Source organism: Desulfogranum japonicum DSM 18378, assembly GCF_000429945.1.
In the GTDB taxonomy this organism is placed as follows: domain Bacteria; phylum Desulfobacterota; class Desulfobulbia; order Desulfobulbales; family Desulfobulbaceae; genus Desulfogranum; species Desulfogranum japonicum.
Window position 1 is genome coordinate 1 of the sequence record NZ_KE386996.1, and the last position, 57,671, is coordinate 57,671.

At 46.6% G+C, this 57,671-nt stretch carries 45 protein-coding genes, 1 pseudogene and 2 riboswitches (1 of these 48 running past the window's edge); of the genes and pseudogenes, 18 read left to right on the forward strand and 28 right to left on the reverse strand.

The window, feature by feature from the left end:
• A pseudogene (locus G493_RS31305) lies at positions 1–314 on the forward strand (ISKra4-like element ISDau4 family transposase); the annotation flags it as partial.
• Between the two features lie 992 nt (positions 315–1,306).
• Here G493_RS31305 and tgt read toward each other — a convergent pair.
• Positions 1,307–3,307, reverse strand: a complete 2,001-nt coding sequence (gene tgt / locus G493_RS0125310) for a tRNA guanosine(34) transglycosylase Tgt (RefSeq protein WP_028582589.1) — start codon at positions 3,305–3,307, stop codon at positions 1,307–1,309.
• Between the two features lie 423 nt (positions 3,308–3,730).
• Here tgt and G493_RS0125315 point away from each other — a divergent pair, with 423 nt between their 5' ends.
• On the forward strand, positions 3,731–3,943 hold the full coding sequence (locus G493_RS0125315) for a hypothetical protein (protein WP_028582590.1): 213 nt from the start codon (positions 3,731–3,733) through the stop codon (positions 3,941–3,943).
• Positions 3,944–3,987: 44 nt separating this feature from the next.
• Here G493_RS0125315 and G493_RS31310 read toward each other — a convergent pair whose 3' ends face one another.
• Genes G493_RS31310 through G493_RS31320 form a run of 4 tightly spaced genes read right to left on the reverse strand, consistent with a single transcriptional unit; the run spans position 3,988 to position 9,948 of the window.
• Positions 3,988–5,472: a B12-binding domain-containing radical SAM protein gene (locus G493_RS31310; RefSeq protein ID WP_051309942.1), complete on the reverse strand. Its 1,485-nt coding sequence runs from the start codon at positions 5,470–5,472 to the stop codon at positions 3,988–3,990.
• Positions 5,469–6,812, reverse strand: coding sequence for a B12-binding domain-containing radical SAM protein (locus G493_RS31315; RefSeq protein ID WP_051309945.1), 1,344 nt, complete (start codon positions 6,810–6,812; stop codon positions 5,469–5,471). Before G493_RS31315 ends, G493_RS31310 begins: the two co-directional genes overlap by 4 nt.
• 3 nt (positions 6,813–6,815) lie before the next feature.
• Positions 6,816–8,342 carry a DUF2284 domain-containing protein gene (locus G493_RS0125330; protein ID WP_028582591.1) on the reverse strand — a complete coding sequence of 509 codons (1,527 nt, stop codon included), beginning with the start codon at positions 8,340–8,342 and terminating at the stop codon, positions 6,816–6,818.
• Positions 8,343–8,379: 37 nt separating this feature from the next.
• The gene (locus tag G493_RS31320; RefSeq protein ID WP_051309946.1) at positions 8,380–9,948 is read right to left on the reverse strand and encodes a sodium:solute symporter family protein; all 1,569 of its coding nucleotides are present in this window, start codon (positions 9,946–9,948) and stop codon (positions 8,380–8,382) included.
• A gap of 79 nt (positions 9,949–10,027) precedes the next feature.
• Positions 10,028–10,232, reverse strand: a riboswitch (cobalamin riboswitch).
• Between the two features lie 229 nt (positions 10,233–10,461).
• Between G493_RS31320 and lipB the strand changes: the two genes are divergently transcribed.
• The 4 genes from lipB (at position 10,462) to G493_RS0125355 (ending at position 13,661) form a co-directional block, all read left to right on the forward strand.
• Positions 10,462–11,175 carry a lipoyl(octanoyl) transferase LipB gene (gene lipB, locus G493_RS0125340; RefSeq protein ID WP_051309947.1) on the forward strand — a complete coding sequence of 238 codons (714 nt, stop codon included), beginning with the start codon at positions 10,462–10,464 and terminating at the stop codon, positions 11,173–11,175.
• Positions 11,162–12,022, forward strand: a complete 861-nt coding sequence (gene lipA, locus G493_RS0125345; RefSeq protein ID WP_028582593.1) for a lipoyl synthase — start codon at positions 11,162–11,164, stop codon at positions 12,020–12,022. The genes lipB and lipA overlap by 14 nt, the downstream gene beginning before the upstream one ends.
• Positions 12,023–12,124: 102 nt before the next feature.
• On the forward strand, positions 12,125–12,904 hold the full coding sequence (locus G493_RS0125350; RefSeq protein ID WP_028582594.1) for an MBL fold metallo-hydrolase: 780 nt from the start codon (positions 12,125–12,127) through the stop codon (positions 12,902–12,904).
• Between the two features lie 430 nt (positions 12,905–13,334).
• Positions 13,335–13,661 carry a carboxymuconolactone decarboxylase family protein gene (locus tag G493_RS0125355; protein WP_028582595.1) on the forward strand — a complete coding sequence of 109 codons (327 nt, stop codon included), beginning with the start codon at positions 13,335–13,337 and terminating at the stop codon, positions 13,659–13,661.
• Positions 13,662–14,242: 581 nt separating this feature from the next.
• Here G493_RS0125355 and G493_RS0125365 read toward each other — a convergent pair.
• From G493_RS0125365 to G493_RS0125405, 7 genes are all read right to left on the reverse strand, one after another.
• Positions 14,243–15,301: a 2,3-butanediol dehydrogenase gene (locus G493_RS0125365; protein ID WP_028582597.1), complete on the reverse strand. Its 1,059-nt coding sequence runs from the start codon at positions 15,299–15,301 to the stop codon at positions 14,243–14,245.
• A 21-nt stretch (positions 15,302–15,322) separates the two neighbouring features.
• Positions 15,323–15,637, reverse strand: a complete 315-nt coding sequence (locus tag G493_RS0125370) for a DUF6506 family protein (protein ID WP_028582598.1) — start codon at positions 15,635–15,637, stop codon at positions 15,323–15,325.
• Positions 15,638–15,840: 203 nt separating this feature from the next.
• Positions 15,841–16,824: an ATP-NAD kinase family protein gene (locus G493_RS0125375; protein ID WP_028582599.1), complete on the reverse strand. Its 984-nt coding sequence runs from the start codon at positions 16,822–16,824 to the stop codon at positions 15,841–15,843.
• Between the two features lie 346 nt (positions 16,825–17,170).
• A complete protein-coding gene (locus G493_RS0125385; protein WP_028582600.1) occupies positions 17,171–18,145 on the reverse strand; it encodes an alpha-ketoacid dehydrogenase subunit beta in 975 nt (324 codons plus the stop codon).
• A 52-nt stretch (positions 18,146–18,197) separates the two neighbouring features.
• Complete coding sequence (locus tag G493_RS0125390) at positions 18,198–19,157, reverse strand: thiamine pyrophosphate-dependent dehydrogenase E1 component subunit alpha (RefSeq protein ID WP_028582601.1); 960 nt, start codon at positions 19,155–19,157, stop codon at positions 18,198–18,200.
• Positions 19,158–19,279: 122 nt separating this feature from the next.
• Entirely contained in the window at positions 19,280–19,645 is a 366-nt protein-coding gene (locus G493_RS0125400; protein ID WP_028582602.1) for a Lin0512 family protein, read from the reverse strand.
• A 27-nt stretch (positions 19,646–19,672) separates the two neighbouring features.
• Positions 19,673–21,016, reverse strand: a complete 1,344-nt coding sequence (locus tag G493_RS0125405) for a dihydrolipoamide acetyltransferase family protein (RefSeq protein ID WP_028582603.1) — start codon at positions 21,014–21,016, stop codon at positions 19,673–19,675.
• A gap of 1,220 nt (positions 21,017–22,236) precedes the next feature.
• On the opposite strand from G493_RS0125405, the gene G493_RS0125415 reads away from it, so the two are divergent.
• A complete protein-coding gene (locus G493_RS0125415; RefSeq protein ID WP_161629892.1) occupies positions 22,237–24,174 on the forward strand; it encodes a sigma-54-dependent Fis family transcriptional regulator in 1,938 nt (645 codons plus the stop codon).
• A gap of 145 nt (positions 24,175–24,319) precedes the next feature.
• Positions 24,320–24,541 carry a hypothetical protein gene (locus tag G493_RS0125420; RefSeq protein WP_153306676.1) on the forward strand — a complete coding sequence of 74 codons (222 nt, stop codon included), beginning with the start codon at positions 24,320–24,322 and terminating at the stop codon, positions 24,539–24,541.
• Between the two features lie 92 nt (positions 24,542–24,633).
• Here G493_RS0125420 and G493_RS0125425 read toward each other — a convergent pair whose 3' ends face one another.
• The 7 genes from G493_RS0125425 to G493_RS0125455 form a co-directional block, all read right to left on the reverse strand.
• The gene (locus tag G493_RS0125425; RefSeq protein WP_028582606.1) at positions 24,634–25,917 is read right to left on the reverse strand and encodes a cation diffusion facilitator family transporter; all 1,284 of its coding nucleotides are present in this window, start codon (positions 25,915–25,917) and stop codon (positions 24,634–24,636) included.
• Between the two features lie 54 nt (positions 25,918–25,971).
• Positions 25,972–26,796, reverse strand: a complete 825-nt coding sequence (locus G493_RS31325; RefSeq protein ID WP_051309948.1) for an ABC transporter ATP-binding protein — start codon at positions 26,794–26,796, stop codon at positions 25,972–25,974.
• The gene (locus G493_RS0125435; protein ID WP_028582607.1) at positions 26,789–27,583 is read right to left on the reverse strand and encodes an ABC transporter ATP-binding protein; all 795 of its coding nucleotides are present in this window, start codon (positions 27,581–27,583) and stop codon (positions 26,789–26,791) included. Before G493_RS0125435 ends, G493_RS31325 begins: the two co-directional genes overlap by 8 nt.
• On the reverse strand, positions 27,576–29,108 hold the full coding sequence (locus G493_RS0125440) for an ABC transporter substrate-binding protein (protein ID WP_028582608.1): 1,533 nt from the start codon (positions 29,106–29,108) through the stop codon (positions 27,576–27,578). The genes G493_RS0125435 and G493_RS0125440 overlap by 8 nt, the downstream gene beginning before the upstream one ends.
• Before the next feature lie 144 nt (positions 29,109–29,252).
• The gene (locus G493_RS0125445) at positions 29,253–30,074 is read right to left on the reverse strand and encodes an ABC transporter permease (RefSeq protein WP_028582609.1); all 822 of its coding nucleotides are present in this window, start codon (positions 30,072–30,074) and stop codon (positions 29,253–29,255) included.
• Positions 30,074–31,012, reverse strand: a complete 939-nt coding sequence (locus tag G493_RS0125450) for an ABC transporter permease (protein ID WP_028582610.1) — start codon at positions 31,010–31,012, stop codon at positions 30,074–30,076. Before G493_RS0125450 ends, G493_RS0125445 begins: the two co-directional genes overlap by 1 nt.
• A complete protein-coding gene (locus G493_RS0125455) occupies positions 31,006–32,343 on the reverse strand; it encodes an MATE family efflux transporter (protein WP_205623762.1) in 1,338 nt (445 codons plus the stop codon). Before G493_RS0125455 ends, G493_RS0125450 begins: the two co-directional genes overlap by 7 nt.
• 125 nt (positions 32,344–32,468) lie before the next feature.
• A riboswitch (cobalamin riboswitch) is annotated at positions 32,469–32,677 on the reverse strand.
• Between the two features lie 511 nt (positions 32,678–33,188).
• Between G493_RS0125455 and G493_RS0125465 the strand changes: the two genes are divergently transcribed.
• From G493_RS0125465 to G493_RS31340, 4 genes are all read left to right on the forward strand, one after another.
• Positions 33,189–33,515 (forward strand): ArsR/SmtB family transcription factor, encoded by a 327-nt coding sequence (locus G493_RS0125465; protein WP_232363838.1) that lies wholly within the window; start codon positions 33,189–33,191, stop codon positions 33,513–33,515.
• 71 nt (positions 33,516–33,586) lie between these two features.
• Positions 33,587–34,741, forward strand: coding sequence for an SO_0444 family Cu/Zn efflux transporter (locus G493_RS31330; protein WP_051309949.1), 1,155 nt, complete (start codon positions 33,587–33,589; stop codon positions 34,739–34,741).
• Positions 34,742–35,297: 556 nt separating this feature from the next.
• Positions 35,298–35,591 carry a hypothetical protein gene (locus G493_RS31335; protein WP_051309950.1) on the forward strand — a complete coding sequence of 98 codons (294 nt, stop codon included), beginning with the start codon at positions 35,298–35,300 and terminating at the stop codon, positions 35,589–35,591.
• A gap of 11 nt (positions 35,592–35,602) precedes the next feature.
• Positions 35,603–36,505 (forward strand): vWA domain-containing protein, encoded by a 903-nt coding sequence (locus tag G493_RS31340; protein ID WP_051309951.1) that lies wholly within the window; start codon positions 35,603–35,605, stop codon positions 36,503–36,505.
• 177 nt (positions 36,506–36,682) lie between these two features.
• Here the strand turns inward: G493_RS31340 and G493_RS0125495 are convergent, their stop codons facing one another.
• The 7 genes from G493_RS0125495 to G493_RS0125535 form a co-directional block, all read right to left on the reverse strand.
• Positions 36,683–39,088, reverse strand: a complete 2,406-nt coding sequence (locus G493_RS0125495) for a M48 family metalloprotease (RefSeq protein ID WP_028582614.1) — start codon at positions 39,086–39,088, stop codon at positions 36,683–36,685.
• A gap of 139 nt (positions 39,089–39,227) precedes the next feature.
• Positions 39,228–40,199 carry a hypothetical protein gene (locus G493_RS31345; RefSeq protein ID WP_051309952.1) on the reverse strand — a complete coding sequence of 324 codons (972 nt, stop codon included), beginning with the start codon at positions 40,197–40,199 and terminating at the stop codon, positions 39,228–39,230.
• A gap of 8 nt (positions 40,200–40,207) precedes the next feature.
• The gene (locus G493_RS33680) at positions 40,208–40,582 is read right to left on the reverse strand and encodes a DUF5329 family protein (RefSeq protein ID WP_028582615.1); all 375 of its coding nucleotides are present in this window, start codon (positions 40,580–40,582) and stop codon (positions 40,208–40,210) included.
• 552 nt (positions 40,583–41,134) lie between these two features.
• Positions 41,135–41,419 carry an HU family DNA-binding protein gene (locus G493_RS0125510; protein WP_028582616.1) on the reverse strand — a complete coding sequence of 95 codons (285 nt, stop codon included), beginning with the start codon at positions 41,417–41,419 and terminating at the stop codon, positions 41,135–41,137.
• Positions 41,420–41,568: 149 nt separating this feature from the next.
• Complete coding sequence (locus tag G493_RS0125520) at positions 41,569–43,308, reverse strand: 30S ribosomal protein S1 (protein ID WP_051309954.1); 1,740 nt, start codon at positions 43,306–43,308, stop codon at positions 41,569–41,571.
• A gap of 420 nt (positions 43,309–43,728) precedes the next feature.
• Entirely contained in the window at positions 43,729–44,412 is a 684-nt protein-coding gene (locus G493_RS0125530) for a hypothetical protein (protein WP_028582618.1), read from the reverse strand.
• Positions 44,413–44,554: 142 nt separating this feature from the next.
• Positions 44,555–45,733 carry a type IV pilus twitching motility protein PilT gene (locus tag G493_RS0125535; protein ID WP_028582619.1) on the reverse strand — a complete coding sequence of 393 codons (1,179 nt, stop codon included), beginning with the start codon at positions 45,731–45,733 and terminating at the stop codon, positions 44,555–44,557.
• Positions 45,734–46,217: 484 nt separating this feature from the next.
• Here G493_RS0125535 and ilvD point away from each other — a divergent pair, with 484 nt between their 5' ends.
• From ilvD to G493_RS0125550, 3 genes are all read left to right on the forward strand, one after another.
• On the forward strand, positions 46,218–48,047 hold the full coding sequence (ilvD, locus tag G493_RS0125540; protein WP_028582620.1) for a dihydroxy-acid dehydratase: 1,830 nt from the start codon (positions 46,218–46,220) through the stop codon (positions 48,045–48,047).
• A 45-nt stretch (positions 48,048–48,092) separates the two neighbouring features.
• Complete coding sequence (locus tag G493_RS31350) at positions 48,093–48,806, forward strand: rhomboid family intramembrane serine protease (RefSeq protein ID WP_035275957.1); 714 nt, start codon at positions 48,093–48,095, stop codon at positions 48,804–48,806.
• Between the two features lie 198 nt (positions 48,807–49,004).
• Positions 49,005–49,388, forward strand: a complete 384-nt coding sequence (locus G493_RS0125550; protein ID WP_028582621.1) for a hypothetical protein — start codon at positions 49,005–49,007, stop codon at positions 49,386–49,388.
• A 767-nt stretch (positions 49,389–50,155) separates the two neighbouring features.
• Here G493_RS0125550 and G493_RS0125560 read toward each other — a convergent pair.
• Positions 50,156–50,950: an EF-hand domain-containing protein gene (locus G493_RS0125560; RefSeq protein ID WP_028582623.1), complete on the reverse strand. Its 795-nt coding sequence runs from the start codon at positions 50,948–50,950 to the stop codon at positions 50,156–50,158.
• A gap of 393 nt (positions 50,951–51,343) precedes the next feature.
• On the opposite strand from G493_RS0125560, the gene G493_RS0125565 reads away from it, so the two are divergent.
• Positions 51,344–52,054 carry a response regulator gene (locus tag G493_RS0125565; RefSeq protein WP_028582624.1) on the forward strand — a complete coding sequence of 237 codons (711 nt, stop codon included), beginning with the start codon at positions 51,344–51,346 and terminating at the stop codon, positions 52,052–52,054.
• A 184-nt stretch (positions 52,055–52,238) separates the two neighbouring features.
• On the forward strand, positions 52,239–53,720 hold the full coding sequence (locus G493_RS32780; protein WP_051309955.1) for an ATP-binding protein: 1,482 nt from the start codon (positions 52,239–52,241) through the stop codon (positions 53,718–53,720).
• 75 nt (positions 53,721–53,795) lie between these two features.
• Here G493_RS32780 and G493_RS32785 read toward each other — a convergent pair whose 3' ends face one another.
• Positions 53,796–56,471, reverse strand: a complete 2,676-nt coding sequence (locus G493_RS32785; RefSeq protein ID WP_051309958.1) for a cache domain-containing protein — start codon at positions 56,469–56,471, stop codon at positions 53,796–53,798.
• Between the two features lie 233 nt (positions 56,472–56,704).
• On the opposite strand from G493_RS32785, the gene G493_RS0125580 reads away from it, so the two are divergent.
• On the forward strand, positions 56,705–57,671 hold the 5' portion of the coding sequence (locus tag G493_RS0125580) for a methyltransferase domain-containing protein (RefSeq protein ID WP_035275959.1). It continues 233 nt past the right edge of the window; only the first 967 of its 1,200 coding nucleotides appear in the window; the start codon lies at positions 56,705–56,707; its stop codon lies off the right edge, out of view.

Here is a 57,671-nt window from a genome sequence, read left to right on the forward strand (position 1 = left end):
CAGATGAAGCCAAAACAGAGAGAGCTAACCTGGTCAATTACCTAAAGAAAAATAAAGATAGAATTGAATATGGCCGGTTGCGGCGAGGAGGCTATCCTCTTGGTAGCGGGGCAATTGAAAGTGCCAATAAGTTCATCAGCAATATTCGACTTAAAAGATCCGGTGCCTGGTGGAAGGTGGACTACGCCAATAATATTTTGAAACTGCGCTGCGCCAAATACAATTCTAAATTTGACTCATTTTTTGATGGATATGAGGAAAAAACCAAAGGTAAAAGAGTCACCAGAGAAAAGAGACTCCGCGTCGTCAAATGATGCCATAGTCATCGGATGCTCCCGTGGAAAAGTGTTTCACAAAAAGAGAGCTTGCTTGTTTCTTCATCTGTAATCTTTTTTAAATCCGAGTTATCAGGGGTGACGAAGAAAACTATGTAACCTGTTAAGACGATAAAAGAAAGTAGACTATTTGCTTGAGTATAGGTTATTACCCATGCGATTGCCCTGCCTGAGCAACCTATTTTCTATCCTGTCCTCAATGAAGCTTATGCTAGTGAAATAGCAAGCAAGTGGAATACCAAAGATAGTTTTAGTGACAATGTAGGCTATGTTACAAAGTTCAGAGCTAAAAAGAACTTCTTGAGTAAATACAAAATTGAAGTTGTAGGCGACAAGCAACATGAAGAAATATGGGTTCCTTCGGAAAAACTTGAAGATTTAAATAGCAATATTGTTGGCAAAATAGAAATAATAAATAAATTTAGTTGACAAGATAATTAATACGGACCGTAAAATATATCGGTTTTGAAAGTTATGGGTAGCGCATAAAGTTCATAAGTATTTTTACTATAACAATTCGCATTTTACGGAAGATTATCACAATGTTAAAGAAGTATAAAAAATGATTACTAAATTTTGTGTTAATAATAAAACTGTAACTGTTGTTTTCACTTGGTATGGTTTAGAAAAAATATATGTAGATAAAAAACTTATCCACAAAACTGGAGTTTTTCATTACGAGGCAGCAGGACTTTTAAGGTAGGTGAAGATGAAATTGAAATTAAAATATCAGTCACGCCGAAAGAGTATTATTGTAAAGCTTATAAAAACAATTTCATTCTTATAGAAGAACTCTTCCCTGAATTAAAAGAGAAATTTGATAAAAACAAACAAAAAGGCTTCAATTGGAAAGCCTTTTTCAAGGCATTATCTATTTGGTTTGTAATTGGTGTGGTGATGATATTCGCTTTTAATTATATGAAATAAAATATAACAAGCACATTATACCTTCCGGTATGCCGTTTTCCATATTATTCTTCAAACTGAGGATGAGAGAGGACCTTGTCCTCAATAGTTGATTTGTCTTCTTCTGTAGTGTTGGGACCGACAGGAGCACTACTTATTGTAAATTTTTTTAGCCATCTTCTGTCAAGCAGTTCAACACTCTCGTTTGTTTTAATGCCAATATACGCCTTGGTGGTATCTGGTTTCGGACCAGAACAGGGGCCGAGGGCCACATAAAATCCTGCGGCCAGAAGGGCTGCTCGTATTGCAGTAGAGTTGGAATAAGTAAAAAGCGCGGTGTGGTCTTTACCTGCACTGTTGCATTTGTCAGCGATTTCCCTGAATGCGTGATAGGTCCATAGGTGGGAATCACTTTTTTGAGAAAACATGTCATACCAGATGATATCAGGAGCCTGTGCATTCTCTTTTGTCTTCTGAAAATCGCCTGGTACAAGATGCCAGCTGAACTTTTCATCCTTGCTGGTCCACTCTCCTCTGGCGAGAATGCTAGCCACTGCCTGGTGGCGTACGTGGGTAAAGAGGGCATAGTTCCGCTTGGCAAGCTTAAGCGAGTCAAGGTCCTTTTCAAAACTTAAAAGCTGAATTTCCGGCAGCGTTGATCCCGCATTTTTCATCTCTTCGTAGGCCAGAATAAAGCGCATCGCGTTAAATCCAGCACCGAGTCCTACGTCCCAAATTGTTGTACGATCCTTTTCCAGACGAGCGAGAGTTGGTGAGACGTATAGTGTGTCAGCTTCACTGTAGGGATCGTTAATCGAATGAAATTTTTCACCCGTCTGTTCATCAAGAATTGTATGCCATCCGTTTGAAGATGTGACGACCCTGAACTTTCCCAGTTTTGAGTGGTCTTTTCTCTTTTTTTTCTTTGGTGCAGTTACCGGGTTATCCCGGTCCTGGATGGTTAGCGTCTCTTTTGTTCTGCGGTAATACTCATAAAATGTCCCGTTCAGTATTTCCTGACGCATCTGATCCATGAGCCTTTTGTAAAAGGTCAGGTTATGGAGGCCCACAAGCTGTGAGGCCAGATATTCGTCACATTTAACCAGATGGTGCAGATAGGCTCGGGAGTATTTTCTACATGTTTCGCATTCACACTCATTATCCAGGGGCCGCTCAGAGAACTTGTGAACACTCCGCCGCAGGTCAATCCTGCCGTGGGATGTCCAGGCAACACCCTGTCTACCCATGGCTGTCGGCAGAATGCAATCAAACATATCAACTCCCCGGTGAACTGCTTCCAGTAGGTCGATGGGGGTCCCCACACCCATGAGATAGCGTGGCCGGTCAGAGGGTAGGAGGGATGCGGTTAATTCGGTCAAATCTTTCCGCTCATGGTCTTCTTCGCCGACTGCAAGGCCGCCGATTGCAAAGCCGTCAAAGGGAAGGGATGTGATCTGCCCAGCGCTCATTTTACGCAACTTTTCATATCTACCGCCCTGTACGATGCCGAAGAGGAACTGCGGCGATTCCTGCCGTGCGGCAAGTGAGCGCTCTGCCCAGCGGGAGGTGAGCTCTGTTGCGGCAAGGGTCTCTTCGTATGAAGAGGTGGCGTTGACACACTGATCGAGAACCATCATGATATCCGAGCCGATCGCCTTCTGCACTTCTATGCTTTTTTCAGGGGTAAGGTGTATGAAATTGTTATCAAGATAGCTTTTGAATGTTGCCCCTTCGTCCCGTATGGTAACATCCCGGCTAAGCGAAAAGACCTGAAAGCCACCTGAGTCTGTGAGCACTGATCCCGGCCACTGCATGAAGTTGTGTATGCCCTTAAAATGGTTAAACACCTCTATTCCCGGACGGATGAGAAGGTGATATGTATTAGCAAGGAGCACAGGAAAACCTAAGGCTTCGGCGTCTTCAGTCCTCTGAGCGCGCAGAGCTGCACGTGTTGCAACAGGCATGAAAACCGGAGTTTTGACTGTGTTGTGGAGGGTTTCATAGGTACAGGCCCTGGCTGCACTGTCTTTGCACGTCCCGTCTATTTTAAAATGTAATCGCCCCATCTGTGTATTATTTGCGCCTCAAGTTTAGAAATATATTTATCAAGTAAAGTAAACAATGTCATAGCGTCGTTTTCATAAGGAGAAGATTATATTAAGAATGGCACATAGACGACATGATATTTCAGATAAACTGTGGAAATAATTATCACCACATTGACCAGGCAGTATTCAGCTAAAGCCATCTCGCCAACAAAAGAAACGGTAGCAGTGTTAGAGGCTTGGTTGTAATACAGGTTAGCTGCAAAACAATTCAGTATCCATTGTCACTTAATGTGAGGCCGGTACTATTTGCCAGTCCCGTATCACTTAATGGGGTCCCTGTGTCGGTTATTGCGGGCCGCTACAGTTACCTGGCATCTTGCAAACTCATACATGACGTCTTATTGTCTCAAAACATATAGGACTTACATTGAGGCACTTTATATGAATATTTCCGCCAGCAGCACATTACATCAACTCAGTAATCTTTCCATCCTGCGATCTGCCAACAAGCAACCTGAACTTGCCTTAGACCTCATCATGAAGACCATTGATGGACTCCAACCTGGTGGAACGATGCAAAGCGTATCTGAGACAGTTTCACCATCTGCCACTGCACCCACTGCAACCGGACAGTTCATAGACATCAAGGTGTGACGCCTATAATCTACAGGCAGAATATTTTCCGCGCCCCTCAATGATCATGTGCCTTTCAGCAGGCTGTTTATTTCATTGCTTATCTTTTTACATCTTTCTTTAGGTGTTTCTTCACAAGAATTATTCTTGTGTTCAGCCTCCTCAATCAATGAACAGCCCAATTTTACCAGATAATCGTTGATTGCTGTACTCACTGCAGAGTCTTTCTTTTGCCAGTGGATAGGCGAGTCTGGCTTTCCCATGGAACGCAGTACCTGGTGACAGGCGTAGGTTAACAGGATGGCGACCCATTCAACTGCGGGATCTGAAAAATCAACTTTCGCTTCAAAGCCAAAGAGCCCCTGCTTGTGTAACATGTGTTTTTCGGCAAATCGGGTGTAGCCGGAGGTTCCGGCTAAAACGATCTGTGAATGGCTCAAAAGGTTGGCGGTTCTATCCAGCCGATTGAGCAGATGGTTGGCTTGCAGGAAATTGATGTTTTCTTTCAGTGAGTTAAGGTCTGCATCGGGGACGAACATCAAAAAACCTACTTCAGGGTCAATACCGTGGGATCTGCAGAGTTGTATGGCTTCTGCGGCCTTATCAGGGCCGGATCCCTTATCCATGCCCTTCAGGATATTTTTGGAACCGCTTTCAATGCCCATGAGCAGGCTGTTAAAACCCGCTTCCACCATATGGGTGAGCAATTCATCATCAAGGTCTTGTGGCCTGGTTTCCATGCCAAAGGTTATCTGGAGTGGTTTGAGCCGCTCCATGAGATCCAGTATCCTTTTCTTGCCATTTTTGCCTGGGCCGATGAAGTTTGGGTCGCAGAAGTAAAAGGAGGTAATTCCGTGGTCGATGAGTTCCTGCATTTCGGCGACGATGTTTTCAGGCGATCGGCCACGCCAGAGTGCGCCTTTGTTGTAGAATGATGGGACAGGGCAGAAACTGCAGTGATTATAGCAACCCCGGCTGGCAAGAATGCTGGCGGTACCGGTAAGTTCGCTCCGTTTGGGAAAGGGGAAAATGTCGGGATTCTTTTCTGGTTTGCGCCTGATATGATGGTTGAGGTTGGAACGCAGTACAAGGCCTTCAATGGCATCAAGGGCCAGGTTGTTGCAAAGAGACGTGGCCAGTTCAGGCAGGGTGAGCTCAAATTCTCCCACAGCAATGGAATCAATGGATGGTGTTTGTTCCAGAATCTCCCTGTATATAAGAGTTGGAAAAAAACCAAAAAGGGTGAGATGACCGCAAAAACCACTTTGTTTCAGATCTGTGAAAAAATCAAACAGTGCATAACTCTGTTCCCAGAAATAAACAGCATTGACGCATAATACATCTGGATGCAGGTCGAGGATGTTTTCTTTTGTGGATGAAAATGTGGCCCCAGGTATTGCTTTGTCAAGAAAAGTTGTAGCAAAGCCGGCATGTTCCAGTGCAGCAGAAGCATAGCCACCCATGAGGCAGGACCAGAGAGGGGTGTTGGCGATATCGTTGAACCTCTCTTTTGAGGGGAGACGAGGGTGTTCAAGTACGACAACTTTCATTGTTGCGGCTCCTTATTGTTCTTGTCCTGCAGGAGCCTGGAAAACACTCCGGCGCTATGGCATCTGGCTTCGAAGTTGTGCAGTACATGGTTGTATTTCTGCGGATTATAGTACACAGGATAGAGCAGGTCCGTATCGGCAGACAGTTCGCCGTTACGTATAAGCCTGTTGGTTAACGGTGCATCGGGGTAGAGCCGGATAGTGTTGAAAATGACAGCTCCAAGATTGCCTGACGGATCGTGAATATCAAGAAGCCTATCAAGTACCGTACTGGCTCGGGCAATGGTTTTGTCTGTTTCATCGGGCAGATTGACGAGAAAGTGGCACATGGTGAGAATACCTTCGTCTGTTGTTAGCCTGGCAGCACGGAGAATGTCTTCTTCTGTCATTCGTTTGTTCAACAGATTGAGTCCGTAATCTGTCAGCGCATCGGCTGAAAAATAGATAGCAATCAATCCTGCCCTTCTTGCCAGGGTAAGGTTTTCCGCAGTAAAATCGTTTTCACGAAAGAAGCCGGTCCAGCCGACGTTCAACTTACGATTGATGAGCTCTTTGCAGAGTTCCTCAAAATGGTCTCGTGGGCGGTTGACCACGGAATCCGTGAAGTGAAAAAGCTCAATGCCGAAGCGGGTTTTAAGCATTTCCATTTCATCTACGATGTTTTTCACCGGGCGAAGTCTCATGCAGGCTCCGCCCAGCTTAGGATAGAGACAGTACCCGCACCAGAGATCGCAGCCTCTTTTCCCTTCAATGCCGATGGCGGCAACGTAGGAGTTATTGCCGGTATAGGCATCAGGTGGAAAGGCTTCTACATCCATTTCCGGAATGAGATCCAATGTAATCTTTGGACCGGGCGGATTTTGTCTCACACATTTTCCATCACGCCACAGCAATGATGGAATGTTTGCAGGGCCTATGGAATGTTTCAAGAGTTCGGGGAAGACAAGTTCACCCTCGCCAACCAGGCCAAAATCAAGTTCGGGAACCTCTTCCATGAGCCTTTTGGCAAGAAGAGAAAAGGCAGGTCCACCAACAAGCAACCGTGCTTCGGGTACAAGCTGTTTGCAGAGCAGAGCGGCTGTTTTCAGGCTGGAAAGATAGGATGCATGATGCCCTGCGAGCGGGTCCAGGTTTCTGAAGGAGAGAAAGATGATATCTGCACCATGTTTTCTGATGGTGGTGTTCAGCGCATCCCATGGGTCATCGCAGAGGTTCATGTCGAGTACCTGTTTATCGACATCCGCCGGAACAAGCGATGAGAGTCGGGAAAGACCAAGGGGATAGACTCTTTCTTTTGCGCCAAGCTGTGAAGTGGGCAATTGGATCATAAGCAGTTTCATATCCTACTCCATGAGAATGAGGCCGATGTATGTGACGTATTGTCCCTTTTTCTGCACCGGCTGAAGTGTAATGCCTGCGTTTTCCGCAGTTGCATAGACATCGATGCCCGAGCCCTCCATGGATGGTCGTGCAAGATGGGGGAGGCGGCACTGGTTGTCTTCGGGGCAGGAGGGGCAGAGATTGCAGGGGCCTGCACTGAATGAAAAGGCCTTGTGGTATCCCTGTAGAAAGGCATGCTTTTCCAGGGAAAGCAGAGTGTTATGGAAGCTCTTGCCGGGAGGAGTGCCACGAACGAGATATGCCCGTGAGTAGCTGTCCAGCAATTCACGGGTCTTGTCATGTTCCATTCCATAAGGCGGACATTGCAGGCCTTTGTTAAATTCCTCGCAGCCGAATCTGCATTTTTGGCGTGGCCATGGGGCGGTAACGACCTCCGCGGGTGATATTGGCACAACGGAGAGAAGGTCCAGTTGAAGAGCGGCGGCTATCAGCGGATCCTGCTGCATATTTAGACTGCCTGCCCGTTTTGCCATTATGATGCCGGTATCGGTCTGCAGGTCTTTCACTCCAACGTTGTCCAGTCCCTCTTCCTGAAGCCAGTGAAGGAGTGTTTCAGTATCATGACAGGTACCGTTAAAGGTGTTGAGCATCATGTTCACATCATAGAGTGCGCCTTTATGTGGAACTGAACCGGGGCGATCGGGAAAATAGTCATGGATAAGGAGCAGGCCTTCAGGCTGGAGAAGAGAAACTGCTTTGGCAAAAAGTGGTCTGGCATCTTCGGCAGAATAGGCATGCAGAAAATTGCTCATGCACACAAGATTGAATTGTCTGTCAAAGTCGTGTGATCTGAAGTCTCCGCTGATGGTTTCTATGTTTTCCCAACTGCAATCCTGGGGAAAAATCCTGTGCGCCGCCTCGATCACCTCGGGCAGATCACAGAGATATGCCCGCTCTATTGAGGTTGTAGCCAGAATTGCCCGGCAGATGGTGCCGCTTCCTCCACCTATATCAAGCATCGATCCGGTGATTTTTTCATTGTCAATCAGCCTGGCAATCTGAGGGGCTTTCTGTCGAATAAGGGTGTCCATCGCTGCAACATACCGGAAGTTGCGCTCTTCATACGTCAACTCTTCTTCAACCTTCTTTGGCTGACTACTGATGGTTTCTCTTAAGTTCTGCCAGTTGGCCGCCATATACTGGCGATAAAGGAAAAAATCTCCCATGTAATCGGTTTTACCGGGAATGAGAAATTTTGAGGTTGCCTGAGAGGTATAAAGACACCCCTCATATGAACCAATAATATGTAGAGAAATCAAAACACGGAGCATGCGGGACAGCATTTCCGGCTCAGATGAAGTGGCCTGGGCCAGCTTCTCGACGGTATCAGATCCATTTTCAATATGTTCAAATATTTTGAGCTCAAGAGCCGTAAAGAAAATCTGAGAATACCAGTAGGCAGTGGACAGATCTTCGAAAAATTGAAAATCAATTTGTGCCGGGTCCGCAGGGTGAAGCAACTGTGTCATACAAGATACCTTGGCAGCATGGAATTTGGCTTTAGTGCTAATTCTGGGTGGTACTGGCTACCTGTGGCAGGTCGTCAGCAATATTGCACGTGGTTGCTGTACTCTTCTCCTTTGCGAAAAATGGTGTAAGTTTCTTCTCATCGCAGGGCTTGTCGGCAAGCGAAACAACGATAAAAACTGTCCCGGAAATAAGCATGCTGACAATTACTCCATGACTCATCAAAAGGGGATGAATGTTTTCGAGATATGGCGGTGCCATGGGCGCAGTTTTAGAAAGATCAAAGAGAATGAGGCCTGTCTGGACAATGAAACCTGTCCACAACGAGGCAACGGCTCCCCTGCCTGTTGCTCGCTTCCAGTACAGGCCACCCATCAGGGCGAAAAAGTATGAAGCCGAGGCGATAAAGGTGGCTATGTGGATGGCATCGATGATGGAATGGATGAAAAACGAACCGGCAGTGGCGCAAATGACGATCAGCAAAACGCTGATTCTGTTTATTGTTCGCATCTGTTGCATAGTTGCGTCCTTATGCAAGTAACGCTGATATATGTCTCTGGCCAGGCAGGAGGCGCCGGATGCGGCGAAGGTATCGGCACAGGACATTGCTGCCGCAGCGAGTGCTATGGCGCATAGGGCAAGAGTAAGCGGAGGGAGATGGCTGTCCATGATAAAGGTGAGCAGGGCAGGTTCTGCCTGGGCCATCCCCATGGGGAATCCAGTCTGGGCTATGTCAGGATATATGACGTTAAGCGCCACAGCAATGATGGCACAGCAGGCAAACACGATGCTAATCAGAAGTGAACCAAGTAACATGCCGTTTCGTGCGGATTTCTCATTTTTTGCAGCCCAGACGCGTTGCCACGGGTCCTGCTCTGTAATCCAGCCTGGAACAATGGCCAACGTAAAAATGATGACCATGGGTAGACCGACGGAAAGTGGATTCCACCAGTCATTGCTGGTGTTGCTCAGCAGCTGTCCCACTGAAAAATCAGTAGCCTGCGAAGCACCGGTAAGAGTCGAGATTGCCATAATCAGAGTAAAAACGAAAAGGCAGAGAAACTGTACGGTATCGGTGGCTATTACGGCAGAGAGTCCTCCAAGGGTAACATAGACGGCAACGGCTCCACCCACTATCAGGGCTGAGTATACCGGATCAAGGCCATAGAAGATTTCGAGTACAAAGGAGAGTCCCTTGATATCGGCAACGGCAAACAGAATCATAACAACCGTAATAATAATGGCAACGGGCAGACGCAGATGGTTCCCGTATCGCATTTCCAGCAACTCAGGCTGGGTTATGGATGGCAGCGATTTAATTTTCTTGACAAAAAAGGCAATGACAAGAAGGGCAATGATATTGGGTGCCACAAAACTCCAGATAGAGCCCAGACCCAGTAACATATAGAGACCGATGACCGCCAGCATGCCGCCTGCGGTGAGCCATGAAGCCGCAGCCGAAAATCCTATGGAAAGTGTACCTGCCGATTTTCCAGCTAGCCAGAACTGGCTTGGAGAGTGGTCTTTTTTGTTGAAATGAATGCCAACAGCTACCAGAAAAATGAGGTAGATACCGAGGATAACGAGAAAAAGGTGAAAACCGTTCATATGTAACCTCCCGTTGGGCCGGCACCGCTTCACGAGCCGACATTGCATCAGCCCGGGATTTACCGTCTCTCCGAGAAGTTGTATTCGCACTTTTCCGTAAGATATTCTGGCTCGTGGATCATACTACTCACCGCACCTTCCCGCATTGAATCGTTTTGTTTTCAGCGCAGTGGCTTCTTGCGGCTTTCGTCCCCACATACAGCGGCGGGTCCGCCCCGGAGTCTAACCGGGTTCCCTTACAGGAAAGAAAAATCTGATATTTCTACAGGTTGTTGTATTTGTGCCTGAACCTGTCATTCCGTAGGTAGAGTATATACCACAACAGATAAACCTTTTCAATATCAGCCAATACAATCGATATGCACACGCCTTGGGACGCAAAAAGCATCCGTTATATGAAATTGAAAATCAAGGCGTTATGTCCACCCGTTTCTGCAGCTGGACCTGTTTTGTTTGGTATGTATGTTGCAAGTTTAAGTAACAAATCAAATTAACCAAATGAATAAGAAGACAATGAGTATTGAAGCTACAAAATCCTTAAAAACAGGCGTGTGGCTGGATCTTGCCACAAGCGACTACGCAGAGATGGCTCGTGTGCAGAACATTCTGCGCCAAAAAAGGCAGCAGGAGGTGATTCCTGATGTGGTGATTTTGCTTGAACATTCGCCCTGTATCACCATTGGTAGCAGTGGAGGGTATCAGAATTTGCTGGCAGATACCGATGTGTTGGATGCATATGGCATAACGGTACACGATACGTCCAGAGGCGGGAATATTACATATCACGGTCCTGGGCAGCTTGTCTGTTATCCCATTGTATCATTGGAAGGGGAAAGGGATCTTCACGCCTACGCGAGAAAAATGGAAGAAGTGATGATTCGCACTCTCAGTTCATTTGGCATTGTGGCTGAACGAAAGCCAGAGTTTCCAGGCGTGTGGGTGCAAAATGCAAAAATCGGCGCCATGGGAATAGCCGTTCGCAAATGGGTCACCATGCATGGTATCGCCTTGAATGTATGCCCAGACCTTACACATTTTTCACTTATTGTCCCTTGTGGTATCGCTTCCAACGGTGTCACCTCCATGGAAGAGGTACTGGGGCATTCTGTTGATCCCAATATGGTACGGATCGAAATGCGCAAACACTTTTCCAGAATTTTTCAGATGTCTTTTCGTTCCGGTAAACTTGAGCAGTTTATTGAGGAGGATTCCATTGAAACGACCTAGCTGGCTGGTAATCCCGGCCCCAACAGAAAACGATTTGGATCGCATACAGTCTTTACTGGACAAGGGCCGCCTGCATTCAGTGTGTGAAAGCGCCCATTGCCCGAATATTGGTGAGTGTTTTGCTAATAAGACATGCACTTTTATGATATTGGGTGATGTATGTACCCGGAATTGTGCGTTTTGCGCTGTGGCCCATGGTCACCCTGCTAAGGTCGATCCTGAGGAACCTGGCATGGTGGGGCAGACAGCCAGGCAATTGGGTCTCAAGCATGTGGTTGTGACTTCCGTAACCCGTGATGACCTTTCCGATGGAGGAGCAGGGCAGTTTGCAGCAACAATACAGGCTATCAGAAAACAGAATCCACAAGCCACTGTAGAAGTGCTTGTGCCTGATTTTGGGGGGAAAGAGAGTTCCTTGCAACAGGTTATTGATGCTGCACCGGATGTTCTTAACCATAACATTGAAACTGTACCCCGTATCTACTCAACGGTGCGGCCCGGTGCGGTGTTTGAGAGATCATTACACCTGTTGAAAACCGTGGCCCTGGCAGATGCCGGTCAATCCATTGCAACCAAATCCGGCCTGATGCTTGGTCTCGGAGAAAGTTTGGATGAAGTGGTTGAAGTCATGCGAGGCCTGCTAGAGGTTGGATGCCGTATCCTGACGCTGGGACAGTATTTGCGTCCCTCCCCCCAGCACCACCCCGTAGTTGAGTATGTCCATCCGGATGTCTTCGAGCTTCTGGCTGAAAGAGGCAGGGAACTGGGATTCAGGGAAGTTGTTGCCGGTCCTCTCGTCCGTAGCTCCTATCATGCAGCAGAGAGTTATGCAAACTTGCAAACCTGATACAGCATTATAACTGCAAACGGCTACCATCACTTTCTATGTGTATCAATTGGCGGTCGAGTTATAGCCTGATTTTCTGGAGATACCGCTCATGGGGAAAGTATGGGTGATGAGATAAAAATAACATTGATAGCCAACGCCGGTGTACTCGTTGAACATAAGGGGGTTGGTCTCCTGGTTGACGGGATTCATCATGAAGAAGGACACCTGTTCAGCAAGGTAACAAGGGATGACCTGCAACATATGCAGCAGGGCACAGGGGTTTTTACCCACCTCGACTACCTCCTGTTTACCCATGAACATCCAGACCATTTCACCCCCGGGCATGTGTTGCAGCACATTCGTTCCAGGGCAGTCAAAGGCATCATATTGCCCGGAGAAAGCCAGGGGTCTGCCGAACTCCGCAAGCTGTATTCCCAGGCCCGTAAACGCTATATTCCAGTATGGTCATTTGATGTAAAACCGGGCAGTACCAAACAGGTTCATCTGGCAGATGGCTTACACGTGACAGGTATTGGTGCCCGGCATATGGGGCCACAATATGCATCTGTTCAGAATAGCTGTTTTTTATTGACATGGGCTGGAAGGAACCTGTTGTTTACAGGTGATGCCGACCATGTAACGGAGTATTTTCAGGATGCATTGGATGAGGTGTCTCTGGATGCTGTTTTTGTAAATCCACTTTTTTATCATAACCCAATAGGGCAGGAAATAATTCAGGACATTTTCTGCCCAAAGGCAGTTGTTATCTATCATATGCCCTTTGAGCAGGACGATACCTTGCCTTTTTCCTATATGGTTGAAAGCGACATGAAGCGGTATGCGCACCATAGCCGGAGTACACATGTTTTTCGTGAAAAAAAACAAATTTTCATACTATGAGTATGCTGTCGAATCATTTTGTGCGTCTGTTCCATAATTGAACAAATGAGAAATACTGCGTGTTCGCTATTCGAGCATATTTTTTAGATTTTCTTCCATGGATGGACAGGCAACGGTACATCCATCCGCTTCGTATAAATACTATCATTTCATGAATGAAAAAAGAGATCCGTATATAACAGGCTGCAATAATTTCTTTTTGCGATTTACAAGATGGTATGGAAAAAAAGATGCAGTTCCTTTGGAAAATTCATGTTGTATACCAATTATCTGATAGCTTGCTAAAAGAGTAATTTTTTTACTCAGTGATCACCTCCTCCGGTATATAAATTGCTTTGTATACGTTCATAGAAGATCATGAAAAAGCCGTAAACAACTAGTGTACGGCAAAATAACCGAGCAAGAGAGAACTATTCCAAGAGGAGAATCTATGAACTCGTCAGAGAAAGCAGGCCAGGCCCTTTCATTTTTACAGAAACACTCGCCTAAAGAATATGGGAAATACCTTGAGTTCACCAAGCAGCTTGCGTCCATTGATGCATTGTCACACAAGCAACTTGAATTAATTATGGTTGCCTGTGCCGTTATGTCACAGTGCGAGATGTGCGTTGCCCTGCATGTGGAGGCTGCTGCATCCATGGGTGCCAGCCAGGAAGAGATCATTCAGGCTGCTTTCATGGCAGTGGCAATGGGGGGATCGCCCAAACTGATGTACATGTCGTATGTGTATGATGCTCTGGAGGACCTGTTTGCTTGAAATACTGATTCAGCGCGTCTGAGATAATCAGAAAAACACAAAAAAGACAACGGCCATATCCTGATATAAAATACGTGACCAGGGCAGGGGCGCTCCCAATAATAATGGGAGCGCCCCTTTTTGTTTTCAGCATGCTGCAGACACAAAAGAAGGGTTGCCACTGTCGTGGCAACCCTTTTGGTACCTGGCTTGGTGATACTTTTCAGCATCGACCTTTGCAGGCTATAGAGAGAGATGGTTTATATGAAAGTCTCTGGCAGAGAGCAGAAGGCACCATGCCGGAGTGATAAACTTTCACGGTTCGTTGTGGCTGGCTAACTTGATCCAGCCATGCTGGTTAGCTCGAATTTCTCACGAGTATATTTTGCAGTAGATGCGAGCCACCGGACATGCAGCCGTAGTGAACTACTGCAAATGTTCGGTAACAAAGCAGGTACTGTAAAATCTGCTCGACCCATGGGGGGACTTTTTTGAATTTCCCTGAAAAATAATCTGTTTTTTAGGGATGTTTAGCAAGCATACTCATTTCAGGTAGTTAAACATTTATTCAAAGAAGTCATGAGAAATGCGGGTGAAGGAAATCAGTTAGGGCTGACAATAATTTTGATATTGGTGGCTTTGTTGTTCACAAGTTCTTCAAATCCTTTCTCAACGATATCGTCCAATTTGATTTTTCCGGTGATCAATGGGCTGGCCTGTAACTGGCCGCTTGCCAGAAGATTGGCCACGCCCTGAAAGTCATCAATTGTGTAGGCCAGGGTGCCGATAACTATCTTGTCAGTACCGCTCAGACTGAAAAAGTTAAAAGAGCTTGGTTCTTCAAAGATACCGACAACGACAGCTTTGCCGTGATTACGAATAACATCTACAGCCAGGGGAGCGGTGTCTTTGTGGCCGACACATTCAAACGAAACGTCAGCGCCAGAACCATTGGTCAGTTTTTTTACTTCTGCAACAATATCGCATTCCTTGGGATCAAGGATGATATCTGCACCGCACTCTTTGGCAAGTTCCTTACGTGCCGCAGCTGTCTCAACACTTATTACCGTGGATGCTCCGGCAGCCTTGGCACACATGATGGTTCCCAGGCCAATGGTGCCTGCTCCCAATACTACCACAGTCTGGCCCAGTAATGAGTCTGCGAGCCGGACTGCTTTGAAACCTGTGGCAAGAGGTTCGATGAGTGAAGCTGCTTCCAGGTCAAACCCTTTGGGCAGCACATAGCAGAGCTCTGCCGGTACATTTACATATTCTGCAAAAGCTCCGTCTGCCATCAGGCCTGTGAAGGCCAGCTTTTCACATACATTGTAGCGGCCTTCGCGACAGGTGACGCAGACACCACAATGCTGACAGGCATCGGGTGCCACATAATCGCCTACCTTGACGGTTTGTACGCCATCTCCAACAGCAACCACTTCTCCTGAAAATTCATGGCCAAGAACAAGAGGTGCTTTCGCTCCGGTAAGCGGATGCGGTTCCGTTGGAATGAAGATCGGGCCTGCCAGGTATTCATGCAAATCCGAACCGCAGATTCCGCACCAGGCGACTTTTATCTGCACTTCGCCAGGTCGTGGAGCTGGCGGAGTAGCTATTTCTTCAATGCGAATATCTTTTTTTCCGTACCACTTTGCAGCTTTCATTGTTAACCCCTCCAAAAATATTTAAGCAAATATTGTGTCCCCACTGACGTTGCCCAATCCGGGGTGTACGTCAAAGCGTACTGCTCCCACTGCTACCCCATTGCCAACCGCCTCAGCGATGAGAGCTGTACCGCGATTGCCAAAACCGCCGCACAGTTCAATCGCCTTTATTCCTTCTTTTTCGACCAGCTCTTTGCATGTGACAACGGCCTGGGCATAGTCCTTGACTCCCACGGTCAGCAAATGCACCATAGGGGTTTCTATCCATTGTCTATGTTTGGCAGGATCTGCCTCAGGCGCAACAAAGACAAAGGCAGCTTTTAATATATCATCCATTGGTTCTCCTCCTTCCTGGTTGGTATCAACCCATACAATGTTTTTTCTCGTTTGTTGTACTATCTGTCTTGAATAACAATTTTTTTACTTGATTGGGGCGTAAATCCGTACACGCGAACGGCAACGGTTTCCAGTCCGTATTTCTCATGAGCAAATTTTGCTACGTCTGGCAGGGTGAGTTTTTTAGGACGTGGAAAGCCTGGCTAGTGCATAAACAATTTGTCCTGCTGGGCTGTTGCCATAACCTGTGAAACATCCACCACCAGGGGGCCCTGGGCAGAGAGGCGAACGGAAACATGCTCCCCACGTCTGACCTCGACTTCCCGTTCGCCATCCAGTGCAATTACACAGGGGGATTCTTTGATGAAAATGGTATCACCCACCTTCATCCGAGCTTCTTCCGTGACGGTTGCAGGCTCTATCAGGCCTGGTGCTATGGGGGCAGTGAACGTCGTGCCGACTGTACCCAAAGTGAGGTGCAGGCCCTGTAACTCACGCGGGCTGATGGTATGAAGCTGGCCACCTATTGCTGAGAGCCCGATGGTGTCAGGGCGGCAACGTGTAAGGAATATCTGAGAAACCTGGTCCAGGCTCCAGATAGCTTTAGAGCCTATATAGGTGTCCGTATGGACTGCAGCATCAACCAGTGCTATGTCTCGTACCGAGCCATCCTCGTTGAGAATCTCGAGGCAGGTTGGGCGAAAACAGCCCTGCTCCGGGCTGACCTGGCCGGAAGCTATGAGACCACCGGCAAGACCGGCTATGGTAGCCTCAATCATGAAAGGAAAGACATTGTTGGTGCCTGTGGAAATAGGCAAGATCGGTATGGTCGCATTTCCTTTGGTTACAGCTCTGCTGGTGCCGTCTCCCCCTAATACAAAGATGCAGCCAACCCCGGCTTCAGCCATGAGCCGGGCTGCTTTGGTAGAGTCGTCCTGGGAATTATCCGCACACATCGGGGCGGAGATAAGCTCGATGTTTGAGTGGATGCCCTTTTGAGCACGCGGGACAATGGCGTAGTAATCGGGCATGAACATAACCCGTTGCACGCCGAGGGAGGAAAGTCCCATCATAATGCGTCGTACAATGCGCACCTTTTCCTGATTGTCAAAAACACTGCCGTGGGCTACAAGGCGGCGAATGTCTTTACCTGAAATCGGGTTTGCGATAATACCGACTGTTGTCATAAGAATGCTTAGTATGTTGTGTTTAAGTGAAAACCGGCTGCCGGCAGGGAGTAACATACCAGCAGCCCTGGCTTTCACTGATCAATGAAGGTCGCTACTCAGCGTTGGCCTTCAACGGAGCCCATGCAGGCTCTGTTTTCCCGAGGAGAACGTGTACCGCAACCTGGGGAGGTCCGGTCATGGAAGGTGTGATTTTGTTCCCATGGCCCGGCATGTGGTTGGCTGGTACACAGTTCTCCGGCCCGCAGACAGATCGCTGAGAATATATGCACAGCGCGAATATTGGGGGTAGCACATATATTCTTCAGGTCATGTCTCTACATTACGGGCTTTTCGGGTCGTCACATCAGGAACGTATCTGTTCCACCGCTGCAACGATATCCTCAGCACCAGGGATGAAAGCTTCTTCCAGTGGTGGTGAGAAAGGTACCGGGGTAAAAGGTGCTCCCACGCGCATGATAGGGGTGTCCAGGTAGTCAATAATCTCTTCGGCAACCTGGGCCGCAATCTCTGCACCTGCCCCGCCTGTCTTTACAGCCTCGTGTGCAACAACCAGGCTATGTGTTTTTTTAACGGATTCGATGATGGTGTCCATATCCAGGGGGCTTACAGTACGGGGGTCGATAACCTCGGCATTGATTCCCTTAGCTGCGAGGGTCTCTGCAGCTTCCAGGGCGCTGTAGACCATTTTGGAAAGCGCCACGATGGTGACGTCGGTTCCTTCCCTGCATATTTTTGCCTGACCAAAAGGAATGGCACCCGCGTTATCTGGTACTTCACCTTCTACACCGTAGAGTACCTTGTGCTCCAGGAAGACAACAGGGTTGTCATCACGAATAGCTGTAAGCAGCAGGCCGTATGCATCCTCAGGAGTGGCAGGCATTGCCACCTTCAGGCCGGGAATGTGCATGAACCAGGACTCAAGGGACTGGGAATGTTGTGCGGCTGCGCCGATTCCAGCACCCTGTGGAGCTCTGAGGACCATAGGGATGGTGGTTTTGCCGCCAAACATGTAGCGCATCTTTGCTGCCTGGTTGAACAACTGATCCATGCTGACACCGATAAAATCCACGAACATCAGTTCGCATACCGGCCGTAATCCGGCAGCAGCAGCGCCCGTGGCCGCACCGACTATTGCGCTCTCAGTAATGGGTGTGTCGCGTACCCGTTTTTCGCCGAACTGGTCGAACAATCCTTTGGTTACGCCGAAACATCCGCCAAACTGCCCGACGTCTTCACCAATGATCAGTACATTGGGGTCGCGTTCCATTTCTTCGCGTAAGGCGTCGTTAAGCGCCTGCATATATGTTTTTTGTGCCATGTATTCCTCCAGAAAAATAAGTATCGCGTATAGTCAGGTTGGTGTATGTCAATCAGGCATAAACATCTTCAAATAAGTCTGCAGGCTCCGGCAATGGGCTTTCTTCTGCAAATGTTATGGCTTCTTGGAGTTCGGTATCTATTTTGGCGTGCAGCGCATCAAGCTCTTTCTCGGTGAGTATTCCCTCATCCAGCATTTTTTGTGCACAACGGGGAATAGGATCTTTTTTGATCCATTCATCGACTTCGTCCTTTTCTCGGTAGGTGCAGGCATCCCCCTCGAAATGGCCACGCCAGCGATAGGTTTTGCATTCAACCAGGGAAGGGCCTTCGCCTTTACGTGCCCGGGCAACGGCAGCTGTAATTGCCTCGTACACTGCGGTGACGTCATTACCGTCTACGATAACGCCAGGCATATCATAACCAGCGGCACGATCGGCGATATCTGTGATGGCCATTGATTTGCTGATAGGACATGAAATGCCGTATCCATTGTTTTCGTTAACAAATACAACAGGGAGTTCCCACGCACTTGCCAGGTTTAGTGCCTCCTGGGTTGTGCCTTGATTGGAAGCGCCATCACCGAAGAAGCATACTGCAACGCGATCTTCACCTCGGTATTGGATGGCCATTCCGGCACCGGTAGCAATAGGACCACCGCCACCAACAATACCGTTAGCACCCAGAATTCCCAGGTCAACATCAGCTATATGCATGGAGCCGCCCTTGCCTTTGCAGTAGCCGGTGCTCTTGCCGAAAATTTCAGCCATCATAAGCTTGAGATCGCCACCTTTGGCAATCAGGTGTCCATGTCCACGATGGGTACTGGTGATATAATCTTCTTTGTTCAGAGCAGCGCAAGCCCCTGCGGCAACAGCTTCTTCACCAAGGTAAAGGTGTACAAAACCAGGAATCTTACTGGCTGCGAAAAACTCCTGCAGTTTGCTTTCAAACTGACGAATCCGGTACATGGTCGTGTACATCTCGATCATTTTTTTCTTACTGATAGTCATCACTTCCTCCTTAATTGCTCATGACATTGTATAGCGGTCAATTTTTGTATTTTGGGTAGATGGCAGGGAATGGATATTTTTGTCCTGGTAGAATACGTTGCAGGCTGCATGGACTGGACGCATTACGCTATCTCCACAAAGACAGTTACCGCAGCATTTGCAACCAGAATGGAAGAGCATCCCTCACCGAATTCATTTACGCAGATTCCTTTGGTAAGCATTCCGCCCTGTACCGTGCGAATACCTGGCGTGCCGACCGGAAGTTCCGCCAGAACTCTGGCTGAATCAACTTGTTCGGGAAAGGGGCAGGCTACCAGCACATCAATGAGCACCCCTTCAAAGTTGTTTCGGCCTAAAATTTCTATCAGGCCGCAGAGGCAGCTGCGACCAACTGCGTCACGCACTGCCCGGCAGGCTGCTTTGGTGGCGTCCATGCCGTGCAGGTCCATGCCACAGCCCAGCTCGACAATAAATCGTTTCTTCTCCATTTCCTGTTTCCTGAGTTGTAAACCTTTCTAGGCAAGCATCATTGCCGGATCTTCCAGGCAATCCGCCAGTGCCCGCAGGAAGTTCATCGCTGGAGCACCATCTACTACGCGGTGGTCAAAGGTAAGGCTCAGGGTCATCATTGTGCGGCTGACGATGTTGCCATTCTTGTCAACCGCTGGTTTTTGCACAGCCCTGCCAACACCGAGAATACCTATCTCAGGTGGATTGATGATGGGAGTGAATCCATCTACGCCGAGCATGCTTACATTGGTGATGGTGAAGGTGCCGCCCTGGAGCTCATCCATGGTGAGTCCTCCTTTCCTCGCCTTGCCGGCAACCTCGCGGATTTCCACAGCCAGGTCTGTTAAGGATTTTTTCTCTGCATCTTTGATATGTGGTACGACCAGGCCTTCATCCAGTGCTACGGCAATACCAAGATTGACCTGTTTGTGCCGAACAATGCCTTCGTCGGTGAGCCAGGAGTTCATGTAGGGATATTTCATGAGGGTGCGGCTGACCGCTACTGCTATGATATCGTTGTAGGAAACGCGAGGTATAGCATCATTTTTTGCGTATTTTGCACGAACCCGGTCACGAAAGGCGGTCATCTCTGTGACGTCACATTCCACAAAAGCTGTGAGTTGCGCCATGTTGTGCAGGCTGGCCATCATGTTGTCTGCAATTATTTTGCGCATTCCGCTAAATGGAAGAATTTCGGGCGCAGCCGCACCGGCAGATCCTTTATCGTCCGCACTGTATGCCGGCTGCATGGCGCGCAGAACATCAACCTTGAGAATTTTTCCACCTTCACCGGTACCGGTTATCTCAGACAAATCAATGCCTGATTTCTTTGCCAAGGCAATCGCCTGGGGCGCAGCATTAAATCCAGCATATTCATCTGGCGGTGGAGTGTATGAGAGAATATCTTTCTCCGTAACCCTTCCATTGGGGCCTGTGCCGGTAACATCGTGTAAATCAATGCCCTGCTCTTTGGCAAGTCGCCTCGCAATGGGTGAGGCGAGAACAAATCCCTCTTTTGGTGTTGTATCTGAAGCTTCCTGTCCGCCCTGGGACGCCACTTCAGTTTTGGACGATGGAGCCGCTGTCTGTTCTTTTTTGTCAGGTGTTTCACCTGCAGCAGCCAGTACGCCAACCACTGTCTTTACGGCTACTGTTTCACCTGCTGGTACAACTATCTGGAAAAGTACGCCGTCGCTGGTTGCTTCCACCACATTGGTGATTTTATCGGTTTCCACCTCAAAGATGGGCTCACCCGCTTGAACGGTATCCCCTTCATTTTTTAACCACTTGGAAAGCTTTCCTTCCTTCATGGTCAAGCCCCATTTGGGCATAAGAATATCTGTTGCCACAGTATCTGCCTCCTTGTTCTGAGTCGGTCGAGTTCCCATCAAAGTGAATCGGGTTCTCTTTCTTTACATCCGGCTGATTCATGAAAAATTATGTCTGCACCAGAAAAGCAAGAAGTACGCCAACTGTAAAAGACGTAAAGGAATAGTGGCTGTTGTATGCCTTCTTTATGTTGATATATATTAGTAATTTACTGTGATGTCGGCAGGTAACCAGAGTGATGTGACGATTTAGCAAAGATGTATATAAAGAATAGTTGGATGGAGAAAAATATTGATATTTTCGAGGTCGCAAGAATATATTCTCAAATATCTTGAGTATTGTTCGATAATGAACAGCAAAAAGTGTTCGAAAATTGAACACTACAATGTGTGCCTGTGCGATAAAAGAACTCGACTTATGCTGTATTGCGAAAATATGTAACTTGCAAAAGTTGAAGTGAAAGCATCTTTATGATATGACTCGTAGCTGGACAGGTGTAGATTGATGATAACTGATCACGGGGTACGTAACCACTTGCTTCCACCTGCGTCATAATTGTAAGTGATTTCAGGTGTTCCAGATTTGTGCAAGCGTGATTCTTTGCAGGTAAGCGTAGACGCCGTTAGTCTGTCTATACGTGAAATCTCGATTATTCAAAGAGGTAAGCGACCAGAGGGAGACTCCGTGGAGTGTCTGGGGTCAGTTACCCTAAGCCCTGTGTGCTCGCAGGGCATTGGGAGATGGCTTTTGAGAGGAGCCAATGTTGTATAGAGCAGTGGTCATGTCCGCTGCAAAGGGAAAGCCTGTCACAGAGTAACATGCTCTGTAGTGCAAGGGGGAACGTCAAAATATTTTTTTTGGGGGAGAAATCTGGGCTGAAACTATACACCGATATGGGGTAGGGCGTTTACTGTTATTTCATCAATGGGCTCAGGAGATTGTCCGGGAATAGGCATATTCTTTCAGATTAAGGCATTTTGGGAAAAAAGCGCAGTCAAATATGTACTATTGCAGGCAGCATTTTCCTGAAATAGCCGAGAGCTGGTAAAAAGAGCATGCTCCGAGGCATCCCTGGGGTGTTCGATATTCTTGCAGTACATGCTTTCTGTTTTATTCAGGTTCTAAGAAATATTGTATGCACGAGCTTGTAAGAAACAAAAATACGTACACGATTGCCAATTCTTGTGAGAACAAGACATTTACGAGTCCTCAGTTTTCTTGCGGTATACCGCCGTTAGATTTGGAAACTGAACTTGATAAGACCGTATGGCGACGCTTTGTAAATGGCCAGAAGAACAGTCAGGAATATATCAAGGCGAGTGTTACCGAGTCTTGGGAACGTTGCCTGCAGATGGGAGTAGACCCCGGCCTGAAAAAGTGTAAAGATTTCCGTGAGGAACAATCCCTGGATGCTGAGCATCGTTTTTTGCGTGATGTGGTAAAAAACTCCAGTCATGAGCTTTCAGCATATCTTAAAGAGAAAGGATTGCTCTTCACCATTTCAGACCGCTACGGTTATCTGACTGGTACCGTTGGTTCACTGCATGCTCTTCGTCAGGCAGATTCCATCTATTTCGGACCTGGAGCGAGTTGGACTGAACAGAGCGTGGGCACCAATGCCATTGGAACAGCGCTCACCAATGGTCTTCCGCTGCGGGTAATAGGCACGGAACACTTTTGTGAAAGTCACCATGGCTGGATGTGCTCAGCTGCCCCGATTTTTGGAGCCGATGGTTTGCTGCATGGCTGTGTGGATATATCCGGGCCTGTGCAATTTGATCACAGCCGGAGCCTGGCCTTGGCGGTGTACTACGCCAGGGCAATAGAAGCGCTTCTTTTTCAGCGGCAGTGTATGGGCATGATCGGCAAAGTCCTTAATAATAACGCCATTGGCCTGCTGACTTTGGATAGCTACGGAAAAGTGTGTTATGCCAACAATGCAGCTGCTGATTTGTTTCATACCTCTATACACAAACTTTCGGGGCATGATGCTTCCAAGTGGTTTGATCTGGCCCCGTTTATGGATTTGCAGTCAGATGAAACCTTATCTGATCCGGAAAACCTGGTGGAGTTGCGTTGCCTGTTTAATCCGACCTGGAGTGTTTATGCCGCTCCTCTGACAAACAGCTTTCATCATTTGCATGGGCTGACGCTTTGTATCTACCCTCCCATCCAGGCCCGACCCCATAAAAAACAGATATATGCAAGAGAAGGTGCTGAGGATGCTTTTTCGGCCATGATCGGTGGCAGTGATTCCTTTACAAGGCTTCTGAAAAAGGCCCGCCGGGTTGCTGCCACAGACACAACCGTTCTGATCACCGGCCCCAGCGGAACAGGTAAGGAAGTAATGGCGCGTTCCCTGCACAAGGCAAGTCCCAGGGAAAAGAAACCATTTGTTGCTGTGAACTGTGGAGCCATTGCTGCCGACCTGATCCAAAGCGAGCTTTTTGGGTATGCAGAGGGAGCATTCACCGGTGCCAGGCGGGGCGGACAGGCTGGTAAATTTGAGCAGGCCGCAGGTGGGACTCTGTTTTTGGATGAGATAGGGGAAATGCCCCTGGCTATTCAAGTGAATCTGCTACGGGTGCTGGATGAAAAGGAGATCATCAGGGTTGGTGGCAAAAAACCTGTGCCGGTTGACGTTCGGGTTATTGCTGCCACCAATCGTGATATGGAAGCCATGGTTGAGGAAGGACGCTTTCGGCAGGATCTCTATTATCGTCTGCATGTGGTTCCCATTACTCTACCGCCTCTCTGCGAACGAGAGGATGATGTCCAACTCCTGGCAGATTACTTTATCAATGAGTTTGCTCAAAAACTTGAGCGACAGATTGACGGGGTAGATCCAGCCTTTCGTCAGGCATTGGCCGCTTATTCCTGGCCTGGGAATATTCGGGAGCTGCGACATGTGATTGAATCCACCATGATTTTGATGGAAGAAGACGTTCTCTGTCTGCAGGCGCTACCTGAAAACATACAGCAGGCAGCAGGTTGCCCGCAGATTGCGGAAAAACATCATGCCACGCATTTTGCTTCGCTCAATATGGATGATATACAAAAACAGGCGCTTCAACAGGCCCTTGATGAGTATGAAGGAAATATCAGCCAGATGGCAAAAGCATTGGGTATCGGGCGGAATACAACCTATGCCAAGTTGAAGAAATATAATTTGATGTAAGGGAAGCAGAAAAAATAAATTATCCAATTCTACTTGACTATCATGCATGTAATGATCAGGCTTATATGCAATACTGCATATTATTTTTCTGATATTGATGGAAAAAACGGCATGGATGTTTTCTATTTTTTATGCGGACTATATAATGATGAAAAAAATAGCGATACAAGAGTCTCATCTGGTAGAAGCAAAAAATAATAAGGATAATACCTGGTTGGTAAAGACATACAATGAGGCCGTGGAGGTTATCAGCAATGGGGGGGAGGTTGATATCGTTCGTTCCCTTTCAGATAACAGCAACGAACTGATTGAACGTATCGGCAGTGTGAAACAGCTCCATCTCTATTTTCCACATCAGGCTGAGTGAGAGTTTTTTTACAGCGAAAAGTGTGACCCAGTAATCCCTGAGCAATAACAGGCCAGAGGGATTTGCGTGATGATCATTTTTTATTCTCTCTTTCAATGGTTGTTTTGATGGATGAGAGAGTCCTCAAATCTGTGGGCCGGGCTGTTCAGCCGTGTAAGGGCTCCATCGCGATACTTATCCAGAGTATCTGCAACTGTAGATCCGGCATGGGCGGTATACACTTCAATCATGTGAGAGTGAATGAAGTGGAATGAAATTTCGCCAATACTTGCTGTCAACACCAGGTCCGCTCCAGATTCGGCAGCCAGTCGCGAGGTCTTGAGTCCTATGTGCTCTCTGGAGTGGAGATGATTATTCTTATGACAATCTACCACTTCGCTCTTGCTGTATTCCAGGGAGACCAACAGATGATAGGGCGCTCTGGCAAAATGTTGATGGACAGTGGAGTTCAGCCCTGAACACTGCGCAACAGGGATCATGGCCAGCAACTTGTCCTTTTTTTTCGGCTCCACGTGGATAAGAGTGGATTCTATATGTTCAAAGTTCCCGGCAATGATTTCTTCGACCCTGTCGGCAACATTGTGGGCCTCACTAAGGGTGGCTTCTGGCTCAGCTGTAATGATGCACTCTACCATTTTAAATGGTCCTGATTGACGGATTTTCACTTCATCAACAGAAACCACGCCACTTACCTGGCAAATAGTTTGAGTAATTTCATTACATAAGCCAGGTTCCATATTTGCGTCCATCAAGATAAGCAGGGCTATCCAAACGTTTTCCAAGCCAATTTTGAGCAGGAGAACTGCAATAAAGAGGATGATCCCACCTTCAACGTAGGGAATCTGGAAATACGCCAGAATAATACCTGCCAATACAGCCAGTGATGTGAAAATATCCAGGTATGCTTCTTTGGCACTGGCAATCAGCGATTTGGAGCCAATGGCATGGCCTACTTTGGATTCCATGGTTGCTACAACCAGTGCAGCGACTGAAGAAATGGCACTGGCAGCGATGGGAAAAAAAGGAAATGCACGGGTCTGTTGTGCGAGATGCAGTTTGTTCAGGCCGTCTTTGAACAGGTCAATGCTGGCAACGGTGATGAGTAACCCCACTATCAGGCAGGCAAAGGTTTCTGCTCGATAGAGTCCATAAGGAAATCTGTCTGTTTTACCCTGCGATGCTATCCACAGACCGAACCCGGAAGCAGCATGGGTCATCAGGTCTGCACAACTGTGAATGGCATCTGCGATGAGTATCTGTGAGTTAAACAGAAAGCCAACCGTGCCTTTGAGTACAGCTAAAGCTAAAGACACCAGAACGGAAAGAAACGCTACTTTTTGGCCTTTTTGCAGTTTTTTTGTTTTCTGGTCGTTCATCCCAATATCAGCCAATGCCTGTTCGGTAAAGAGTATACTTGTTATTTAAAAGAGCTATAAGGATCCAGGTACAGGATATTTACCATGTTTTGCGGTTAACCCTGCAGCCTGTGCCAGCCCACAGCTTGCACGGATCATACGCTGAGTGGCAGGGTGCTGTGCTTCCTCAACAATGTTACCACTTGTGAGCGTTTCCACAATGGCTCCGTCATCCATGACGTGGATGGTATCGCAGAGTTTTTCCGCAAGGGCTAAATCATGGGTAATGAACAGAGAGGCAAATTTCTGTTGTTTCTGTAATTTTTGAAAGAGAGCTATGATTTGAGCCTGAATAGTAACATCCAGAGCTGAAGTGGCTTCATCGCAAATGACCAGTTGCGGGTTTAATCCTGTCACCCTGGAAAAAACGATGCGTTGCAGCTGTCCACCGGAAAGCTGGTTGGGGTAACGGCCTAAGTATTGAACGGAAAGGTTGACACGTTCCAGGAGTTTTGCAGCCAGATCGCTGTGACCGCATCCATTGAGCAGCTTAAAATTACGATAGGGTTCCAGGAGAAATTGTTTTACTGTCATTCGTTGGGGAAAACACGCCAGAGGATCCTGGAAAACCATCTGTACCTGCCGATAATAGTCTTGGCGGTTGATGCGGAAGATATTTCTTCCCCGGAACAGTATGGTGCCTTTTTCCTGACAATGGATACGACAGAGTATCCTGGCCAGGGTGGATTTACCGGATCCGCTGGAGCCCACCATTCCAACACATTCGCCAGGATGAATATCTAAAGTGACATCTTTGAGAATGTGTACGGATTTACCCAATTTATTAAAAAATTTGTTCACTCGCTGTACACTTACCAAAGGTTCTGATGTGTTACTCATGATGCAATGCCCGTAGGTGAGGGATGGCAGCCAGTAATTGGCCGGCATAGGTTTCAGGTGGTCTGGAAAGAATATTTTGGGTTATATCGAAGTCCTTTGCCTTACCGTTCTGCATTACCATGATTTTGTCAGCGATACGGGCACATGCACATATATTATGGCTAACCATGATAATGGCGGTTCCCTGTTCTCTGCGGCGCCTATTGAACTCCTCCATGATGATTTCCTGGGTCGTGACATCCAAGGCTGATGTAGGTTCGTCGGCCAGGATCAGGTCCGGATCCATGGCCAATGAAATAGCGATGGCCACCCGTTGTTTCATCCCGCCGCTGAGCTGCCATGGTCTTGCAGCAAGAATAGCCGGAGGATCCTGGAGATCCATTTTTTCAAGTTCATGCGCAGCAAGCTCACGGGCCTCATATCTGCTCATGGAGCGGTGGTTACGTATGGCCTCGACAAACTGTCTTTCCACAGACACCATGGGATTAAGAGATGCGCCAGGATTCTGGAAGATCATGGCTATTCGTCCTCCACGGAGTTTTCGCCAGGCGCTTTCGGTATAGTTTGTTGTCTCCACTCCATCAAAAATATATGTGCCTGCAGTAATTTTTGCTCCAGAGGGAGGCAGGTTGATTAGAGCTCTGATGAGGGTAGTTTTGCCTGATCCGCTCTCCCCGACAATGCCAAGGGTTTGGCCATGCATGAGGGTGAAGCTCATATCCTCGAGGGCAACAATGCCCCCGGGATATTCTATTTTCAGCGATTGGATTGCAACGAGATTATTCATTGGCAAATTTAAGCCTGTCATCAATATAGTAGATTTCTGACACAAACCTGTGGATACCGGATATACGCTTGTTGTATACAACGTTACCTTTCTGGTAGAAGAGAAAAATAGCTGCTACGTCATCCATGAGAATCTGTGCCCCTTTGGTTCCCAGATTGTAGCGTTTGTCTCTGTCCAGGGTACGGTCAAGCTCACCGAGCAGGTTGTCGAAATCCGGGTTGCTGTATTGACCATAATTTCCTCTTGAACCTGTTTTAAAACCTGATTCGAGAAAATATTGCGGATCTAAGGTGGGAGCTGAGGTCCAACGTTCGAAAAGGAAGTCGTATTTGCCTTGTTTGGCGGCCTCGGCAAAGTTTTCCATCTGTTTAACCTCCATGCCTATGCCTACTTTTTTCAGTTCAGACTGCATGGCTATTCCTATATTTTTTGCTGCCGCTCCATGGTTGTTCATGCAGATATACTGAAGAACGATATCTGTGCCTCTAAACTCGCGGATACCGTTACCGTCACTGTCAGTAATTCCTGCCCTGTCTAAGAGTTGTATGGCTTTATCTCTGTTATACGGGTAGGCATCGTCTCCTGAATAACCAAAGGGGAGCAATGCATTAAATGGCCCGCGGGCGGGGATACCACCTGCGATTTTTTCAGCATAGACATTCTTGTGAATGGCACTGTGAACAGCTTGCCTGAATTCAGGTATTTGCATCCAGGGATGGGTAAAATTGGTACGAAGGAGAAATACTCTCAGGTTAGGGCCACTGAGTACATCCAGTTTGTTGTCTTTTTCCAGGATTGGCAGGTCTGCGGCACTGAGCTGGGTTGCCACATCAAGCTCTCCGGATTGCAGGGCCATGGACCTGGTGTTGGCATCGGATATGTATTTCACGTTCACGGTTTCTACATCCGGTTCTCCTTTCCAATACGCTGTGTTCTGTGAGAGAACCATACCTGCTTCCGGTGAGAAGCTGTCCACTTTGAATGGCCCGGTTGTGACAGGTTTGAATTGAAATCCATCAGGATCTTGAGCCGCTGCTTCAGCATCGACGATAATGAAAACCGGATCAGCCAGCACATTGAGTAACGTGGCATAGGGGCGGGTTGTTTTTATGGTCAGCGTGTTGCCCTGGGAAGTGATGGAGTCCAGTGGAAATTGTACATCCTTACGGTCCGTTATTTTCAGGGCACGCTCCAGGGATGCTTTGCAGGCTTCTGCATCAACCTTTGCACCATTTTGGAAAGTAATACCCTCACGTATGGTAAAGATGGTGGTCAGTGCATCGGGTTGTTCCCAACGTTCGGCAATGACGGGTTTGTATTGCAGATTTTCATCAATCTGCAGCAGGTTTTCACCAATGCCGCAACGAGTGAGGGTCCAGCCATGCCAGGCAGAGGTGGGATCTATGTCACCGTCCAGCCAGAAAATAGCCATGTTTACGGTTTTGTCTTTGGACGCAGCTGCCGGTGCTGTCGTACATGCCAGAAATATAGCAATGGCGATCAGTATGGGGATCCATGGTTTCATTTCATCTCCTTTGAATAGGTAGAGGTTGAGTCTGTACGGGGTACTTTTTTAAGCACCAGCAGAACAGCGAACCTGAGCAGAGGTCGTCCACAGAGCTGATGTGCATCATGCAGTGCGCTGTTTGCGTGTTATTTTCCGCGACCCTTAGGATATTTCCGGATTCAAATATTTGCGGGTGGCATCACCCAGAATGTTAAAAACAACCACCACCATAAAAGTAGCCAGGCCAGGGTAAATCACCAGCCAGGGGGCACTTTGCAGATATTCCCTGCCTTCACTGAGCATGCTGCCCCATTCGGGTGTGGGCGGCTGTACGCCAAGGCCAAGAAAGGAAAGGCCTGCCAGGGCTAACATCATATTACCTATATCCAGACTGAGTTGGGTAAGGAGTGGGGGCAGGATGGTGGGCAGAAGATAATGTCGGACCAGTTTGACCGTACCTGCACCGGCCATTTGTCCGGCAATAACAGCTTCACTGTGTATTGCGGTTCGCACCAGAACCCGTGTCAGCCGGGCGAATTTTGTCCACCAGATGATTGCAAGTGCGCAAATAGTATTGGTAATTCCAGGTCCCAATAAGCCCACCACGGCGATGGCAAAGATGAGATCCGGAAAAGCCAGAATGGTATCCGCAATACGCATGATAACAGTGTCGGTAATTCCTCCGCGCATACCTGCCGCTGTACCGATAAAGATTCCCAGAACAAAAATCATACTCAGCATACCAAAGGTCATCCCAAGGGAGATTCTTGCCCCACAGAGCAGGCGGGAAAGAATGCAGCGGCCCACCTGATCAGTACCAAGTAAATACTCTGGATTGGGTGGGGTTAAAATCTGAACGAAATCAGTTTCCAGTGGATCATGGGGAGCAAGCAATGGACCAAGCAATGCGAGAGTGACCATGATTGCTGCCAGACTCAGGGCTATGATAAATTGATGCTGTTTGTTCAACTGAAAGAGGTTCATTATTGTCCTCCGCTCAGTCGTAGTCGGGGGTCAAGCAACTCTGCTATTACATCAGCAATGAAGTTTATACTTACATAGATGCAGACCATAATAAGCACATATGCCTGGATGACCGGATAGTCCCGATGGGTTATGGATTCAATGGCCATACTGCCTAATCCTGGCCAGGAAAAAATGGTTTCAACAATGACTGTCCCACCAAGCAATAATGCACAGGAAAGCCCGAATAGTGTTGCCAGGCCAGCCAGAACGCCGGGTAAAACATGGAAGAGGACAATGGTCCATTCCCGGCATCCCCTTGCCCTTGCACCGACTACATATTCCCTGGTCATCTCTTCGCTTATTACTGCTTGAATCTGTCTTGTGTAACGTCCTATCAGAGGAATGGCCAAGGTAAGTGCAGGGAGAACAACACTTTCCGGAGCATATGGGTCTGTGAGTTTGAACCAGTGAAAAGTGACAATAAAGGAAAGTATCAGCATGAGTCCCAACCAGAAATCAGGCACTGAAATAGCCGCAAATGAAAAGAACCGGATGATGTAATCAGTGAATCTACCTGCTTTAAGTGTGGCTAAAATTCCTAGAAAAAAAGAAAATACAAACATTACACCGATTGCAACCAGAGAAAGTTTGAAGGTCATTGCAAAACGTCGTTGGATCATATCCGCAACCGGTTCACCGGTACGTAGGGAAATTCCCGCATCAAGTGTGGTCATATCCGCTAACCAATGCAGGTACTGAAGAATAAACGGCTGATCCAGGCCCATTTTTTTGCGCATTTCTTCCAGAATCTCATTGCTTGGAGAAATACCTCTACATTCAAAATAGATTTCAGCGGGATCACCAGGGCTCAGCCAGGTCAGGAAAAAAGTTAAGAAACTGGCTGCAAGCATTACCAGCAACATTTCAACAATTTTGCGTAGAATAGATCTCAGCATGACGATGGCTGTACTGCTTTAAAAGCGTGTCGGGTTAATTGATGCCAGGAAAAGTAGAGTACTGCACTGCGAACTGCACAGAAGACGATAAAAGCTGTCCACAGTCCGTGATTTCCCCATTTGGGAATGAGTAGATTCTCCATGAGCAGAAAAAATAAAAGAGACAGTATCAGAGAGTTACGTATTGGTGCGGAACAAGTGGCACCTATATAGAATCCTGCGTAAACAAGGCCAAGTGGCATGGTGAGCAGGAAAAGCAGTATATAAAAAAGATATTGCTCACAGAGGGTAACCACGGGTTCTATGTTAGTGAAAATCCTAATGAGGGGAAGGTCGAGCAATAGCAGGCCTGCTACCAGGATGAATACAAGGCCGATCAGATTAAGGTGGGCAATGGAGCGGGTTTGAGCAAAAGCGGTCAAATCACCGGAACCGACAAATTTGCCAGCAAAAACAGAGGCTGCATTTGCGAGTCCATCAAAAAAATAAGCTATCAGATACTGAAGCTGAAAGAGAATAGCATTGGCAGCAAGAATATCTGTACCCATGGAACTTCCTCTGGCCACAAAGATATTCGTCATGGTTAGCAGGCAAACGGTTCGGATCAGCAGGTCACTGTTTACAGATGCCAATTTTTTCATGGCGCTGGCTTCCAGTAGCCCCTTGCTATATTTTTTGATTGTGTTCAGGGGAAGTTGAGGGCTGATAAGCAGTATGCCGAGAAACAAACCACTTGCCTGTGAAATAAGTGTGGCGGTCGCTACACCTGCAACTCCCATGTGGAAATAGAGAACAAACAGGGTATCTAATAAGATATTGAGCATATTGGTGCCGATCTGCAGAAGCATAACCTGACGTACATGTCCCCTGCCCATGAGCCAGCCAAGGTTAACATAGCTTATCAGCACCATGGGGGCTCCCCATATGAGAATACGGAAATAACGGACCGCATGGACTGTTACGTCTGGTTCGGCATCATAAATGAGGAGAGCACCTTGCAGGATTGGCTTCTGGCAACATATGAAAAGCAGGCCAATGCCAGCAGCAATTATCAAAGGCCGTAACCATGCGTGGACCCCGGGCTCAAGCTTTTTTTGACCCAGGCTCTGTGCTGCGAATCCAGATGTAGCAACACGTAAAAAACCAAACAGCCAGTAGAGAGTATTGAAAATGACCGTGCCTATGGCGACACCGCCAATGAAGGAAGGATTATCCAGGCGACCGACCACCGCTGTATCCACAGCCCCGAGCAGTGGCTGGGTTACTGTTGATAGTGTGAACGGAAGGGCAAGGCGTATATATGCCTTATGGGAGATGGAATGAATGTGCATGCTCAGCCTGTCCACGGCGTCCGATACAGGCGAGATGTAAATACACCCAGTACCGAAGAAATGTACAGGGAAACCGCATTTATTCCCAGGGGATTATCTGTAAAAACACTTTTACCATTGCGTTTTTACATGAGAAATTACAGGCAGGTCTTCTGGCTTCCCTCCATCTTCAAAAGGCCTTCCCGTCTGGATATAGCAAACAGTGACCATACATGTTTTCGAAGATGTTACCTGCTTCGTTGGCAGGCGTGAGAGTTACAGCGGCGGGTCCGCTCCCGATTTTAACGGGATTCCCTATTAAGTTCCTATGAACACCAGTATTTCAAATGAATGTTCTGTATCTTGTACAGATTATGTCAGGGTAAGGAGCGCATGTTCCCATGATTTTCCTGGGAGGCTGTACGAGAATACCCTTTTTCCCAAGCGCGATGTCATTTCAGAAAAATACTGCTTGCAAGAGGAAGTATATGGCAGCCTTTTCTAAAATTTCTTGATCTGAGAATAGTCCTATTTTCAGGCAAGCACCCAGGGTGAACAATAGGGCGATCTAATACCAGAAATAGGGGCTTTGTCAATATATTTTGCTTTTTTATACAGGAGTTCCAGAAATGTCTTAGACCACGTTTGAGTATGACTTGGTTGACAAAGAGGTGGTTTTAGACTGAAGAAGCAGCGAGATACTTGGTTGCAGCTGCTCAAATTTCGGGTGATCTCAAAAAAAAGCTGGCGGTGTTGTTCTATTTATATGTATACATGCTTATATGTTTATGCGTAGGGTGTTTAATATGCACCCGTGTGCATGGTGAATCGATTGGATTTGCATCATTAACGGTGGAGGGCCCACAGTGACAGAAGATTTGGGATATGTAGCAGATAATGTTCCTTCAGAAGATGAACTGCATGAACTGGCGCAATTTTTTAAAGTTTTTGGAGACACAACCCGGATACGTATCCTTTCAGCACTATACATCAGGGAATTATGTGTTTGCGACCTGGTGAGCCTCCTGGATATGAATCAGCCTGCTGTATCCCATCAGTTGCGTATACTGCGGGCTGCCAAGATTGTAAAAAATCGCAAGCAGGGAAAGCATGTATTTTATTCGTTGGACGACGATCATGTGCATGAACTTTTGAAAGATGGCCTTGAGCACATAAGGGGAAACTGTGGGTAATCTGCTTTTGGGCAGTTGAAAGCATAATTCCGATTTATTACTCATATACTGCAAGTTGAGACGTACCGGATATGGAAAAGTTGACTGGATTGTTGGGCAATGTGTTGGTAGCATCATGGGATGTTCTTGTTGAATCCTCTTTGTTTATTTTATTTGGTTTTTTTGTGGCCGGTATACTGAAGGGGTTTATTCCAGATGATTTTATTCAGCGTCACTTAGGAAAGAAAAATAAAACCAGTATATTTAAAGCATCATTGTTTGGTATACCTATCCCGTTGTGCAGTTGTGGCGTTATTCCTGCCGCAGCCGGTTTGCGACAACAGGGTGCTGATCGGGGTGCTGTCTGTTCCTTCATGATTTCCACTCCGGAAACAGGTGTGGATTCCATTGCCATCACGTATGCTCTCCTTGATCCTTTTATGACTTTGTTCAGGCCAATCGCTGCATTTTTCACTGCCATGAGCACGGGCATGTTGGTAAATTTGGCTGATGGTGGCAAAGGCAGATCAAAGAAATTCAAACCGGGAACACCACTTCCAATGGCAATGGCAGGTGCCGATACACACAGTTGTGGATGCACTGGGCACGGGCATGTTGCTGAAAACCTTTCAGGACTTGCAAAGAGTTGGAATAAGCTACAGCTTGGTATGCGATTCGCTTTTGGTGAATTGTTGACAGATATCGGTCCCTGGCTGCTCTTTGGGATAGTGCTTGCTGGAATAATCACAGTCTTTCTTTCTCCAACATTTGTCTCGTCCTATATGGGGGATGGTATCCTTTCCATGCTGATTATGATTGTTTTGGCAACCCCTTTGTATGTTTGTGCAACGGCTTCAACTCCTATTGCTGCTGCTCTCGCCCTGAAAGGGTTATCACCCGGTGCAGCGCTGGTGTTTTTACTGGCCGGGCCTGCAACCAACATGGCAACGATTACTGTTGTTGCCAGGTTGCTTGGCAGGAAGACGGCTGTAATTTACGTCAGCTCCATTATGTGTTGTTCGTTGGTGTTGGGACTTATTGTAAACTATCTGTACCTTGCTCTGGGGCTGAGTATCACTCATTGGATCAGTGGTGCAGAGCAGGAATCCCATGGGATACTGTATGTAATAGCTACTGTCATCCTGTTGGCATGCATTGGCCGTCCGTGGTTTTTGAGATTGTATGCGAGGATTTTCAGGAAAAAAGTCGTATCATTACACCATGACCATCACCATGGAGATTGTTAATACCTGTCATAAAAGAGAATCTTTGTTCAAGTGTAATAGCTCACAGTGCACCTGATTTTTCCACGATCAGCCTGGCTGAGGTATGATCCAATACCCTGTGCCATCCTGATTGCGAAAATATCAGGCACTCTGTAACCAGTTACGACTCAAAACTCATTGAAATATCAGTGTAGTTAACCCCGTGATCAGTTACGTCAAGCTTAGATGTCGAGGCATGCGCGACATTTTATCGAAGACATGGAGTTGATAGCGGCGTCTTCGCTTGCCTTTGAGGATAAAAGTCTGAGCATAACGCAAAAACGGGGCAAGAAGGCCATTTGTGGAGAGGACGAGTTCCATGCTGCGCTGGGTGGGCATTTCTTTTACTGCAGATTGAAATGATTTTCAAAGGTAACGTGATTCAGCATTTTGTGGTTTCTTCCAATCGTTCTATGGCTCTTTTATGGTATGATATTACAAAAGAAAGAGCTTTAATCAGAAGCTTCTTTCCTGTTGCAAGTTCATTATTAGCAATACGAACGATTAATTTCTTAAAAAGACGACAGAGCTGATCGATATGGACAAACGGTATTTACTGTACAAGTTCTGCAAGAACGGTGAGCGTCATCTCATTACCTGGCTGACCGCCTCAGGACTGGAGGAGGCCAACCAGGCCGTAAAACTGTTACGTAAGAATCATCCGCAGGCCCAGAATCTTGTCTTGGGTGAGGGTGAATTTTTTGAAATAATCGAAGAACATCAACTGAAGCCTGGTGAATGGGAACAGGCCATCAACACGTTGGCCCTCCGCAAGGATGGTGGGCTTAATTCCGAAGTCACAGGGGGAAACGATAACTGCCCTGTGCGGTAAAAAGGATATTTATGAAAAGAATAATAGGGCTGGTAAGCCTATTGGCTGTGGTTTGCCTGGCGCAGCCGGTACTTGCCATTGGGGAAGCTAAAGTGATGTTTATCCTCGATGGTTCAGGAAGTATGTGGGGCAAGCTTGGAGGCGAAACCAAGATTGCCATCGCCAAAGACGTGATGACCGGGCTGGCCGGTGAACTGCCGGGGAATGTCCAGGCAGGCCTGGTGGTGTACGGACATCGGCGCAAGGGGGACTGTTCTGACATCGAACTGCTGATCTCACCTGAGAGCAGGGACCGGCAGGGGCTTGTAGACCAGATTTCCTTAATTCAGCCCAAGGGAAAGACACCGATTACCGATTCACTGCAGATGGCAGCAGATGAGCTGGCCGGGACAGAAAAGGAGGCCAGTATTATCCTGGTCAGTGATGGTGAGGAGACCTGCCAAGGAGATCCCTGCGCCTTGGTGCGCACGCTGCGTGAGAATGGGTTGAATGCCGTCGTTCATGTTGTCGGTTTCGGGGTTACCACCCTGGAGGCCGAACAGTTACACTGCATAGCCGATGCTGGTGGGGGACGCTATTATTCCGCTGAAAATGCCAGCCAGTTGAGACAAGCTCTGATGGATGTGCGGCACGAGGTGGAGATAAAAATGCCGGAAATTCAACCGCCACCCACGCTCCATAAGCCGACCATGCAGCCTGTTCCAGAGTTGCAGCCTGCGCCTAAGCTCCATAGGCCGTCAATGCATCCTGTTCCTAAGTTGCAGCCTGCACCAAAGCTTCATACACCTGAAAGACATACCATGCCAGAGGTTCAGAAAAGTCAGCAGGAACAATTAACCCAGCATAACGAAGCCGCTGCTGAGAATGAAGAAAAAGAAAACAGCAAGGAAATGCCTGTGAGAGAACCTGAATAATAGGTGTAACTGCTTCAGTGCCCCTGATCTTCCCGCGATCAGCCTTGCTTATGTGGGGCTATATGTGAGCAAGGCTGCTTGCAAACACCTTAGGCACCCTGCATGCAGTTACAAATACGGGAGGGTTGCCAGGTTTAGTCACTTACCCTATGAAAAGTCACGCGTATTGTTGTAATTTTATTCGGTAAAATCAGCAGCATGATTTAGTCTTGCTTCGTGCTCTTTTTTCAGACTGGCAATCTTCTCTTGTAATTGTGATATCTCAGACTCATTAGTTCCATGGTTAAGTAGTGTAAGCAACGCAGTATAGCCATGGAGCAGGTGATTCCTGTCTTTGTTGGGATCGCGTTCTTCAAGGCGTATTACACGCTTATAATAACGTATAGCATCCTCGTTATTTGCTTGTTCTGCAAATATATCCGCTATTCTCATGATCTCGTATTTTATGTCAAACGTATCTTCGCCATTGATTTGTTTGCTGACCTGCATTGATTCCTGGAAGAGGTTACGCGCTAACTCATACTCTTTTTCCTTCTGCGCAATTGCTCCCTGATTAAAAAGACAGTAGTGATAGTCCTCCCTGTTCGTCATTCCGATTGATTTGAACCGTTCAATACACTGAGCATAGGATTTTTTGGCATTGGTATAGTCATCCATGCTCTCATGATAATAGCCCGCTTCCGCCAGAAAAGTTGCATATGCAAGGCTTTGCGCACCAAATCTCAACCTTGTGATTTCACCAAGCTTTGCAATATAATGCGAAATGGATTGTTTGCTCAGTATTTCAGGACTATCATAAAGAAATGCAAACAACTCATACAAAGCCAGCTCGTCTTCATCCAGCACCGACAGGCTATTGTAGACAGACAACAGTTCGTTCATTGAAGTCTTGAGCTTTTGGCTTTCCTTTAACCTGGCTTGGTGCTGTATTAATGCCAGCAAGGTTGATATCATATCCGACGGACGAGCATTGGTCCTTTTTTGTATTCGCAAAATTTTAGCATAGAGTTGCTCGGTTTCCCCTGCCCGATCCTGCTCATAGTAGACGGCTATGAGATTTCTGAGCGAACGAATCTGCCGTTTATCATTTTCCTTAAATAGCTTGTGCCCCAGGTCGACCGCATCTTCTGCGAATCTTTCAGCTGCCGTTATCTCATCGAGGGCCAGGGATACGACGGATGCATCATTGGTGGAAAGGTATGTTCTGTAGTGGACGCTGCCGAAATGTGACTTCGCGAAGTGATAGGCCTTATTGATTATCGCTTGTGCTTCAGGGTATTGCTCTTCTGTGTAAAGATCATGGTACTGGTTATGCAGTTTTCGCCATTCATTTTTGCTTGAAGGAAGAGACTGATACCCCAGTTGAAGACAAAAGACGAAGGTCATGACACCAATGAAAGTAAGAGCAGAACGAACAAATGATTTGCGCTGTGTCCCGAATTTTCCCTCTGAAACCATTTTCGCCCGCTCATCCAAATCTAGATGAGCGTAATTTTTCTTTTTACAGAAGTCTTTGTCGACCTGATTGAGTTCCTGTAGTTTTTTTATACCCGTAAGCAGGTGCCCATGGGCCTCGGTTGAGAAATCCTTTACAAACGAATCTGCTACAAATTCAGACTTCAACCTGATTTTGCGAACAACCTGCAGAAAAACAAAAAGACCAACAAAAAAGAGAATACAATACGTCCATGGAGAAAGCAGACCAGATTGACTGGAGAGCTGTAATGCGAAATAGAGTACAACCACTGAGAACAATATTTTTCTCAGCATAGGAATATAGCGCTTATCCTTCAGGTGTCCTAGTTCATGCAATGCAACTGCTCTGATTTCCTCCGCTGTAAGGAAGTGCAGGAGATCAACACCAAGAAAAATAGTATTGGTGGATTTTACAGCGAGCGCATTCCTGAACCCCTGCCGTAGCAATCGTATCGAATGTTTGTCCAAATCATCCAATGGTTGTATTGCGCTGAGATATTTGGTTTTGAGCGATTCAGGTAAATTTTGGTGCTGTACTTCAAGCCTGAATACTGTGAAAGAACCAGATATCAATGATTTTATAGCGAGAAACGTTAACCCGACAGCGAAGAGAATATTACCACCATAGATGGTTTTATTTGTCGAATTTATCATTTCTATGCCCAACACGATAAGTGGTATGAATATGAGTGAATAGCTGAGGTTGGTGAGCCAGAAATTTGTTCTCAGGTAATCATGAAGGGATAGAGCATGAGGGGCGTGTTTATGTTTGGCGAACCAACCACCAAATAACATGATCAATATAACCAGTTGCACATACAAGAGCATGATACCCAGGGCTATGAGCGATAGCTGTGGGCCGACGGAAATATCAAGCATCAATGAAGACGCTGAAAAGCTTATAAGAAAGTAGATAAGGCTTATTATTCCCAGTACTTTATCTTTCTTTTCACCGGACCTGCTGGAAAGAGCAGAACAAACAGTCAAATATACAAAGGATAAAAGAATAAAAAGAAGAAAGACACATATTGATCTGACAGTATCACTGCTTGCCTGCCAAATCAGAGGGGAGAACATTTCAAAGGTCCAATATGTACTATGAGTCATGATACAGCTACTGTTGAATATCAGGGCCGCGAAAAAAATAGAGTATCCAATCTTGTTGGTCTCTCAGTTCATTGAGTGTTTTTGGCCCAAGGTGCAAAAGGGGAACGCGATATTTGAACATACCTATGTTAGATTGACATTATCTATTGCATGCTGTGCCCCGACAGGTCATATCATTAAAGTTGTACAACGTGGAATGACCTAGATTACCCTGGGGATAGGGTACGCCTTCTTTCAAAAAAAATGTCGCTGAATTAACTCCATACAGCCCTGCCGGAATGGTGATGGCATCTAAAATGACAAAAGCGTTATGGGCATATCGAGGACGATGACTGGCAGAACGGGAACCCTTTGCTACAGGAGGAATACTTTTGGGATTTGCAGCCAGGGTTAAATCAGCCCATCGGTCAAGATCATCGGTTGTGGCTGGCCGAAGCAGGCCTTTATTTACCAGATCGTCCAATCCCATTTTGCCTGCCAGGGGTTGTGAGTTGTCAATAAATGATTCAGGTGGAGTATCCTTGGAGGTAAACATTTGTGTTGATGAATTTATGGGAGCCCCAAACATAAGGATTCCTTTACTTGCAAAATGCACCAAGTCAACATTACGTCCGAACGCTTGATTGGAAATTGGGTTCAGCTTCCCAAGTTTTTTTTCAGTTACATAAAAATAGCCGCAAGGACCATGATTATCGTAAGAACTGTTCAGAATAGGTACTGACTCAGGGAGGCCAGCAACAGCCTGTCGATGATATCCGGATACAATTACCGCCATAATTCGGGTATCTTTACTCCAGGAAATATTCCATATTGAAGGTTCATACGAGCCAAGAAGCAGTGCCACTGGTTCTTGGGGAGAATTTACCAAGACTTCAAACCGGGTAGCCTGGTGTCCGCTTTGATCGATCTGGTACGGCGTTTCTTTACCAGAATAGGCTCCTCCGGCATATATCTTCATTTCTAAGGGAAATGTTATGTCTTCGAAGCCGCATACTCCTTGAATTCCCTGAACTTCCTGGAAATTGAAATGATAAGGTACGATGGAATCGTCCGCAAACAGTACCGTTACTGAAAGTAACAGTACTCCCACGGTACAAGCAAAAAATTTCATGGTATTTCTCATTGTTCTGAATGTGTTCGATAAACAGTCAATTCCCTATGCAGCCATGCTGCGCTGCTTATTTCAGGCTCGACCCCGCACCTGACTATATACGCTTTGCCAGATATACTGCTTTTTGTTGCCGAGTATTGTATAAAATCTTCTGAAGAATTCACCAAACCTTTACCGAGTACATACTCATACTTTTTTCGGATATGATTGGCTGCTTCACTGGCTGCGTACCATTTTCCATTACGCATAAATTTACATGGCGAAGTAGAAATAAACTGTAACAGGTGATCAATTTCAGCAGTAGTATCTTTGGTAAGTGGCGACGAGAGTGATATGGCGGGAGAAAGAATAACGAAGAGCAGAATAATTCTTAATAAATTCATGGCTTGAGGAGTAGTTTAGAGTAAAAAAAGCTAAGTTTATTTCTATCCACGTGAAATAATATATACATTTTCACTTTGTATTTTTCTCCGGGGAGCGAGCTAGAAGGAACTCCAGTACCTCATCTTGTGGATTGGCTAGGTTGAAAGGCCAATACAATTTTTTCCCAGACGATAAAGGTGGTTCGTTTCTTTCGAGGAGCACCCACTCTTCACTTCCATTGCAAGAAACCTTGTAGTGCTCAATGTTCTTTTTGTGATGAGTCATTGATGCGACGACGATACCGAGTTGAGAGACAAGCAAGATTGGCTAATGTATTTTTTCCGTGGCCCTTAAATATCGTCATCTTTGATTTCAGTAACACAACACGTATGTAAAAAGCTAGCTTTTATCAAATATTTTCAGATACGTATAGAATCCAGTTCCAACTATGTGGCAGCGGTAATACGTATCGGATGCGTTAAACTTGACTATCGATACAGCAAAGAACATAAAAAAAGCCGGCATCAGATCTGATGCCGGCTTTTTTTTTATGTATGTTGAAATCAAGCTGGTTAATCAGCCTGAATCAAGACTTCCTTCAATGATTTACTCATGGTGAAGTGAAGAGTTTTTCTTTCAGGGATGTTCATCATTTTCCCTGTTTTCGGGTTTTTCGTTGTCCGTGGTTTACGTGTACGCACGGAAAAGCTACCAAACCCCCGGATTTCTACCCTTCTTTCTTCGGCCAGAGCCTGTGCAATTTCTTCCAGTATGATTTCTACTGCCTGGGCAATATCCTGTTTGTAATAATCCCCGAGCTGAGCAGAAACTGCGTTCACTAATTCACGCTTGAGCATGATAATAAATCCTTTTTACAATTCGCAGCAGTTCGCAATACTGCTACTGTTCCAGAAAAAAATCAATAGATTCCTTCAAATCTGACCGATTACACGATCAGATTTGAAGGTATTTATAATGAGAAAGAACTACTTTATTGGGGGCGCGATCAGGATTTATCGCTGTCTCCATCCTCTGTCGCTGCGGCCTTGAGCAGGTCACCGAGAGTGGATGGGCCTGTGGATTGTTTCTGTGTGTAATCTTCAGGCATTGCACCGTCGTTATCGTCTTTCTCCTCAATTGCTTTGATGGAGAGACCAATTTTACGGTCGTCTGCAGAAACGTTGATGACCATGGCCTGAAGAGTATCATCGACGTGGAACATACCAACTGGAGTTTTGACTTTGTCGCGGGAGATTTCAGAAACATGTACCAGTCCCTCAATCCCTTCTTCGAGTTGTACGAAGACGCCAAAATCAGTAACGTTGGTGATGGTTCCCTCAACGGTGGAGCCAATAGGATAATTACTGGCTGCAGCCTGCCATGGATCTGGCTCAAGCTGTTTTACACCCAGAGAGAAGCGTTCGTTCTCTTTGTCGATTTTCAGGACAACAGCCTGAATGGTATCGCCTTTGGTATATTTTTCAGAAGGATGTTTGATCCGTTCTGTCCAGGACAGGTCAGATACATGGATGAGTCCATCAATTCCTTCCTCAATTCCGATAAAAATACCAAAATCAGTGATATTTTTGATTTTACCCTCAATAACAGCACCAACAGGGTAACTTTCTTCAACAACATCCCATGGATTAGGCTGCAGCTGTTTCATACCCAGTGAAATACGTTTGGTATCTGCTTCCACATTGAGTACCTGAACAGCAATTTCGTCGCCTACGGAAACCACTTTGGATGGATGTCGTGGTTTTTTGGACCAGCTCATTTCGGAAATGTGCACCAGACCTTCGACGCCTTCTTCAAGCTCGACAAAGACACCGTAGTCAGTGATGGACACAACCTTGCCGGTTACCTGAACGCCAGGAGGATACTGCTCTGGTACACGCTCCCAAGGATCAGATTTGAGCTGTTTGACACCCAGGGAAACACGGTCGGAATCCTTATCGTATTTAAGAATTTTAACTTCGATTTCCTCACCAACCGTGTACAGCTTGGAAGGATGGGAAACACGTCCCCAAGAGAGGTCGGTGATATGGCAGAGACCGTCCATTCCACCGAGATCGATGAAGAGACCGTAGTCGGTGATATTGGTGATCGCGCCGCGTATGGTCTGGCCTTCTTCCAGGGAAGTACGCATCTGCTCGCGCATTTTTGCACGCTGTTCTTCCAGGATTGCACGGCGGGATATAACCACGTTATTGCGTTTGCGGTTAAATTTGAGAATTTTGAACTCAAATGTCTCGCCGATAAGGCTGTCGAGATCTTTTACCGGACGCAGATCAATCTGTGAATAAGGCAGAAACGCTGGTACACCAATGTCAACAGACATGCCACCTTTGACCCTGTTGTCAATACGGCCTTCAATGGTACCGTCTTCTTCCTGGATCTGTGCGATCTGTTCCCAAACTTTTATGGCAATGGCTTTTTCCCTGGAAAGAAGCAGTCCGCCTTCGTCCTTTCTCTTTTCAATGAAAACTTCGAATTCATCGCCTATCTGGATCTCTCTATCTGGATCTTCATGGCGGAATTCGGAGAGGGAAATGTAACTTTCAGCTTTGTCTCCAACGTCAATCAGAACAGCATCGTTGTTAATGTCCACTACTGTTCCGATGGCAACTTCACCGACGTTAATTACGGTGTTATTTTCTTCCTGCTCGAAGAGTTCAGCAAAGCTCAATTCTTCAAAGCCATTGTCATCTGCCGCCATGGCGGGTTGAGTTCGGTTATCTGTCATGGATTGTTGTTCCTGTTGTGCGGTCAACGCACGTTGACCAGTGTCTCTGGTTAATAGTTATACGGATAGTATATCTGCACTGCAGATTCAGATATACCTGTTACACAAACTCAAACAAATAACAGAGTATGCAGCGAAAGACAACTGTTTCTTGTTGAAAAACTGTATTTTTTACTTTTCGGTACTCCGTAAAATGTTGGAAGAAAGAGGTTAAGTATGCCTAAATTACAAAATCGTATACTTTATCACAAATTCAAAGGGATAAATCAACCGGAATGCGACAGGGGAGCTCGGGTGGAGCTACCTGGTTCATTGCCATACGCAAAGGGTGGTAAAAAAGTTACTATTCCAAGAGGTTGCATGGTGATATAACAGTGGGCTGAATAATTCGGCGAGATGCCTCAGGCGTGTGTACTCCGCTCATCGTCGGCCAAATGCATTCAGTTCCTCCATGTAGGTGCCAAAAAGTTTTTCATAATCCGGAATAGCTTTGCGCAAAATTACTTCCAGATGCTTCAGATCTTTGGAGTTGACGGTGAGGTTGGCACTGTTCGCAAGTGCTTCCAGATCATAGAGGCTGCTGAAATGTTGACCGATCAGGATATAGAAGATATACCGGCGACGATCCATGGTCAATTTGCACATGTACTGGTGAAAAGGGGATTCTGCCAGAGGGCCATCCAGATTGTCCTGATAGACAATACAGGCAACCTGGACAAAACGCATACGCTCCAAGGCTTCTTCGTAGGATTCCAGGACAATGAGCTGATACCCAACGGCTTCCATGGCTTCGCAGATCCTTTTTCGTTCAGGAGAATCTTTGAACAGAATAAGAGCTGTGGGAACATCTTCAACTTTGTCCTCAAGGTCAAAGATTCCAGTGGTCAGCCACTCCAGGTCAGGTGGTGAAGGGGGGATGACCAGCGAGGGGTCTGCGGCCTGGCTTTGTCCGTTTTTATCAAGTTTGATGACATATTGACAAAAAGGACATTTGAGCGTCAGCAGTTTTCCCTGCTCCATACGCTGCAGGGTCTGCTCCAGCTTCTTTTTCTGCTCAGGGCTGAAATTAAGTGCTTTGTGGCAACCGGGACATTTGCTGATCATTTGACAATCCTTGATAAAAAAGTATTAGGGCATATGCTGAATATTGGATAAATCGATTTTCCTGATCAGTGACCGTGCTAGATATTCTGCCAAACCAATTCAGGCGCGGAATATACAGGGGGCGGCAACCTAATTCAGGAGATTACCAGTTGCTGAATGGATCTTCCTCCTCCTCATTTTCCATGGCCAGACTTCCGATGTCAGAGGTTTTTTCACCGCGTGAAGATTTGATGGTATCCATGCCGCGCATGATTTCGCTGCGATGGGAGGAATACGCCAGGGCTACCTCTTCAGTGATGAGTCCGGTTTCAAACAGTTCAAGCAGGTGCTGGTCAAAAGTGCGCATGCCTCGGGTGGCGCCGTCAGTGACAACGCCGTAAAAGGTTTTATCTTCGGTCTCTCCGTTAAGAATAAGATCTTTGATACGCAGGCTGGTGCGCAGTATTTCCAGAGCAGCAATGCGGCCACCGCCTATACGGGGCATCAACCGCTGACTGACGACCCAGCGGATGGTGTCGGCGAGTCTGTTTCGTATCTGCGGTTGTTCATCCTGCTCAAACATACCTAAGATACGGTTGATTGTCTGTCCTGTATCGATGGTATGCAGGGTGCTGAAGACCACATGACCTGTTTCAGCGGCTGTCAGGGCGATTTCAAGGGTTTCCCTGTCGCGAATCTCACCGACCAGAATAACCTTGGGCGCCTGTCGCAATGCAGCTCGCAAACCACTGGCAAAGGTATCAAAGTCATCACCCATTTCCCGCTGGTTAAAGGTCGCTTTCTTATGTGGGTGCATGTACTCAATGGGGTCTTCCAGCGTGACGATGTGAATTTGGCGCTCTTCATTGATGCGGTTAAGAATGGCAGCCATGGAGGTGGTTTTACCTGTACCTGTGGCACCGGTGAAGAGTATCAGTCCATTGACCTCTTTGGCCATGTCCAGAAAGACATTAGGAAAGTTGAACGCGCTGATGGTCGGGATCTTTGTTTCCAGTTTACGTAAAACAATGCTCAGCTGACCACGCTGTGCAAATATATTAACCCTGAAACGAACCTTATTGCTGAGTGAGTAAGATAAATCACAGGAGCCTTTTGTTATGAGATCCCGTAATAGTCGCTGGTTGCCGCCAATGAGATTGAGCGCAAAGACCTCCGTCTGGAAGGGGGTGAGTGAGGTGACTGGCGGGATAACATCAACCGGCACCAGGACACCGTCGCTTTCAACCTGCAGAGCTTTTCCTGCAGTGATATTGAGATCTGAAACTCGCTCATGTTTCTTGAGCATAGCTGTGATCCAGTAATCTATCTCCTGTTGTTTCATAGGCTGTACCAGTGTGCAAAAGAGTAAAGATATCCGCTAGCAGGCGAGATGGGTTCTTGCCAGTCTGTAACCGTGTAATTACATTGTTCTGCGTGGCTTTCAGCGGTTTTACAAACAAGTCCGATACGACAAGTGTTCAAGTGTATCTGTTACTTATCCGCTGGATTGTACACACAGGCCCCGTTATACTGCCTCTGTCCGGACGGAATACAGACAAGATGTGGAGTCATGCAGACTGTCCTTGTAACATGGCGTAATATAACTGTTCGGCATGTCAACGATTTTTGTTGACGGGAAAGTCGCCTGTCTGTGGGCTATGCGTGTGCATTGTGTGGTATCGATGCCTTGGATGGCATCGTTGTACCCTGGCTGGCACTGCAAAAGCCACATTTCTGGACAGACACTATCTAATAAGGTACTATCGCGCCAGGGTATCAAATTACAAGAAAAAAATGTAAAACCTTACAGTAGGGAGTGAAGAGCTATGGCAATTCCTTTGCGGAGTGCAGAAACAACAAATGGCCGGAGAATGGCTGGTGCCCGTGCATTGTGGCGTGCCAACGGCATGAAAGAAGAACAGATTGGCAAGCCTATTATTGCGGTGGTGAACTCCTTTACGCAGATGGTTCCCGGGCATGTGCATCTTCACGAGATTGGTCAACAGGTAAAAGCCATAATTGAAGCAAAGGGATGCTTTGCACCTGAATTCAATACCATTGCCATAGACGACGGTATTGCCATGGGGCATGATGGTATGCTGTATTCACTGCCTTCCCGGGAACTGATAGCTGATTCCGTGGAATATATGTGTAATGCCCATAAAGTGGATGCCATGGTGTGCATATCAAACTGCGATAAGATTACACCCGGTATGCTGATGGCAGCTATGCGTTTGAATATTCCTGCTATTTTTGTTTCCGGTGGTCCCATGGAAGCCGGCCGTGTAGGGGACAGGGCGCTTGATCTGATTGATGCCATGGTCATGGCCGGTGATTCATCGGTAAGTGATGATGAACTCCAGGCTGTCGAACGTTCGGCATGTCCTACTTGCGGCAGTTGTTCGGGTATGTTTACTGCCAACTCCATGAACTGCCTCAACGAAGCCCTTGGTTTGGCCCTGCCCGGAAATGGTACGGTTGTTGCCACCCATAAGCAGCGCCTTAACCTGTTTACCCGGGCAGCAGAACGGATCGTTGAAATGTGCGATGCCTGGTATAACAGAGAAGATGCCTCGGTATTGCCACGCTCCATAGCAACCCGCGGTGCGTTTGATAACGCCATGTCTCTGGATATAGCCATGGGAGGTTCCACCAACACAGTGCTGCATCTCCTTGCCGTTGCCCATGAAGCTAATGTTTCCTATACCATGGAAGATATCGATGCCCTTTCCCGCAAGGTTCCAAACCTGTCCAAAGTGGCACCGAACTCTCAAAAATATCATATCGAAGATGTGAACCGGGCTGGCGGTATCATGGGAATTCTCGGCGAGCTTGACCGTGCAGGACTGCTCGATACCACCGTATCAAGGGCAGACGGTTTGACCCTTGCACAGACCCTGGATCAATATGATGTGATAAGAGACTCTGCCACGGATGAAGCCAGGGCACTCTATCTGGCTGCCCCGGGTGGTACGTTAAATCTTGTAATGGGAAGTCAGGATACACAGTATGAGGTCCTGGATCTGGACCGCTCAGGAGGATGTATTCGCAATATTGAGAATGCGTATTCCAAGGATGGAGGATTAGCTGTCCTTTTTGGTAACATTGCTGAAAATGGCTGTATCGTTAAAACGGCCGGAGTGGATGAATCCATCCTGCATTTTACAGGAACAGCCAAGGTCTTTGATTCACAGGAAGCTGCATGTGAGGGCATTCTTGGCGGGAAAATCGTTGCCGGAGACGTGGTGTTCATTCTTTATGAAGGTCCCAAGGGTGGCCCAGGGATGCAGGAAATGCTCTATCCTACGTCATACCTCAAGTCTATACATCTAGGGGCACAGTGTGCATTGGTGACCGACGGCCGATTTTCAGGCGGCACATCCGGATTATCCATAGGCCATGTCTCTCCAGAGGCAGCCAGTGGCGGTGCCATTGGTCTGGTGCAGGACGGAGATACCGTGGATATCAACATTGCTGAGCGTAGCATCAACCTGATGGTGGATGATGCAGAGCTTGCCAGGCGCAGAAAAGAAGAGGAACGCAAAGGAGAGCTGGCATTTACACCAAACCGTGAGCGAACAGTGAGCAAAGCTTTGCAGATGTATGCTCGTTTTGCCGCGTCTGCGGATAAGGGCGCGGTTCGTATTCTTGATTGAATATCATCGAACCTGGGAAATTAACGGCAATGAATCGGGGATGTAATGTTTCCACTCTACGATGAAAACCCTACCAGCCGTTTTCCCATAGTCACAGTGGCCATTGTTATACTCTGCAGCCTGGCCTGGATATTTATTCAGGGTATGGGACGAGAGTATGCCCTGGCCACTTCCATGTGCTCATTGGCAATTATACCGGCTGATCTTCTGGGCAGCGCACCCGCTGGAATGCAGGTGCCGGTCGGGCACAACCTGGCATGTGTGCTCAGTCAGGGATGGCCCTGGTATACCATGCTGTCCCACATGTTTCTCCATGGCAGCTGGATGCATCTGGTAGGCAACCTCTGGTTTTTATGGGTTTTTGGCGATAATGTCGAAGATGCCATGGGGCCGCTTCGTTTTGCTGTTTTTTATCTGCTATGCGGCCTGGTGGCAGCCGTTGTCCAGGTCATGAGTAGTCCAGACAGCCTGCTCCCCATGGTTGGTGCTTCCGGAGCAATTGGCGGTGTCATGGGGGCTTACGTTCGTCTCTATCCCCATGCCCGAATAAAAACCCTTATATTTTTAGGCATCTTTATAACAGTTGTCTCTGTGCCAGCCATCTTTATGCTCTGTTATTGGTTTGGTATGCAGCTTTTAGGCATAGTTTTCTCCCATGGACAGGAAGGCGGGGTAGCATTTTTTGCGCACTTCGGAGGATTTGCCGCAGGGTTCCTTCTGGTTGGAGTGTTTAGAAAGTCTGTTTCTTCCTATCGGTAGTGCCTGCTCATAAGTTGATGATAGACATCCTGAGCATCATATTTCAATTAGTTCTGAGTCGTAACTGGTCGCAGATGCTTCAGATTTGTGCAAGCGCGGTTTTTCGCTATAGGCTATCTATGCGAGAAACCGCGATCGTGCAAAGATGGAGTGCCTGCGATCAGTTACATCATATTGGTAGTAACTATATAGAGATAAATGCAATTTCTTGAATGTCCCTATTGCTCTAAAGAATGTATTTCATATCCTTCGTATGGCGGGGCTTTTTATATGTTGAACCCAGGTAAAAAGTGTCAATATTGCGGTGGTAAAGTATCACTGAGCGTCATCAATCTACTTGCATGCTACCTTGTTGGAATTTTAACCCTGGTAACAGTAATAATTGCTGGATGTATATTTTATGCCGTATATCGGAAAGTAATGAGTTACACTCCAATTCCAGAAAATATAATAGGAGTTCTGCTGTTACCGTTCATGTTGTTTGTAACAGTTGTTTTTAATTTAGTTTTACTGCCAAAAGTATTTGATATTATCAATATAAAAATATTTAAAAAAATATTAATACATATTAGTGTGTTATAGTAAAATTTTATTTGTAACGAGTTCGTGAGGGTATGCCGATTTTTAATCCAAGAAATATTTTCAATTCAATTATTCGAATTAAAAATGAGAAACTACTTATTTGATCAAAAAAAATGACTTAAGTAGCATGGTCAGTTGTAAGAAAATTGATGATCCAGTTTTGTTAGCCCTCTATAAAATGCTGTATCCTTACACAAAATGTATCTTAATTAACAGTGATGTTATATATATAAATTCTAATTGCAATTTTGTAATATATAACGACTCAGTTTCATATGATGATTTTATATCATTCATCATTCAAAAATTCCATAATATGAGTAAGGAAAACAATGGCTGGATCCCGTTACGGTTGTTTTTACCTAGCGGAGTAGTACAAATAATAGCAATATGGGTGTTTTTCATTACATTAAGAGGTTTTGAAAAAACTATTCAATATTCTGTCCTGGCTAGTTTGGCAATACTGCCTGTCTGTTACTTTTGGGAGAGGCATGCACGCATTGCATTTATTAGAAAAAATCTTAAAAATGAATAGGTTCGATAGTGAAGGTATTAGAATGTATTTCTACATATATTTCAACGTACATGTCTCCTCTTCAGCTTCATCATTTTTCCTGAGACGTCCAGATAAGAATCTTTTTTCAAGCAGTAGTTGATCAGCACGGCTTCCCGCTATAGTCATCTCTTTGGGAAACCGTGTTCATCCTGATATTGGGTATTTGTGAGTAGTCACTCTGGAAAATGAAACTTCCCTGGCCTGTACTGGATTAGGCATCAACATCTACGCTGGAGGTGTCAGCATCCGTGCTGATATTGCTTGCATACCCACTGATCAGTTCCAGCAGGTCTGTGATGGTTTCGTCATCAGCATTATCCAGGTACGATACCAGGGCGTCACGCATACTTCCACCTGCTGCCATGTTGGGTGGCGGTCCGAACTGCTCCATTATTTCAGTCATCATGGTATCGAGTTCATCCTGATTCAGCTCGCTATCACCATCTGTGTCATAGGTTTCGATAACATCAGCCACCTCCATGGTTTCACCGGTCATTGAAGCGATTTCATCTACAAACTCACCTAATTCTGCTTCGCTGAGCGTCTCGCTGTTATCCGTATCAAGTTCAGCAAATGTTTCTTCCGGAGATGGTGGAGGCTTTGGCATGGGCCGTGCTGCCATTTCATTAAGTATTTTGCTGAGAGGGTCTGTGGATTGGTTTGATTGATAACTGTTTATGGCCTGTTGGAAGAGTCCTGACTGCTGTGCAACCGGATTGGCGTTGAGCATGAGTTCCTGCATCATGACATCAACTTCAGATGTACTCAGGGATTCATCTCCATCAGTGTCATAGGTTGAGATGGCATCTGTTGCATCTATCTCGGTACCGGTGATGGAGAGAATTTCTTTTGTTAAGCTCACTATTTCAGTGGCATCAAGACCACCATTCTCGTCCGTATCAAGTTCAGCAAATTTTTCTTCAGGGCTTGGGGGCTTCTTCTGGTTTGCCTGTTGGGTATACAAGCTTCTCAAGAGTTGGCTGGAGCCGCTTATACTTGTTACCATTGTTTTTCCTCCTGCTTGTTGTTTAAGACAAGACTAAACCTGTTAAACTGCGATTTGGAGCCTGTAAGGTTTTATCGGCAGGCTGTGCACATTTCTGCGTTAAGAGTGCGGAAATATGTGTAAAGATACGTAAAGTGATTTTTAGGTTTTTTAGGCAAAGTGAAACAACTGACAGCATAAACGTCCCTCTTGGCTCTTTCGCATGGAGTGCAGCCAGAGGGAGAAGTGTAAATCAACGTTAAGTATCACTCTAGTTACTTGATCTTCATCTTGAAAAAGCATATTTTCTCCCATTTACCGGCAGTTGTATATTTCACGAATTTCATGATACAACACCTATACGGTGCACTGCCCGCAACGTCGATTTTTTCCCCACTCCATGAGACAAACTGTATGAATGAACAAGAGCGTATTCTGGTTATTGATGACGATATCGAGCTTTGCGAGTTGCTGACCAATTACATGCAACGCGAAGAGTTTGCCATAACAACTGTACATGATTCTCAGCAAGGTCTGGATATGGCCCTTTCCGGAGAGTTTACCTTTGTCGTCTTGGATGTCATGTTACCGGGCATGAACGGATTTGACGTGTTGAGAAAAATTCGTTCAACTTCACAGGTACCCATATTGATGCTGACAGCACGGGGGGATGACGTTGACCGTATCGTCGGCCTTGAACTGGGAGCAGATGATTATATGCCCAAACCCTTTAATCCCCGTGAACTTGTCGCCCGCATTCGTGCGATACAGCGCCGTAACGTGGGGGACCGGTCAGGAGATACTGGAGGACAGAAAGATCCGGACACTCTGACAACTGTGGATGTCCATATTGACCTGCGTACGATGACGGTTGAGCAGAATGGGGTAATTACCGCCCTCACTGGTGCAGAATTTCTTCTGCTCAAAGAATTGGTACTGCATGCAGGAGAGGTGGTTAACCGCGATGATCTTGCCCAGAGAGTATTGGGCCGCAAGCTTGAAATGTTTGACCGTTCCATTGATGTGCATGTGAGTAGTCTGCGCAAGAAACTCGGTCACCAGGTGAATGGACTGGAGCGCATAAAGACCGTACGTGGGGTGGGATACTTGTATGCAGCTATTTAGTACCTGCCCTCAAATGGTCGTATTGGCGTTTTGTTCCTTGTTGACCTGCATTCGACCGAAAATTCGCATTTATGAATAAGCACTATTGAGATTGCGTATTCCGTTTTTCAATAGTTTCTTTTCATAGAACACGTAAAGTGTATGGGGCGAATCCCTATGCATTGGCTGGAGGGTGAATAATATCATGCGAAGCATTTTTTTGAAATTTTTTCTCAGTGTCTTTATCACCGTTGTGTTCTCCAGTGTCATCAGTAGTATTGTCACCTATTCCATATCACATCGTTCCCTTGAAAATGTCCGTGAAAGATTCCACGCTCATTTTACGACAAACCTGGCTAGATCTCTGGTTGTTATGGGGAAATCGGCCTATATTGTTTACGAAAGTCAGGGACAGGAGGCGTTTACTTCCTTTGTTCACGAGATGCAGGATTCCATGCGAACGGATATTGTCCTGTTTATTGATGGCACAGTCATTGGCCACCATAAAGGTTCGGATTCCCAGGTGGCCTTCATGGCCCAAAAGGCCGCTGATCTGCCCGGGTTACAGATTGAAGAAGTGTCATCACTGTTGTATGCCGCCAAACAGTATCAGACACAAAGTGGACAACACTATGTTGTTGTCGGTGTGCATGAATTCATGCCGCCTCCCAGACCAGGCATACAGGGCCCTCCTCCTCGGAAGCCTGAGCCGGGATCGTTACATGTAACAGGCATGAATTCGAAGACTGGTATCGTTATTCGCTTGATAATTTTAGGTTTAATTGCCAGTCTGGTCTGCTTTGGCCTGGCTCGATCTTTTAGTCTGCCTATACGACGCCTGCGTTCAGCAAGCCGTCAGATTGCTGAAGGCGATCTCACTGCGCGGGTTGGTCCCATGCGGGGATTTGCAGGACGGGAACTGGCTGAATTGGCCCACGATTTTGACGAAATGGCTACGCAGATGCAATCTCTGGTGGAGACTCAGAAACGTTTGATCAGAGACATTTCCCATGAATTGCGCTCACCATTGGCACGGTTGCATGTTGCTCTGGAATTGACCCGTACCCAGGATCCAAAAATCATAGGGAGTATGCTTAATCGCATAGAAAAGGAAGCCCAGCGACTGAATGTATTGATTGGTGAACTCCTGACATTGACCAGGATTGAGCATGGGTCGGAACTTGGCGGGAAAGATGATGTTCACCTTGATGAATTGATTCGGGACTTGATCAAGGACGTTCGTTTTGAGTTCTCCAATTCTTTAAAAGCAGTAGAGTTACTGCACGTGGATCAGTTGCATCTACAGGGTAACAAGGAGCTTCTTCATCGCGCGCTGGAAAACGTGTTGCGAAATGCCGTATACTACACCGCAGATAAGACTGTCGTGGAGATTGCCCTGCGAAAGGTAGATGGAGAGGAAAACGATGGGCAAGGTTGGGCAGAGATCACCATACGGGATCACGGGCCGGGGATTCCGGAAAATGAATTAGCCTATGTCACCAAACCCTTTTACCGTGTTTCCTCGGCACGAGACCGTCAAAGCGGTGGAACAGGCATTGGTCTGTCCATTACTGCAAAGGCCGTCAGTCTGCACAACGGTCAAATAACCATCACCAATGCCGACGTGGGTTCAGGTTTGCTTGTGGTTATCAGACTTCCCATCTCGCAAGGGAGTGAATGTACATAAACAGCATGTATATCCGTGAGTTTTTCGGGGTAGATGCCCGGCTATTGTATGTGAATATGGCCCTTACAGCGTTCTTTATTGCTTTAGGTTTTGGGCAACTGCCCGACTCAGATCTTCGGCGTTGTATGGTTTTCGTATGATCGTCTCCAGGCCATGCTTTTTGAGGGTGTTAAGGTCGGCATCCCGGGTAAATCCTGAAGAGATGATAATCGGCAGGTCAGGGGCTATTCTTTTTAGGGCCAGGAAGCATTCCGTACCGTCCATGACAGGCATGATCATGTCCAGGATAACGAGATCTATCTTCTCCTGATTTTGTTGATATATTTCCAGGCCGTGCTGTCCGTTTTTTGCCTCCAGGGTGGTGTAGCCAAACTCTTCCAGCATCATGCGTACCGTCATCCGGACCACCTGCTCGTCATCCACTATAAGTATGCACCCGCTTCCCTCCACTGTGTTGGCCTGGGCTTTTTCTTTTTCCGGCGAAGCTTCGGTCACGGGAAACAGCAGGGTGAATTCCGTACCCTGTCCTGGTTCACTCTGAACACGAATGGCTCCGTTATGTTGCTGCACTGCACCGTATACTGCAGCCAGTCCCAGACCGGTCCCTTTATCTGCTTCACGGGTTGTGAAAAAAGGTTCAAAAATATGTTTGATGTGCTCTTTGGAGATGCCGCATCCGGTATCACGGATACAGAGCTTGATAAATCTGCCGCTGTTCAGGGGAAACGGATATTCTTCACAATCTTGTTCATTCAGGTCTACATTGGTCGTGTCAATGGTGAGAGTGCCACCCTCAGGCATTGCGTGGCCTGCATTGATGCCAAGATTGAGCAGGCAATTCAGCAATTGAGAGGAATCGCCAGAAATATCGTGCTTTTCTGCTTTGGTATGTACCTCGATAACTATTCGTTTATCCAGTGTGCGTTCCAGAATTTTTGCAGTATCACCGATCACTTTATGTAGATCGACAACTGTAAAAGCGATTTTTTCCTTCCTGGAAAAAGCCAGTAATTTTTGGATCAGTTCACTGGCTCGCAGGGAAGCCTGACGTATTATCTGCACCAGCCTTTTTTCTTTCTCTCCAACTTTCAACTGCAGAATATCGGCCGCACCCATAATGCCGCCAAGCATGTTGTTGAAATCGTGGGCTATGCCACCTGCAAGCTGGCCTATAGCATCCATTTTCTGACTATGGCGGAGGCGCTGTTCAATTTCGGCCTGTTTTGTGGTGTCGTCGATACGGATTACGGCTCCCCCGAACTGCTCTGTAGAAAAAGGAGCGACCATGAGGTCCTGGTATATGGTGTTTCCCATTTCATCCGTAAAGGTATATGAAATTGTGTCTGAAGTGTTGCTTTGTATACTATTTACAAGGATCTCCCTGTGCTCCAGAAGATTTGGAAACATTGAAAAGAGAGGCTTACCATGAACTTCATTGAAAGAGGAATGGAGAGTCTTCAATCCCTGGCTGTTGAGTTGATTTATATGTAAAGTGCTATCTACGCCAATGATGATGGAAGACATGGCATCGATAATGCTTTGAAGCAGCATTCGACTCTGCTCAGTTTCTTGTTCTGAAAGGGCCAGTTTGGTAATGTTTGTGGTGAGATCGCCCATGGTACGGTTGAGTTCACTGGACATACGGGAAAACGCATGGCCAACCACATTAATCTCGTCAACATGATGTTCCTGCCAGGTAAAGGGTTTTTGGTCTTTGTAAAAATTGCTGACAGCTTCTTCCAGGAGGAGCAGGGGAATACTGATAATCCTGCTTAATCTGGCGATAATCAGCAGCAGCAGTGTCCCGGCGAGGAGAACGACCATGAAGGTGATTTTGGTAAGAGATCGTATTGGTTCGAAAATTTCGTCTTGATACCCCGTCGCAACAAGATACCAGCCAAAATCGTCAAGTTTTTCCATAAAGGCGAATTTATCTCTTTCTGTCTTATCGGTGGGATTTTTCCATGAATAGGTAAGGAAACCATCAGGAGTTTGTTTGAGGGATTGAATAACTTCCCTTATTTTATCTTGATTGGCATCTGTTATTGCATGTTGGTTTGTTTCGTAGGCAGGGTGGATGAGTAATTCATCGTTTTGGTCAAAAATGAGAAAATAGCCGCTTTTCATGATTTTGACAGGTTTGATCAGGGCGCGCAAATCTTCAATATCAACCAGATCTACAAATTCATCCCTGTAGGACGATGCGCCAACTATCCAGTTCCATTCAGGAAATTCTACAAGGTATGCTGCTTTTTTTCTCTGGGAATTGTCTTCAGGATTTTTCCAGTTGTACTCTGTGTAACCATGCCTGACTTTTGCCCATACCATGCAGCCTTCAACATCGGTGCAGTCCTGTTTGCGAAGATAAGGGTGGATATCCAGCAAGAGTTGATCACCCTGTTCGCATACTGCCACAATGTAACCACTTGAGCCCACCGACATGCGGGTAAAGTAGGCCTGAATGCTATCTTTGGCCTGGTTTTCTGTCTGCAGGCCCTTCATGTATGCAGCATACTGGTGCTCTATGTAGGTAAGGCTTGTTTCCGTAATTCCCCTGAGATAGTTGGTGATGGCAGTATTCAGGAGGCTTTGTGCTGCACGGTGCATCTCCTTTTCTGTTTTTTTCAACTCCTGCCAGGCATTTTCTTTCAGGCTGTTTCTGATTAAAACATAATTGAGAATAAAGATCGTGCTGACCGCTATGAGCAGTAATGGGCCGATATGTAGAAATAAAATAGAGCGAATTTTCATCAACGTAACAGGGGAGTTGTTAACCTGCTCTCATTATAATTGGTCGCGTGGTTGCAACGTGCGTTATTAATTACATCTCTTCACCAATCCGCTAGTGCTGCTTATAGTACAACTGTTACTTTTTATTATACGTGCATTTTTCCCGAAGGGCAAAGTAGGGTTGAGATTATCGGTAAAAAGCCATATTTTCAGTCAGATAGTACTTTTAGGCCAGAAACTTGGTAAGGAGAGATATGCAGTTAAAAGACAGAGCTACAATTGAGTTCAGTGTGCAATGGACAAGTGTGCAGGCAAAGCACAACGACAGGATATATGTCGGTAATGTCGATTTCTGGCGCGATACGATTCCCTGCACGCTGGAACAACAGCTTGGCAGTGTACAGGAAAATGGATGTTGTCGTATAACGTATCCGGAAGGTGCACTGCTTGCCCCTTGTTCCGAAAAGCAGATACGTACCTTTCCTGAAAAAATGTTTGATGCATCTGTCGACGGACGCGCACTCTCACCAAGGCTAGGCCGGTTTTATCCCCAGGGGTATGCACATGCGGGTTTGTATTGTTTCAGGCAGAGTCTGCAGCCATTTCGTATCATAGAAAAATCCGGGGGGACTCTCACAGGGGACATGAATCATCCGTTGTGCCGGTATCCTTTGACTGTGTCTGCAACCCTGCTGTCCAGGGATATGTCCGGAGCTGAACGGGGGGGCAGTTGTCATGATATTGCTGAACTGCTCACTGCAGACGGACCCGGTATGCAGGCACGTTATCCTGGAAAAGCAACTGATTTTTATACGCAATATCCCTTTCCAAGGGAAAATGACGGACCTGATGAGCACTTTTATCGTCAACCCAGGATGGTTAATCATCTGGATGCAACGGCACTTGAGCAGATCCAGGCCCTATATGGTCGTCTTGTGCCGGAATCAGGCAATATATTGGATTTAATGAGTAGCTGGGTCTCGCATCTTCCTGATTCGTTGCAGGCGTGCCGGGTTGCGGGGCTTGGCATGAACAGGCAAGAACTGGATGCCAATCCGGTGCTGCATCAACGGGTCATCCACGATCTTAACCGGGAAATATCGCTTCCGTTTGAGACAAACAGTTTTGATGCGGTTATTTGTACGGCCTCCATTGAATACCTGACACGTCCTGTGGAGGTTTTGCAGGAAGTTGCAAGGGTGATCCGGCCTGGTGGTATCA

Bases quoted from the DNA above. Each gene is read 5' to 3' on its own strand.
- G493_RS31310 (WP_051309942.1), bottom strand. From the start codon at position 5,472: ATGAAAGTTGTCGTACTTGAACACCCTCGTCTCCCCTCAAAAGAGAGG.
- G493_RS0125420 (WP_153306676.1), top strand. From the start codon at position 24,320: ATGATGAAAAAAATAGCGATACAAGAGTCTCATCTGGTAGAAGCAAAA.
- G493_RS0125385 (WP_028582600.1), bottom strand. From the start codon at position 18,145: ATGGCACAAAAAACATATATGCAGGCGCTTAACGACGCCTTACGCGAA.
- G493_RS0125315 (WP_028582590.1), top strand. From the start codon at position 3,731: ATGAATATTTCCGCCAGCAGCACATTACATCAACTCAGTAATCTTTCC.
- G493_RS31320 (WP_051309946.1), bottom strand. From the start codon at position 9,948: ATGAACGGTTTTCACCTTTTTCTCGTTATCCTCGGTATCTACCTCATT.
- G493_RS31315 (WP_051309945.1), bottom strand. From the start codon at position 6,812: ATGAAACTGCTTATGATCCAATTGCCCACTTCACAGCTTGGCGCAAAA.
- G493_RS0125495 (WP_028582614.1), bottom strand. From the start codon at position 39,088: ATGACTCATAGTACATATTGGACCTTTGAAATGTTCTCCCCTCTGATT.
- G493_RS0125455 (WP_205623762.1), bottom strand. From the start codon at position 32,343: ATGCACATTCATTCCATCTCCCATAAGGCATATATACGCCTTGCCCTT.
- G493_RS0125450 (WP_028582610.1), bottom strand. From the start codon at position 31,012: ATGCTGAGATCTATTCTACGCAAAATTGTTGAAATGTTGCTGGTAATG.
- G493_RS0125435 (WP_028582607.1), bottom strand. From the start codon at position 27,583: ATGAATAATCTCGTTGCAATCCAATCGCTGAAAATAGAATATCCCGGG.
- G493_RS0125520 (WP_051309954.1), bottom strand. From the start codon at position 43,308: ATGACAGATAACCGAACTCAACCCGCCATGGCGGCAGATGACAATGGC.
- G493_RS31340 (WP_051309951.1), top strand. From the start codon at position 35,603: ATGAAAAGAATAATAGGGCTGGTAAGCCTATTGGCTGTGGTTTGCCTG.
- G493_RS0125400 (WP_028582602.1), bottom strand. From the start codon at position 19,645: ATGGAGAAGAAACGATTTATTGTCGAGCTGGGCTGTGGCATGGACCTG.
- G493_RS0125440 (WP_028582608.1), bottom strand. From the start codon at position 29,108: ATGAAACCATGGATCCCCATACTGATCGCCATTGCTATATTTCTGGCA.
- G493_RS0125330 (WP_028582591.1), bottom strand. From the start codon at position 8,342: ATGACACAGTTGCTTCACCCTGCGGACCCGGCACAAATTGATTTTCAA.
- G493_RS31350 (WP_035275957.1), top strand. From the start codon at position 48,093: ATGTTTCCACTCTACGATGAAAACCCTACCAGCCGTTTTCCCATAGTC.
- G493_RS31325 (WP_051309948.1), bottom strand. From the start codon at position 26,796: ATGAGTAACACATCAGAACCTTTGGTAAGTGTACAGCGAGTGAACAAA.
- G493_RS0125390 (WP_028582601.1), bottom strand. From the start codon at position 19,157: ATGACTATCAGTAAGAAAAAAATGATCGAGATGTACACGACCATGTAC.
- ilvD (WP_028582620.1), top strand. From the start codon at position 46,218: ATGGCAATTCCTTTGCGGAGTGCAGAAACAACAAATGGCCGGAGAATG.
- G493_RS0125350 (WP_028582594.1), top strand. From the start codon at position 12,125: ATGGGTGATGAGATAAAAATAACATTGATAGCCAACGCCGGTGTACTC.
- G493_RS32780 (WP_051309955.1), top strand. From the start codon at position 52,239: ATGCGAAGCATTTTTTTGAAATTTTTTCTCAGTGTCTTTATCACCGTT.
- G493_RS0125565 (WP_028582624.1), top strand. From the start codon at position 51,344: ATGAATGAACAAGAGCGTATTCTGGTTATTGATGACGATATCGAGCTT.
- G493_RS32785 (WP_051309958.1), bottom strand. From the start codon at position 56,471: ATGAAAATTCGCTCTATTTTATTTCTACATATCGGCCCATTACTGCTC.
- G493_RS31345 (WP_051309952.1), bottom strand. From the start codon at position 40,199: ATGAAATTTTTTGCTTGTACCGTGGGAGTACTGTTACTTTCAGTAACG.
- G493_RS0125355 (WP_028582595.1), top strand. From the start codon at position 13,335: ATGAACTCGTCAGAGAAAGCAGGCCAGGCCCTTTCATTTTTACAGAAA.
- G493_RS0125445 (WP_028582609.1), bottom strand. From the start codon at position 30,074: ATGAACCTCTTTCAGTTGAACAAACAGCATCAATTTATCATAGCCCTG.
- G493_RS0125425 (WP_028582606.1), bottom strand. From the start codon at position 25,917: ATGAACGACCAGAAAACAAAAAAACTGCAAAAAGGCCAAAAAGTAGCG.
- G493_RS31330 (WP_051309949.1), top strand. From the start codon at position 33,587: ATGGAAAAGTTGACTGGATTGTTGGGCAATGTGTTGGTAGCATCATGG.
- G493_RS0125375 (WP_028582599.1), bottom strand. From the start codon at position 16,824: ATGACAACAGTCGGTATTATCGCAAACCCGATTTCAGGTAAAGACATT.
- G493_RS0125510 (WP_028582616.1), bottom strand. From the start codon at position 41,419: ATGCTCAAGCGTGAATTAGTGAACGCAGTTTCTGCTCAGCTCGGGGAT.
- G493_RS0125530 (WP_028582618.1), bottom strand. From the start codon at position 44,412: ATGATCAGCAAATGTCCCGGTTGCCACAAAGCACTTAATTTCAGCCCT.
- G493_RS0125370 (WP_028582598.1), bottom strand. From the start codon at position 15,637: ATGGATGATATATTAAAAGCTGCCTTTGTCTTTGTTGCGCCTGAGGCA.
- G493_RS33680 (WP_028582615.1), bottom strand. From the start codon at position 40,582: ATGAATTTATTAAGAATTATTCTGCTCTTCGTTATTCTTTCTCCCGCC.
- lipB (WP_051309947.1), top strand. From the start codon at position 10,462: ATGAGTATTGAAGCTACAAAATCCTTAAAAACAGGCGTGTGGCTGGAT.
- G493_RS31335 (WP_051309950.1), top strand. From the start codon at position 35,298: ATGGACAAACGGTATTTACTGTACAAGTTCTGCAAGAACGGTGAGCGT.
- tgt (WP_028582589.1), bottom strand. From the start codon at position 3,307: ATGGGGCGATTACATTTTAAAATAGACGGGACGTGCAAAGACAGTGCA.
- G493_RS0125560 (WP_028582623.1), bottom strand. From the start codon at position 50,950: ATGGTAACAAGTATAAGCGGCTCCAGCCAACTCTTGAGAAGCTTGTAT.
- G493_RS0125535 (WP_028582619.1), bottom strand. From the start codon at position 45,733: ATGAAACAACAGGAGATAGATTACTGGATCACAGCTATGCTCAAGAAA.
- G493_RS0125550 (WP_028582621.1), top strand. From the start codon at position 49,005: ATGCAATTTCTTGAATGTCCCTATTGCTCTAAAGAATGTATTTCATAT.
- G493_RS0125365 (WP_028582597.1), bottom strand. From the start codon at position 15,301: ATGAAAGCTGCAAAGTGGTACGGAAAAAAAGATATTCGCATTGAAGAA.